At 55.2% G+C, this 55,813-nt stretch carries 54 protein-coding genes and 1 pseudogene (2 of these 55 only partly in view); 28 read left to right on the forward strand and 27 right to left on the reverse strand.

Going from position 1 to position 55,813, the window contains the following annotated elements; genetic code table 11:
• On the forward strand, positions 1–24 hold the 3' end of the coding sequence (gene acnA, locus ACG1VR_RS10720; protein ID WP_395490905.1) for an aconitate hydratase AcnA. Its footprint begins 2,652 nt before the window's first position; the window shows 24 of its 2,676 coding nt (coding positions 2,653–2,676); its start codon lies beyond the left edge, outside the window; it ends in the stop codon at positions 22–24.
• Positions 25–67: 43 nt separating this feature from the next.
• On the opposite strand, the gene ribA is transcribed toward acnA, so the two are convergent.
• Positions 68–658 carry a GTP cyclohydrolase II gene (gene ribA / locus ACG1VR_RS10725; protein WP_016536687.1) on the reverse strand — a complete coding sequence of 197 codons (591 nt, stop codon included), beginning with the start codon at positions 656–658 and terminating at the stop codon, positions 68–70.
• Positions 659–868: 210 nt separating this feature from the next.
• Between ribA and pgpB the strand changes: the two genes are divergently transcribed.
• The 5 genes from pgpB (at position 869) to yciH (ending at position 4,522) form a co-directional block, all read left to right on the forward strand.
• The gene (pgpB, locus tag ACG1VR_RS10730) at positions 869–1,627 is read left to right on the forward strand and encodes a phosphatidylglycerophosphatase B (protein WP_395490906.1); all 759 of its coding nucleotides are present in this window, start codon (positions 869–871) and stop codon (positions 1,625–1,627) included.
• Between the two features lie 146 nt (positions 1,628–1,773).
• Positions 1,774–2,079 (forward strand): LapA family protein, encoded by a 306-nt coding sequence (locus ACG1VR_RS10735; RefSeq protein WP_016536685.1) that lies wholly within the window; start codon positions 1,774–1,776, stop codon positions 2,077–2,079.
• 6 nt (positions 2,080–2,085) lie between these two features.
• Positions 2,086–3,255, forward strand: a complete 1,170-nt coding sequence (lapB, locus tag ACG1VR_RS10740) for a lipopolysaccharide assembly protein LapB (protein ID WP_395490907.1) — start codon at positions 2,086–2,088, stop codon at positions 3,253–3,255.
• A gap of 196 nt (positions 3,256–3,451) precedes the next feature.
• Positions 3,452–4,189, forward strand: a complete 738-nt coding sequence (gene pyrF, locus ACG1VR_RS10745; RefSeq protein ID WP_016536683.1) for an orotidine-5'-phosphate decarboxylase — start codon at positions 3,452–3,454, stop codon at positions 4,187–4,189.
• A 6-nt stretch (positions 4,190–4,195) separates the two neighbouring features.
• On the forward strand, positions 4,196–4,522 hold the full coding sequence (gene yciH / locus ACG1VR_RS10750) for a stress response translation initiation inhibitor YciH (protein ID WP_395490908.1): 327 nt from the start codon (positions 4,196–4,198) through the stop codon (positions 4,520–4,522).
• A 129-nt stretch (positions 4,523–4,651) separates the two neighbouring features.
• Here the strand turns inward: yciH and osmB are convergent, their stop codons facing one another.
• From osmB to ACG1VR_RS10770, 4 genes are all read right to left on the reverse strand, one after another.
• The gene (gene osmB, locus ACG1VR_RS10755) at positions 4,652–4,870 is read right to left on the reverse strand and encodes an osmotically-inducible lipoprotein OsmB (protein WP_039899323.1); all 219 of its coding nucleotides are present in this window, start codon (positions 4,868–4,870) and stop codon (positions 4,652–4,654) included.
• A 260-nt stretch (positions 4,871–5,130) separates the two neighbouring features.
• Entirely contained in the window at positions 5,131–5,889 is a 759-nt protein-coding gene (locus tag ACG1VR_RS10760; RefSeq protein WP_016536679.1) for a DNA-binding transcriptional regulator YciT, read from the reverse strand.
• A 42-nt stretch (positions 5,890–5,931) separates the two neighbouring features.
• On the reverse strand, positions 5,932–8,364 hold the full coding sequence (locus ACG1VR_RS10765; protein ID WP_395490909.1) for a formate C-acetyltransferase/glycerol dehydratase family glycyl radical enzyme: 2,433 nt from the start codon (positions 8,362–8,364) through the stop codon (positions 5,932–5,934).
• Between the two features lie 5 nt (positions 8,365–8,369).
• On the reverse strand, positions 8,370–9,269 hold the full coding sequence (locus ACG1VR_RS10770; protein WP_395490910.1) for a glycyl-radical enzyme activating protein: 900 nt from the start codon (positions 9,267–9,269) through the stop codon (positions 8,370–8,372).
• Positions 9,270–9,406: 137 nt separating this feature from the next.
• Here ACG1VR_RS10770 and fsa point away from each other — a divergent pair, with 137 nt between their 5' ends.
• Entirely contained in the window at positions 9,407–10,069 is a 663-nt protein-coding gene (gene fsa / locus ACG1VR_RS10775) for a fructose-6-phosphate aldolase (protein WP_395490911.1), read from the forward strand.
• Between the two features lie 33 nt (positions 10,070–10,102).
• Here the strand turns inward: fsa and ACG1VR_RS10780 are convergent, their stop codons facing one another.
• Positions 10,103–10,285: a hypothetical protein gene (locus tag ACG1VR_RS10780; RefSeq protein WP_039898281.1), complete on the reverse strand. Its 183-nt coding sequence runs from the start codon at positions 10,283–10,285 to the stop codon at positions 10,103–10,105.
• A gap of 222 nt (positions 10,286–10,507) precedes the next feature.
• On the opposite strand from ACG1VR_RS10780, the gene ACG1VR_RS10785 reads away from it, so the two are divergent.
• On the forward strand, positions 10,508–11,377 hold the full coding sequence (locus tag ACG1VR_RS10785) for a crotonase/enoyl-CoA hydratase family protein (protein ID WP_016536674.1): 870 nt from the start codon (positions 10,508–10,510) through the stop codon (positions 11,375–11,377).
• Here ACG1VR_RS10785 and pdeR read toward each other — a convergent pair.
• From pdeR to pspF, 10 genes are all read right to left on the reverse strand, one after another.
• Positions 11,374–13,365, reverse strand: coding sequence for a cyclic di-GMP phosphodiesterase (gene pdeR / locus ACG1VR_RS10790; RefSeq protein ID WP_395490912.1), 1,992 nt, complete (start codon positions 13,363–13,365; stop codon positions 11,374–11,376). The two genes, ACG1VR_RS10785 and pdeR, sit on opposite strands and share 4 nt — an antisense overlap.
• Positions 13,366–13,560: 195 nt before the next feature.
• Entirely contained in the window at positions 13,561–15,495 is a 1,935-nt protein-coding gene (locus ACG1VR_RS10795) for an exoribonuclease II (RefSeq protein WP_016536671.1), read from the reverse strand.
• An 85-nt stretch (positions 15,496–15,580) separates the two neighbouring features.
• Entirely contained in the window at positions 15,581–16,756 is a 1,176-nt protein-coding gene (locus tag ACG1VR_RS10800) for a CMD domain-containing protein (RefSeq protein WP_395490913.1), read from the reverse strand.
• A gap of 211 nt (positions 16,757–16,967) precedes the next feature.
• The gene (gene fabI / locus ACG1VR_RS10805) at positions 16,968–17,759 is read right to left on the reverse strand and encodes an enoyl-ACP reductase FabI (protein ID WP_016536668.1); all 792 of its coding nucleotides are present in this window, start codon (positions 17,757–17,759) and stop codon (positions 16,968–16,970) included.
• A gap of 141 nt (positions 17,760–17,900) precedes the next feature.
• Positions 17,901–18,707, reverse strand: coding sequence for a putrescine export ABC transporter ATP-binding protein SapF (gene sapF / locus ACG1VR_RS10810; protein WP_016536667.1), 807 nt, complete (start codon positions 18,705–18,707; stop codon positions 17,901–17,903).
• The gene (gene sapD / locus ACG1VR_RS10815; RefSeq protein WP_016536666.1) at positions 18,707–19,699 is read right to left on the reverse strand and encodes a putrescine export ABC transporter ATP-binding protein SapD; all 993 of its coding nucleotides are present in this window, start codon (positions 19,697–19,699) and stop codon (positions 18,707–18,709) included. The genes sapF and sapD overlap by 1 nt, the downstream gene beginning before the upstream one ends.
• The gene (sapC, locus tag ACG1VR_RS10820; protein ID WP_016536665.1) at positions 19,699–20,589 is read right to left on the reverse strand and encodes a putrescine export ABC transporter permease SapC; all 891 of its coding nucleotides are present in this window, start codon (positions 20,587–20,589) and stop codon (positions 19,699–19,701) included. The genes sapD and sapC overlap by 1 nt, the downstream gene beginning before the upstream one ends.
• Positions 20,576–21,541, reverse strand: coding sequence for a putrescine export ABC transporter permease SapB (gene sapB / locus ACG1VR_RS10825; protein WP_395490914.1), 966 nt, complete (start codon positions 21,539–21,541; stop codon positions 20,576–20,578). Before sapB ends, sapC begins: the two co-directional genes overlap by 14 nt.
• Positions 21,541–23,178 (reverse strand): ABC transporter substrate-binding protein SapA, encoded by a 1,638-nt coding sequence (gene sapA, locus ACG1VR_RS10830; protein WP_395490915.1) that lies wholly within the window; start codon positions 23,176–23,178, stop codon positions 21,541–21,543. Before sapA ends, sapB begins: the two co-directional genes overlap by 1 nt.
• A gap of 114 nt (positions 23,179–23,292) precedes the next feature.
• Entirely contained in the window at positions 23,293–24,291 is a 999-nt protein-coding gene (gene pspF / locus ACG1VR_RS10835; RefSeq protein ID WP_395490916.1) for a phage shock protein operon transcriptional activator, read from the reverse strand.
• A 172-nt stretch (positions 24,292–24,463) separates the two neighbouring features.
• Here pspF and pspA point away from each other — a divergent pair, with 172 nt between their 5' ends.
• From pspA to tyrR, 7 genes are all read left to right on the forward strand, one after another.
• Complete coding sequence (pspA, locus tag ACG1VR_RS10840; protein ID WP_016536661.1) at positions 24,464–25,132, forward strand: phage shock protein PspA; 669 nt, start codon at positions 24,464–24,466, stop codon at positions 25,130–25,132.
• Positions 25,133–25,194: 62 nt separating this feature from the next.
• On the forward strand, positions 25,195–25,419 hold the full coding sequence (gene pspB / locus ACG1VR_RS10845) for an envelope stress response membrane protein PspB (RefSeq protein ID WP_172569842.1): 225 nt from the start codon (positions 25,195–25,197) through the stop codon (positions 25,417–25,419).
• Entirely contained in the window at positions 25,419–25,778 is a 360-nt protein-coding gene (gene pspC, locus ACG1VR_RS10850) for an envelope stress response membrane protein PspC (protein ID WP_016536659.1), read from the forward strand. Before pspB ends, pspC begins: the two co-directional genes overlap by 1 nt.
• Before the next feature lie 41 nt (positions 25,779–25,819).
• Entirely contained in the window at positions 25,820–26,053 is a 234-nt protein-coding gene (gene pspD / locus ACG1VR_RS10855) for a phage shock protein PspD (protein WP_279046275.1), read from the forward strand.
• A gap of 114 nt (positions 26,054–26,167) precedes the next feature.
• Positions 26,168–27,565, forward strand: a complete 1,398-nt coding sequence (locus ACG1VR_RS10860) for a YcjX family protein (protein WP_395490917.1) — start codon at positions 26,168–26,170, stop codon at positions 27,563–27,565.
• Positions 27,562–28,629 (forward strand): YcjF family protein, encoded by a 1,068-nt coding sequence (locus tag ACG1VR_RS10865; protein ID WP_172569844.1) that lies wholly within the window; start codon positions 27,562–27,564, stop codon positions 28,627–28,629. Before ACG1VR_RS10860 ends, ACG1VR_RS10865 begins: the two co-directional genes overlap by 4 nt.
• A 226-nt stretch (positions 28,630–28,855) precedes the next feature.
• Complete coding sequence (tyrR, locus tag ACG1VR_RS10870; protein ID WP_016536655.1) at positions 28,856–30,418, forward strand: transcriptional regulator TyrR; 1,563 nt, start codon at positions 28,856–28,858, stop codon at positions 30,416–30,418.
• Positions 30,419–30,469: 51 nt separating this feature from the next.
• Here tyrR and tpx read toward each other — a convergent pair whose 3' ends face one another.
• Entirely contained in the window at positions 30,470–30,976 is a 507-nt protein-coding gene (gene tpx, locus ACG1VR_RS10875; RefSeq protein ID WP_016536654.1) for a thiol peroxidase, read from the reverse strand.
• A gap of 138 nt (positions 30,977–31,114) precedes the next feature.
• Between tpx and ycjG the strand changes: the two genes are divergently transcribed.
• Complete coding sequence (ycjG, locus tag ACG1VR_RS10880) at positions 31,115–32,080, forward strand: L-Ala-D/L-Glu epimerase (protein WP_395491092.1); 966 nt, start codon at positions 31,115–31,117, stop codon at positions 32,078–32,080.
• Here ycjG and mpaA read toward each other — a convergent pair whose 3' ends face one another.
• Positions 32,081–32,788: a murein tripeptide amidase MpaA gene (mpaA, locus tag ACG1VR_RS10885; RefSeq protein WP_395490918.1), complete on the reverse strand. Its 708-nt coding sequence runs from the start codon at positions 32,786–32,788 to the stop codon at positions 32,081–32,083.
• Between the two features lie 166 nt (positions 32,789–32,954).
• Between mpaA and ACG1VR_RS10890 the strand changes: the two genes are divergently transcribed.
• The 3 genes from ACG1VR_RS10890 to zntB all read left to right on the forward strand — a co-directional run bounded on the left by ACG1VR_RS10890 (position 32,955) and on the right by zntB (position 36,064).
• Positions 32,955–34,574 carry an ABC transporter substrate-binding protein gene (locus ACG1VR_RS10890; protein WP_016536651.1) on the forward strand — a complete coding sequence of 540 codons (1,620 nt, stop codon included), beginning with the start codon at positions 32,955–32,957 and terminating at the stop codon, positions 34,572–34,574.
• 71 nt (positions 34,575–34,645) lie between these two features.
• Positions 34,646–34,912: a DksA/TraR family C4-type zinc finger protein gene (locus ACG1VR_RS10895; protein WP_016536650.1), complete on the forward strand. Its 267-nt coding sequence runs from the start codon at positions 34,646–34,648 to the stop codon at positions 34,910–34,912.
• Positions 34,913–35,080: 168 nt separating this feature from the next.
• Positions 35,081–36,064, forward strand: coding sequence for a zinc transporter ZntB (gene zntB, locus ACG1VR_RS10900; protein WP_016536649.1), 984 nt, complete (start codon positions 35,081–35,083; stop codon positions 36,062–36,064).
• A 461-nt stretch (positions 36,065–36,525) separates the two neighbouring features.
• Here the strand turns inward: zntB and ttcA are convergent, their stop codons facing one another.
• From ttcA to ACG1VR_RS10915, 3 genes and pseudogenes are all read right to left on the reverse strand, one after another.
• The gene (gene ttcA / locus ACG1VR_RS10905; protein WP_016536646.1) at positions 36,526–37,461 is read right to left on the reverse strand and encodes a tRNA 2-thiocytidine(32) synthetase TtcA; all 936 of its coding nucleotides are present in this window, start codon (positions 37,459–37,461) and stop codon (positions 36,526–36,528) included.
• A gap of 49 nt (positions 37,462–37,510) precedes the next feature.
• Positions 37,511–37,909 (reverse strand): annotated as a pseudogene (locus ACG1VR_RS10910) (tyrosine-type recombinase/integrase); the annotation flags it as partial.
• Positions 37,910–38,236: 327 nt separating this feature from the next.
• The gene (locus ACG1VR_RS10915) at positions 38,237–38,671 is read right to left on the reverse strand and encodes a hypothetical protein (protein ID WP_395490919.1); all 435 of its coding nucleotides are present in this window, start codon (positions 38,669–38,671) and stop codon (positions 38,237–38,239) included.
• Positions 38,672–39,179: 508 nt separating this feature from the next.
• On the opposite strand from ACG1VR_RS10915, the gene ACG1VR_RS10920 reads away from it, so the two are divergent.
• Positions 39,180–39,515: a hypothetical protein gene (locus ACG1VR_RS10920; protein ID WP_395490920.1), complete on the forward strand. Its 336-nt coding sequence runs from the start codon at positions 39,180–39,182 to the stop codon at positions 39,513–39,515.
• 222 nt (positions 39,516–39,737) lie between these two features.
• Here ACG1VR_RS10920 and ACG1VR_RS10925 read toward each other — a convergent pair whose 3' ends face one another.
• Positions 39,738–41,774 (reverse strand): prolyl oligopeptidase family protein, encoded by a 2,037-nt coding sequence (locus ACG1VR_RS10925; protein ID WP_395490921.1) that lies wholly within the window; start codon positions 41,772–41,774, stop codon positions 39,738–39,740.
• Positions 41,775–41,965: 191 nt separating this feature from the next.
• Here ACG1VR_RS10925 and ACG1VR_RS10930 point away from each other — a divergent pair, with 191 nt between their 5' ends.
• A complete protein-coding gene (locus ACG1VR_RS10930) occupies positions 41,966–42,421 on the forward strand; it encodes a DUF805 domain-containing protein (RefSeq protein ID WP_016536635.1) in 456 nt (151 codons plus the stop codon).
• A 329-nt stretch (positions 42,422–42,750) separates the two neighbouring features.
• On the opposite strand, the gene ACG1VR_RS10935 is transcribed toward ACG1VR_RS10930, so the two are convergent.
• Complete coding sequence (locus tag ACG1VR_RS10935; RefSeq protein WP_016536633.1) at positions 42,751–43,170, reverse strand: DUF2000 family protein; 420 nt, start codon at positions 43,168–43,170, stop codon at positions 42,751–42,753.
• Between the two features lie 261 nt (positions 43,171–43,431).
• On the opposite strand from ACG1VR_RS10935, the gene dbpA reads away from it, so the two are divergent.
• Positions 43,432–44,805, forward strand: coding sequence for an ATP-dependent RNA helicase DbpA (gene dbpA, locus ACG1VR_RS10940; RefSeq protein WP_395490922.1), 1,374 nt, complete (start codon positions 43,432–43,434; stop codon positions 44,803–44,805).
• A gap of 44 nt (positions 44,806–44,849) precedes the next feature.
• On the opposite strand, the gene nifJ is transcribed toward dbpA, so the two are convergent.
• Positions 44,850–48,377: a pyruvate:ferredoxin (flavodoxin) oxidoreductase gene (gene nifJ, locus ACG1VR_RS10945; RefSeq protein WP_395490923.1), complete on the reverse strand. Its 3,528-nt coding sequence runs from the start codon at positions 48,375–48,377 to the stop codon at positions 44,850–44,852.
• Positions 48,378–48,627: 250 nt separating this feature from the next.
• Between nifJ and ACG1VR_RS10950 the strand changes: the two genes are divergently transcribed.
• Positions 48,628–48,930 carry a cupin domain-containing protein gene (locus ACG1VR_RS10950; protein ID WP_254065315.1) on the forward strand — a complete coding sequence of 101 codons (303 nt, stop codon included), beginning with the start codon at positions 48,628–48,630 and terminating at the stop codon, positions 48,928–48,930.
• A 179-nt stretch (positions 48,931–49,109) separates the two neighbouring features.
• A complete protein-coding gene (locus ACG1VR_RS10955; RefSeq protein ID WP_039898277.1) occupies positions 49,110–49,376 on the forward strand; it encodes a DUF333 domain-containing protein in 267 nt (88 codons plus the stop codon).
• On the opposite strand, the gene hslJ is transcribed toward ACG1VR_RS10955, so the two are convergent.
• Both hslJ and ACG1VR_RS10965 read right to left on the reverse strand, forming a co-directional pair.
• Positions 49,377–49,808 carry a heat shock protein HslJ gene (hslJ, locus tag ACG1VR_RS10960; RefSeq protein ID WP_016536627.1) on the reverse strand — a complete coding sequence of 144 codons (432 nt, stop codon included), beginning with the start codon at positions 49,806–49,808 and terminating at the stop codon, positions 49,377–49,379.
• 118 nt (positions 49,809–49,926) lie between these two features.
• Positions 49,927–50,916 (reverse strand): 2-hydroxyacid dehydrogenase, encoded by a 990-nt coding sequence (locus tag ACG1VR_RS10965; RefSeq protein WP_016536626.1) that lies wholly within the window; start codon positions 50,914–50,916, stop codon positions 49,927–49,929.
• A 212-nt stretch (positions 50,917–51,128) separates the two neighbouring features.
• Between ACG1VR_RS10965 and ACG1VR_RS10970 the strand changes: the two genes are divergently transcribed.
• The 3 genes from ACG1VR_RS10970 to ACG1VR_RS10980 are packed head-to-tail and all read left to right on the forward strand — an operon-like array spanning position 51,129 to position 54,297.
• Positions 51,129–53,771 carry a YdbH family protein gene (locus tag ACG1VR_RS10970; protein WP_395490924.1) on the forward strand — a complete coding sequence of 881 codons (2,643 nt, stop codon included), beginning with the start codon at positions 51,129–51,131 and terminating at the stop codon, positions 53,769–53,771.
• Positions 53,768–53,959: a YnbE family lipoprotein gene (locus ACG1VR_RS10975; protein WP_016536623.1), complete on the forward strand. Its 192-nt coding sequence runs from the start codon at positions 53,768–53,770 to the stop codon at positions 53,957–53,959. Before ACG1VR_RS10970 ends, ACG1VR_RS10975 begins: the two co-directional genes overlap by 4 nt.
• A gap of 14 nt (positions 53,960–53,973) precedes the next feature.
• Positions 53,974–54,297, forward strand: coding sequence for a YdbL family protein (locus tag ACG1VR_RS10980; protein ID WP_279046236.1), 324 nt, complete (start codon positions 53,974–53,976; stop codon positions 54,295–54,297).
• A gap of 63 nt (positions 54,298–54,360) precedes the next feature.
• Here ACG1VR_RS10980 and feaR read toward each other — a convergent pair whose 3' ends face one another.
• Complete coding sequence (feaR, locus tag ACG1VR_RS10985) at positions 54,361–55,275, reverse strand: transcriptional regulator FeaR (RefSeq protein WP_395490925.1); 915 nt, start codon at positions 55,273–55,275, stop codon at positions 54,361–54,363.
• A gap of 190 nt (positions 55,276–55,465) precedes the next feature.
• Between feaR and ACG1VR_RS10990 the strand changes: the two genes are divergently transcribed.
• Positions 55,466–55,813 carry the beginning of an aldehyde dehydrogenase family protein gene (locus ACG1VR_RS10990; protein WP_395490926.1) on the forward strand. The gene runs 1,155 nt beyond the window's last position, so only the first 348 of its 1,503 coding nucleotides appear in the window; its start codon is at positions 55,466–55,468; its stop codon lies beyond the right edge, outside the window.

Genomic DNA, 55,813 nt, shown 5'->3' on the forward strand with positions numbered 1-55,813 from the left:
GTCATCAGAAATATGCTGAAGTAAGAAAGAAACTCCCCCCGAAAGGGGGGAGCCGTAAAGCAAGTTATTACTCGGACAGCAGGTGGCCCATTTTCGCGGCTTTGGTATCCAGATAATGCGCATTTTTCGGATTGCGGCCAACGATAAGCGGCACGCGCTCAACGATGTTTATTCCTGCTTCAGTCAGAATTTCGACTTTTTTCGGGTTGTTGGTCAGCAGGCGCACGGCGTCTACTCCCAGCAGCTTGAACATATCGGCGCACAGCGTAAAGTCACGCTCGTCGGCGGCAAAGCCGAGCTGGTGGTTAGCTTCCACCGTGTCGTAGCCTTTATCCTGTAACGCGTAGGCGCGAATTTTATTCAACAGACCAATGTTACGGCCTTCCTGGCGATGATAAAGCAGAATGCCTCGACCCTGTTCAGCAATGTGGGTCAGAGCGGCTTCAAGTTGAAAGCCACAATCACAGCGCAGGCTGAACAGCGCATCGCCGGTCAGACATTCGGAGTGAACGCGAGCCAGCACCGGCTCTTCTCCGCTAACATCACCAAAAACCAGGGCTACGTGGTCGTGCCCGGTCGCTATTTCTTCAAAACCCACCATCAGGAAATCGCCCCATGGGGTTGGCAGTTTGGCTTCTGCCACACGTTTAAGCTGCATGTGATTCTCCAGGTACTTATATCGACACCGCCTGCGGCGTCTGCCAGAGGTCTGGCTTGTACGTTAATGCCGGATATTTTGCCATAACGCACGCCACTTCGCTCCATTGGCAGGTTAAAAAGCCATTTTTGCCAATTACCTTGCTGCGTTTTCGCCATCTCCGGCATTTATCAGTTATTCTTGAACGGCTTTCATTATCACGAGGTTTTCATGCAGGCAATAGTAAAACGTATTACCGCAGGTGCAATTCTTCTGTTAATCATGCCGTTACTCGTCTGGCTGAGCGGCTGGCAGTGGGCGCCGGGTGGCAATGAGAGTGTATTAAAATTGCTTTATTGGGTGACAGAAACCGTGACCCAGCCCTGGGGCGCAATTACCCATATTGCCCTCTGTGGGTGGTTTCTGTGGTGCCTGCGTTTTCGCCTCAAGCCCGCCCTGATGTTATTTGCTATTCTTGCAGCTGCTATCCTTATAGGTCAGGGCATTAAGTCCGTTATCAAGAATAAAGTGCAGGAACCCCGGCCGTTCGTTGTTTGGCTCGAAAAAACTCACCATATCCCGACCGACGAGTTCTACAATTTAAAGCGTACCCAGCGTGCAGACCTGGTCAAAGAACAGCTTCATAATGAGCAGGCTATCCCCGGCTGGCTGCGCAACCACTGGCAGTTTGAAACGGGGTTTGCTTTCCCTTCCGGGCATACGATGTTTGCCGCCAGCTGGGCGCTGCTGGGCGTCGGCCTGTTGTGGCCGCGCAGGCGGACGATTACGCTGGTGGTTTTATTAGTCTGGGCGACGGCGGTTATGGGCAGCCGCCTGCTGTTGGGGATGCACTGGCCGCGTGATTTAGCCGTGGCGACGGTTATCTCCGCGCTGCTGGTAATTTTAGCTACCTGGCTTGCTCAACGCTGGTGCGGGCCGCTTACGCCGCCGGCTCAGGAAGAGCAGGAAATAGCCGAACGCGGCGAATAAGCTTGATAATAGTGTTTTAACCCCCATTTCTTACGAATTGGAGGTGGTTAATGGATTCCACGGTTTGGCCTGAAATGGTAGTTTATACATCCGGGATTCATTTTTGGCATAGCTGAGTCACCTGTGACCACATAACGGGACGTAATGTGAAATATTTATTCATCTTCTTGCTGGTACTCGCCATCTTCGTGGTTTCGGTCACTCTGGGCGCACAAAACGATCAGGTTGTTCACTTTAACTATCTGCTGGCGCAGGGCGAATACCGGGTTTCAACCCTGCTGGCAACGCTGTTTGCCGCTGGTTTTATCCTTGGCTGGTTGATTTGCGGCCTGTTCTGGCTGCGCGTACGCGTCTCACTGGCTCGCGCCGAGCGCAAAATTAAACGTCTTGAGCAGCAGGTTACTCCCGCCGCTGATGTTCCGGCGCCCGTCGCGCCGACCGTGAAGGAATAACCCTCTATGTTGGAACTGCTGTTTCTGCTGTTACCCGTTGCGGCCGCCTATGGCTGGTATATGGGGCGCAGAAGTGCGCAACAAGATAAGCAGCAGGAAGCCAGCCGTCTTTCCCGTGATTACGTGGCAGGGGTCAACTTCCTGCTGTCAAACCAGCAGGACAAGGCGGTCGATCTGTTCCTCGATATGCTCAAAGAGGACACCGGCACCGTTGAAGCCCACCTTACGCTGGGTAATCTGTTTCGCCAGCGCGGTGAGGTTGACCGCGCCATCCGTATTCACCAGTCGTTAATGGAAAGCGCGTCGCTTAACTACGACCAGCGCATGCTGGCGGTTCAGCAACTGGGTAAAGACTACATGGCTGCCGGGCTGTACGACCGTGCAGAGGATATGTTTGCCCAGTTGATCGACGAGACCGACTTCCGGGTCAGCTCGCTGCAACAGCTGTTGCAAATCCACCAGGCTACCAGCGACTGGCAAAAAGCCATCGACGTGGCAGAAAGGCTGGTGAAGCTCGGCAAAGACAAGCAGCGAGTTGAAATCGCGCATTTCTACTGCGAACTTGCGCTGCAAAATATCGGCAGTGACGACTCGGATAAAGCCATGTCGCTGCTGAAAAAAGGCGCGGCGGCGGATCGCAACTGCGCCAGAGTCTCCATCATGATGGGCCGCATCTTTATGGAGAAGGGCGAGTATGCCAAAGCGGTAGAATCACTCAAACGCGTTATTGAGCAGGACAGCGAGCTGGTAAGCGAGACGCTGGAAATGCTACAGGTTTGCTACCAGCAGCTCGGGAAGCCCGAAGAGTGGGAAGCGTTCCTTAGGCGCTGCGTGGAAGAAAATACCGGCGCGGTAGCCGAGTTGATGCTGGCCAGCATTCTGGAGCAGAAAGAGGGGGCAGAAACCGCCCAGCTCTACATCAACCGGCAGTTGCAGCGCCATCCGACCATGCGGGTCTTCCATCGCCTGATGGACTACCACCTGCATGAGGCGGAAGAAGGGCGCGCCAAAGAGAGCCTGATGGTGCTGCGTGATATGGTGGGCGAGCAGATTCGCACCAAGCCGCGCTACCGCTGCCAGAAATGTGGCTTTACCGCCTACACCATGTACTGGCACTGCCCGTCCTGCCGCGCGTGGTCAACGGTGAAACCAATCCGCGGGCTTGACGGCCAATAGCCCGCGGCTATTTATAAAAAAACCGCACTTTAGTTACAACATACTAATGGTGTCAGTCATCACCAAACCTCAGCATCCGCGCAGTTATCGCTTAGCAGGAGGCAATGGCGGCTGTAAATTTTCCGGCCTGGCGAGTAGAATGCTGCCGTTTAACTTTTTGCGCCGCGCCGGTGCCCAACAGTCAGAAGGTTTTGCCATGAACTCAACTGCGTCATCCTCCTCCCGTGTTGCCACTGATTCACCGATTGTCGTCGCACTCGACTATGATAACCGCGATAGCGCGTTGGCCTTTGTCGACCGTATCGATCCTCGCGATTGCCGCCTCAAGGTAGGCAAAGAGATGTTCACGCTGTTTGGGCCGCAGCTGGTGGGGGATTTGCAGCAGCGCGGCTTTGACGTATTCCTGGATTTGAAATTCCACGATATTCCGAACACCACTGCCCGGGCGGTTGCTGCTGCTGCGGAACTTGGCGTCTGGATGGTCAACGTCCACGCGACAGGGGGGGCAAGAATGATGCGTGCCGCCCGCGAAGCGCTGGTGCCGTTTGGCAAAGATGCGCCGTTGCTGATCGCGGTAACCGTGCTCACCAGCATGGAGGCCAGCGATTTGGCTGATTTGGGTATTGCGTCCAGCCCGGCAGACTATGCCGAACGCCTGGCTGGCTTGACGAAAGAGTGTGGCCTGGACGGCGTTGTTTGCTCCGCGCAGGAGGCCGTGCGATTTAAAAGCGCCTTTGGCCGCGAGTTTAAGCTGATAACTCCCGGCATTCGCCCGGTAGGCAGCGACGCGGGCGATCAACGCCGCATTATGACTCCGCAACAGGCTCAGCAGGCAGGCGTAGACTTTATGGTAATCGGGCGTCCGATCACCCAATCTGCCGACCCGGCACAAACCCTGCGTGATATCCGCGCATCGCTGGCACAGGAGGCTTGAGGCTTAATGAAAGATGAGAACAGCCGTCTGGTTTATTCCACCGAAACCGGGCGTATTGATGAGCCAAAAGCGTTAGCCGAGCGCCCAAAGGGTGACGGCATTGTGCGGATCCAGAAGCAAACCAGCGGACGCAAAGGAAAGGGCGTGTGCCTTATCAGCGGGATTGATGAAGACGACGCTACCCTGGCAAAAATCGCGGCAGAACTGAAAAAGAAATGCGGCTGCGGTGGGGCGGTTAAAGACGGAATAATCGAAATTCAGGGCGATAAACGCGACCTGATAAAGTCACTGCTTGAAGCGAAAGGGATGAAGGTCAAACTCGCGGGCGGTTAATATTTAGCATTATCTATTAATGGGCCACGGAAATACCGTGGCCTCTTATTTTTGACTGCTGTTTGTCAGACCTGAAAATCATGCACAATTAATTCGTCAAAGCGTGTTAGCTTTTGCTGGCGTCATGCCTTATTTACCCACCTGGTGACCGATAATACCGCCTACTGCCGCACCGCCGAGTGTACCCAGAGTGCTGCCGTCGGTCAGTACCGCGCCGCCAAGCGCACCGGCACCTGCGCCGATTGCTGTGTTGCGATCGCGTTTGGACCAGTTAGAACAACCGCTCAGGGAAACTGCGAGAGTAATAGCCAGCATTGCAGCGGCCACTTTTTTGTTATTTAAGGTCATCATACTTTCTCCAGAATAATTGATTCACGGAAGCCAGTCTCAGATAAGTATAGTGCTTATTGAGCACTTTTCCGGGCCGGTTCGTGAAACGATGTTGCGATATAAGCTCAAAAAACAGCAGGTGCGTTTATTACTCCCTGTTATATCGCTAAATTCTATTCTAAATTTCCCGCGGAATTAACACAGGTAAAAACTCTTAATTAACGTGTGGGATAATTCTGAGAGCAATGATGCCCGTGCGGCGCACGGGCCGGAGAGCGTCAGGCAGGAAGGTACGGATCTACAATATCTACCTGCAAATCAGCGGCTTTGAGCTGCTGTAAGGTTTCTGCATCCAGCGCTGCATCGGTTATCACGCGGCTAAAGCGCGATATCGGCCCCAGCGTATAAGGATGGAGATTGCCAAACTTGCTGCTGTCGGTGAGCACGATAGCCTCACTGCCTTTTTCCAGCACCGAATTGACCACGTCGGTGCGCAGCATATCGCGCCCGGTAAAGCCGGTTTCCGGCATAAATCCGTCTATACCGATAAATGCCCGGGTAAAATGCAGCTGTTTGATAAACTGCCGGGTCAGCGGGCCAACCATGCTTTCACTTTTCTTCTGGTAGATCCCACCCACCAGAATAACCTCGCAGGAGGTATCCTTCAGCAAGTGCGCAATGTAGCTGCTGACGGTAATTATCGTGACATTTTTTTGCTCCGCCAGCGTGCGGGCAAGCAGGGCATTGCTACTGCCGTTCTCGATAAATACCGTCTCGCCATCGTTAACCAGAGAAGCGGCGTAATTCGCCAGTTGCAGTTTGAGCGTGTAGTTATTCATCATTCGGGTTTCAACGTCGTCGCTATCAAGCGGGACCGCGTAACCGTGGATGCGTCTCAGGTAGTTATTTTTCTCGAGCAGATTTAAATCCTGGCGGATCGTGACTTCTGAAACGCCAGTCGTTTTCGCCAGAGAAGCCACGCTTACCCGGCCTTGATCGATAACCATCTGCAGAATAATTTGTTGTCTTGAGTTCATGTCAGCCAGTAGTCAGGCGGCGGGGTAACCGCCGCCTTCTCGTCAAAGTGTATGTTCAGTACGGGCTATAATATCATCCTGCGCGTCAGGAGATAAGGCAGTAAAGAAGGCCGAGTATCCCGCTACCCTGACCACTAAATCACGATATTTATCAGGATTTTGTTTGGCATCTATCAGGGTTTCACGGGAAACAATGTTGTACTGAACGTGCCAGCCTTTGTGTGCCTCAAAGAAAGTACGCAGCATAAACATTAATTTTTCCCGATCGCGTGGATTATCCAGCGTCGAAGGATTCAGTTTTTGGTTGAGCAGAACGCCGCCGAGGATTTTGCCGGTAGGCAGTTTTCCAACCGAGCTGATGACCGCCGTTGGACCGAGTCTGTCCGTACCGGAGGCAGGGCTTGCACCTTCGGCCAGCGGGGTTTTCGCTTTTCGGCCATCCGGAGTCGCCATCGTTGCCGCCCCAAACGGCACGTTAGCCGAGATTGAAGAGGTGCCGGCGTAATAGGTTCCGCCAATTGGGCCGCGGCCAAAGCGGGTATTATGGTACTGCTTCAGTTCGTCAATATAGGTCTGGTAAGCGCGGGACAGCAGCATATCCACTTCGTCGTCATCGTTACCGTATTTGGGGGCGCCGTTGATTAACCGCTGGCGCAACTGCTCGCCGCTCAGCCCGTCAAAGTCGTTGGCTAATGCTTCCGCCAACTGCTGCTGGCCGATAATTCCCTCATCGAATACCAGCTTGCGCACCGCCGAGAGGCTGTTTCCAAGGTTGGCAATACCGACCTGAAGACCCGACACCCAGTCGTATTTCGCGCCGCCTTGTTTAATACTTTTGCCGCGCTCGATACAATCATCCACCAGCGCCGAGCAGAGAATATCGTGGGCATTTTCTTCCAGCACCGTGTCCACCACGCACTCTATTTCGATGGATTTTTTAGTGTAATAGCGAATCTGCGTATCCCAGGCGTCCATCACCTCATCAAATGAAGCAAAGTTTCCCTCTGAGAGCGCCTTTTCCTGAGGCAGGAAGATTTTCCCGCTGGTTGCATCGCGGCCATTTTCAAGGCTTGCCAGCATCACTCGGGCAAAGTTAATGAAGCTCATGCCGGTACAGCGGTAGCCCCACTTGCCGCCCACCGCGGTTTCAATACAGCCGATGGCGGCGTAGTCGTAAGCATCTTCGCGGCTGACGCCGATTTTAATAAATTCATCAATGACGATTTCATCGTTGTTAAACGCCGGCATCCCAAATCCGCAGCGGATAACCTGCACGCAGGCGTCGAGGAAGTCATTGCTCATGCCTGCATGGTAGCGAACGCTCAGGTTTGGCTGCGTGGAGCGCAGGCGGCCGCAGGATTCAAGCACCGCGTAAGACAGAGGATTGACGGCATCTACCGCCACGCCGTGTACCAGCGTCTGCCCGCCAATGGTGACGTTCTGGTAGAGCGGGCTACCTGCCGACGCTTTTGAATGCGACCCGGAGCGGATTTTGTTTACCTCGAGTAGCTTCAGCCAGCAACTTTGCAGCAGCTCAATCGCCTGTTCGCGGCCCAGCGTCTGCTTAAGCTCAACGTCACGGCGATACCACGGGTAGAGATACTGATCAAGGCGGCCAAATGAGACGGAGTGGCCGTTGGACTCAATTTGCAGCACCAGTTGAATAAAGTAGCTTAACTGTAGCGCCTGCCAGAACGTTACCGGAGGCTGAGAGGCAATGTGTTCGCAATTCTCCGCTATCGCCAACAGTTCATCGCGACGAGTTTCTCGCGTTTCCTCAGTCGCCATTCTGTTGGCCAGCTCGGCGTAACGCAGGATATGGTCGCTAAGGGCGCTAAAAGTCATATCAATGGCTTTAAGGAACTGCTCTTTATGCAGATCCTCCTGGTCGGTAAGATTCAGACGAGCACGGCGCTCGGTCACCTTATCGCGCAGGCCATTAAGGCCAAGCTCCAGCAGGAGAGGGAAGTTAACCGCCAGATGGGCATCGCCGGAAGTCATATTGCCTTCGGCTTTAATGATGCCGGTTGCGAGCAAGGCTTTTTGCTCGTCGGTAAACATGCCGTAGCACCTGTCCTGCACCGTTTGCCCGCGCCACCACGGGCAAATTTTATGCATCACGGCTTTGTCCGAATCTGAAATCGAGAAGCCTGCGCCGGGACGGTCGCCGAGCTCGTCAATCTCACTTTCTATCCAGCCGACGGTGTATTCCGGGAAGAAAGGTGCGCCGCGAACGTGGCTGGCCTGGTTACCGACAATCAGCTCGTCGTGTTTTATCCAAATGGTACGTTCGGCCAGATGGTGAGCCAGCGCCATCGCGCGGCGAACCGGCAGCGGTTTGTCCTGATGCTGCTGATAAACCTCGGTGTAGTGTTGAGCGCGCTCGGTGCAAACCGGCGGCTTAACGATGTGGATCAACGCTTCTTTATGCGCCTTGATACGCGGGCTAAGAAAGTTCAGGTTCAGTTCGGTCATGATGTTTATCCTCTTATCCAGGCCGTCATGCCTTTTTGGCTGGCGTACTGTTCGGCAAAATGCAGGAGATCCGGCGCATCAAGCGGCGAGCGCGCGGCGCGGTAAGGCTGAGCCAACAGGTTGTATTTGTTGATACCTAAGGTGTGGTAGGGCAAAAAATGGATAGCTTTAGCGCCAATTTCATCGGCGGCAAAATCGCTGATGGCGCGAATCGACTGCTCATCGGCGTTAAAATCGGGGATCAGCGGTACGCGGACCGTCATCTCCACGCCACGCGCCGCCAGTTTGCGGAAGTTATCCAGCACGCGCTCCGCGTTGCCGTCCGTCCATTGGTGGAAGCGCTGCTTCTCTACGTGTTTAAGGTCGGCGAGCAGAAGATCTAAAAACGGCAGCGAAGGCTCGATGTATTTCCATGGCACATGCAGGCAGGATTCAACGGCGGTATTCAGCCCGGCTTGTTTACTGCGCTGCAAAAGTTCGCGAGCCAGCTCAGGCTGCATAAAGGGTTCGCCGCCCGAAAGCGTAATGCCCCCGCCGCTACGCTCATAAAAAGGTTTGTCGCGTAGCGCGGCGGCCATAATGTCGTCGGCGGTTTTTTCTTCTCCGCAGACGGTCAGCGCCTGGGTCGGACAGCAGTTCCTCAGCGTGCTTATTGCGTTTTCGTCGAGTTTGCCGCGCGCAATAATCAGCTCCTGACCCACTCGGGTAACAATCTCAGGTGCCGCCTGCTGGCAGAGATTGCAGTCGGCCAGGCACAGGCGAGGATCGAACAGTAGGTCACATTCCCGGGAGCGGCTTTCCGGGTTCTGGCACCAGCGGCAGCCGAGCGAGCAGCCTTTCAGGAAAACCACGGTGCGTATCCCAGGACCATCGTGTGTTGAGTAACGCTGAATATTAAACAGCATGGCTTCATCTCATTCGTGTTTCTTTCGTAAATTAAATTACTTTCGAATGAAAGTTATATTGATATTGATCAGCTAAACATCCGACAGCCGGGTTATGATGCCCGCAGTGAGAGATGACTCTAAATGTGGAGAGCGTGATGGAACTGTATTTAGATACCGCCGATGTTGCCGCCGTTAAACGTCTGGCGCGTGTCCTGCCATTGCAGGGCGTAACAACCAATCCTTCAATTGTTGCTAAGGCAGGCAAGCCGCTTTGGGACGTTTTGCCCGCGTTGCAGGATGCGCTGGGTGGCGAAGGCAAACTTTTTGCCCAGGTGATTGCCAACCGGGCGGATGAGATGGTTAAAGAGGCTCAACTGCTGACGACGCGAGTGCCGGGGCTGATAGTAAAAGTGCCTGTTACACCGGAAGGTTTGGCGGCGCTAAAACAGCTAAAAATTATGGGCATTGCGACGCTGGGCACGGCGGTATATGGTGCGGCTCAGGGGCTGCTGGCGGCGCTGGCCGGTGCGGAATACGTGGCGCCTTATGTTAATCGTCTGGATGCCCAGGGTGGGGACGGCATACAAATGGTGCAGGATCTCCAGCAGTTGCTGACGCTGCATGCCCCGGATTCAAAAGTGCTGGCAGCCAGCTTCCGCACGCCTCATCAGGCAATGTCCTGCCTGCTTGCCGGGTGTGAGGCGATCACGCTCCCGGTTGATGTGGCCGAGCAAATATTGGTTACGCCAGCGGTGACGGCGGCCATTGAAGGCTTCGAAAAAGACTGGCAGGGTGCGTTTGGCGCATTAAAGCTGTAAAAAATAATAAAGCCGGTGGTTACCGGCTTTTGCTTAAATTTCCCACGGCGACTTTTTCTGCTCGCCGTTCGTTTTATTCCCGTCATTATCTAAACTCAGCAGCTCGGCCTTGAGGATCTCAAGATTATTTATCGCTGAGGCATAATCTTTGGCAACCAGAATATCCAGCACGGTATCAATACGTTTAGCAAGCTGCTGCGGATCAAGCGTTGGCATAGTAAATCCTGTCTGTGTTGGCGAACGAATCATAAATCCATAATGCAAAAAAAGGCCGCCAAAGAGAAGGGCGCACGGCCAATTCTTCGCCTTATCCTTCAATAAATTATCGCACAATATATAAGCAATAATTATTAATCAGCGCATCACATTCATCAAACTACAGCCGTGGATTAGTCTGATCCTGCGATTAACGCACATTCATTTGATGAGGATAAGGCTATGACAGTTATTGACCAAACAACCTGCAAGTTATTTACCGATACTGCACGTTTTACGCAACTGTCTGGATATTACGAAGAAGAGCGACGCACCGTCTGGATGATGCTGCGCTCACGGCCGCGCCCCTGTTTCAATCATGCACTGATAGAGGAAATCATGAATCTGGGATATATCGTCCAGAAGGCCGGATTTAAAGTTGATTTCTGGGTCACCGGTTCGCTGGTCCCCGGGATGTATAACACCGGCGGCGATTTAGGCTTTTTTGTCGAGACGATTCGTAATGGGCGGCGCGAAGCTTTACGCGCCTACGCAAGGGCCTGCGTTGACTGCGTTCATGCTGCCTCTCGAGGATTTGATACCGGAGCAATAAGCCTTGCCATGGTAGAAGGCAGTGCGCTCGGCGGCGGGTTTGAAGCCGCCCTGGCGCACCATTTTCTGCTGGCTCAGCGCGACGCCAGGCTCGGCTTCCCGGAAATTGCGTTTAACCTGTTTCCCGGCATGGGGGCTTATTCTCTGGTGGCGCGCCGCTCCGGCATGAAGCTGGCGGAAGAGCTTATTTATAAAGGGGAGTCACATACGGCGGAGTGGTATCACCAGCACGGGCTGGTGGATCAGCTGTTTGAGCCGGGACAGGGCTACCTCGCCACACGGACCTTCATTGATACCCTGCTGCCGAAATTAAACGGCGTGAGAGCGATGCTGCGAGCGCGCCAGCGGGTGTTGCAGTTGCCGCGCTCGGAGCTGATGGATATCACCGAAGACTGGGTGGATGCGGCATTCTGCCTTGAGGACAAGGACATCGCCTACATGGAGCGCCTGGTACAGTTGCAAAACCGCCACACTTCGACGGCGATGCGTAAGGCCGGTTAGCGCTTTGTCCTCGCCTGATAGCGCTTAAACCAACGCTCGAATACGGCCGCGGGCATTGGTTTCGCAAACAGAAATCCCTGCCGTTCGTTGACGCCGTTCTTGGTAAGAAAGGCGTCTTCTTTTTGATTCTCCACGCCCTCCGCAATCACCTGCAGGTTCAACGCCTGGGCTACCGCCACAATCGCCCGCACCAGAGACTGCGAAACCGAATGTTTGTGAACATCGCGCACAAAAGACTGGTCGAGCTTAATGGCGTCGATGGGGAAGCGTGCAAGCTGGGAAAGCGAGGAGTAGCCGGTGCCAAAATCGTCAAGATGTACCTGAGCGCCAAGCTGGCTGAACTGCTTGATAACCGACAGCGCCAGTTCTTCGTTCTCAATCAGGCAGCTTTCGGTAAGCTCCACGTCAATCGGGCAGTATTCAAAATTAAGATCTTTAAGCGCCTGCTTAAGATCGCTAAAAATCGTCTGGTCCGCTAGCTGACGGGCAGAAACGTTAACCGCCACGCGCAGATTAATACCTTTATCGCGCCATTTCGCGACCTGCTGCACCACGCTGACCATCACCCAGCGACCGAGCGGCACAATCAGCCCGGACTCTTCCGCGTAGGAGATAAACCCCTGAGGCGGGATCAGGCCGCGTTCCGGCGACTGCCAGCGCACCAGCGCCTCCAGGCTACGCACCTCGCCGCGCCAGGTCATTTTCGGCTGGTAGTGAATCACCAGTTGCTCTTTATCGAGCGCCTTGCGCAAATTAGTATCCAGCCATAAATACTCAAACACGCGCTGGTTCATTTCCGGCGAAAACACACAAAACTTGCCGCGGCCGCTCTCTTTAGCGGTATACATCGCGGTGTCGGCATTGCGGATCAGGCTCTCGCGTTCCTCACCGTGCTGCGGGGCGAGCGAAATACCCAGAGAACAGCCGCTGTAAACCTCAATCAGCCCGATGCGGAACGGCACCCTGAGGCGGGTCAAAATGCGGGAGGACATGGCTTCAAGAGAGCCTTGAGAGGTATTGGTCGCCAGCACGATAAATTCATCGCCGCCGAGACGTGCCAGCACCTGGCCCTCTTCGAGGCAGCTTAAAATCGCGAGCGAAACCGCCTGCAACAGCTGGTCGCCAAACATATGCCCGTAGGCATCGTTCACTTTTTTGAAGTTATCCAGGTCAAGATAAACTATGCCAACCTGGCCCGACCCGCGATTTTCGATGGCTTCGGCTATCAGGTCGTAAATGGCGTTGCGGTTGGGCAGGCCAGTGATAGTGTCGGTATTTGCCAGCACGCGCAGCCGCTCCTGAGCGCGGCGCTCTTCGGTAATATCGGTGCCCGAACAGATAAGATAAATTTCATTTTTACCGCTGCCGCTGTGAACGAATTTATTGCGGAACAGAAACAGGCGCTGCCCTTTGCGGGTTTTTACCCAACGCTCCACTTCGTAAGAGCTGCCATTACGAAAAAAACCGCTGATATTACGCTTCGAGGCGGCGGCTTCGCGGCGGCTCATAAATAATTTAAAGACGTTCTGACCGATGACTTCATGCTCTTTCATCCCGGTGTATTCTTCGCTCAACCGGTTGAAACGCTGAATATTTCCCTGTTTGTCGAGGATGACGATAACCGAATTAGCTTCGGAAACCACCTGCTCTGCAAAAGAGAGGCCCTGCACCAGATCGCGAGCGACCGAGTGGGTATCATGCCAGGAGGAAGCCGTGCCGGCCCACTCGCGTTTGGAAACCTTGCGGCCAACCATATGCACCGGCACCTCAATGCCAAAAAGCGAAAGCGTCATGGTCAGGCTGGAGGTAATCACCGTCATTTGGCGAATTTCATCGGCCTGAGCCGAGTCTAATGCCACGACCTGGCCGATGTCGGCGTCTTCGCTGGCCGAAAGCTGCAAAGCGTTACTGTCCGCCGGCAAACGCCAGTACGGGCTGGTTGTTCCCAGATAACGATAAAGCAGGTTCTGCTCCAAATCGTCTTTCATTCTTACTCCTGAGCCTCAGGGAAAAAAATCACCTAAATCTACTATTTATAGTAGCAACAGAAAGCCGATGTTAAAGCCCAGGTGAAAGAGAAAAGATATTGTTTTTGCAGAGGATGTACCAAAAAACAGCCGCCGGGATTTATAGAAATAAAAAAACCGGGCACGTGGCCCGGTTTTGCTGGCTTTGCTGCGCTATCAGGCGGCAGGGCGAGCGATGACGCTGCGAGTTTCCATACGCACTTCTGCGATGGTGACATCGATAACGTCGGTCACTTTATAGGCCACTTCGCCTTTAATTTGCACGGTGCCGTTTTCCTGGCTGCAAACCAGCTCATCACGCACCGCGTGGATGAATGGCGCAGGGATAAACGCAACCGCACCGTTCTCCACCAGGCGTACGCGCATGCCACCGCGGCTGACGTCGATAATTTCCGCCGCAAAGCGGGTATCGGTGCCTGCTTTGGCGTTCAGGAAGCGGGCATACAGCCAGTCGCCGACGTCACGTTCGGCCATGCGGTTCAGGCGGCGGCGTTCCGCCATCTGTACGGTGGTATCTTCGCCAGGGCGCGTGGCGCTTTCGCCTTTGATAATCGCTTTCAGCAGGCGGTGGTTAACCATATCGCCGAATTTACGAATCGGTGAAGTCCAGGTCGCGTAGGCTTCCAGGCCGAGGCCAAAGTGCGGGCCTGGCTCGGTGCTGATTTCCGCGAATGACTGGTAGCGGCGAATGCGGCTGTCGAGGAAGCCGGTTGGCTGGGCATCCAGTTCGCGACGCAGTTTGCAGAAGCCGTCGAGGGTCAGCACTTCCTGCGCGTCCACGGTGATACCGTGAGTTTGCAGCATCGCCGCAAGCTGTTCGGTATTGGCCGGGTCGAAGCCGGTATGGACGTTATAAACGCCGAAGCCAAGTTTTTCGCGCAGCACGATAGCGGCACAAACGTTAGCGGCGATCATTGACTCTTCAACGATGCGGTTGGCGATGCGGCGCGGCTCGGCCACGATATCCAGCACTTCGCCTTTTTCGCCGAGAATAAAGCGGTAATCAGGGCGGTCTTTGAACACCAGAGCATGGTTGTGGCGCCATTCGCCGCGGGCCAGGCAAATGCGTTGCAGCAGACGGATTTGCTGAGCAATCTCTTCGCTCTGCGGCTTCCAGTCGCCTTTTTCTTCAAGCCAGTCGGACACTTCGTCATAAACCAGTTTGGCTTTAGACTCGATGTTAGCGGCGAAGAAATGAATATTGTCCCCGATTGCGCCGTCCTGCTCGATGGTCATGCGGCAGGCAAGAACAGGGCGGGTAACGTTGGCGCGCAATGAGCACAGGTCATCAGACAGTTCGCGCGGCAGCATCGGGATATTGAAGCCCGGCAGGTAGTTGGTGAAAGCGCGCACTTTGGCGATGCCGTCCAGCTTGCTGCCTTCGGCAATCCAGGCCGTCGGGTCGGCGATGGCAACGGTCAGTTGAAGCTTGCCGTCGGCCAGCTCTTCAACGTACAGCGCATCGTCCATATCTTCGGTGCTGGCGCTGTCGATGGTGACAAAGTCCAGGGCGGTTAAATCCTCGCGCACCAGGCCTTCGTCAAGCATTTCGGTCGCCACGCCGTCCGGCGCTTCACGCTCGAGGTTGTGACGTGACAGTGTCACCCACCACGGCGCAAGATGATCGTCCCCGAAGGTAATAAATTGGGTTAACTCCGCGTAAAAACCGCGATCGCCTTTCAGCGGGTGACGGCGCATTTCCGCAACCGCCCAGTCGCCGTTCTGGAAGTCATGCGTCACGCTGCGCTCGGCGCGGCATGGAATGGCGTCTCTTAACAGCGGGTGGTCAGGCACAATCGACAGGCGGTCGTCTTTCTTCTGAACGCGGCCAACAAAACGCGACAGGAAAGGCTCGATAAGCTCTTCCGGCTCGGCAGACTCGCGGTCTTTATCTTTGTGAATAACGGCGCTGATACGGTCGCCATGCATCACTTTTTTCATCTGCGGAGGCGGAATAAAGTAACTTTTATTGGCATCGACTTCGAGGAAGCCGAACCCTTTTTCAGTACCTTTTACCACACCTTCAGCGCGTGGAGTCTGGGAATGCAGTTGCTGTTTTAGCTGCGCGAGCAGCGGGTTATCCTGAAGCATATCGTTTCGTTTTCGTGGCCAAAAGAGCGGCTGACAGTTTTACGCGAAACCACACCCTGCGGCAAGCGCTGATTGCCTGAAAGCCTCAGGGAGCCAGCGTTTGAGCGGTATTCCCGAGGCCAATTTTCAGCCGATTTATCCAGCCCGCAAGCCCGGCGCCCACCAGCAATTTCAGCACTTCCTGTTCGCTAAAACCTTGCTCATACAAAGGTTGAAGCTGGGCGGCGCTGAACCTGTCGGGTGCCCGGGTGAGCAACTGGACTGCCTGGATGATCGCTTTTTCACGCGGGTGATTATGACTCCATGCGTTCAGAGCGCGTTCGCCATTGCGCATCGCGTCCGGCAGGCCTGAATCGCCTTGCCATGCGGCTACCGCATCGCTAAAGCAGGCGGGGCTGCCGTTAATGCGCGACGTCAGCATGATGACCAGCAGTGAATCGTGTGAAACCTGAGGTGTTATCTGCCAGAACAGCCGCGTTAGCTGGCTGAGCGAGGACAAAGCGCGTTCATCGTGGGCCAGCAGCCAGGCAATATCCCGCAGCGCACGTAAAGGCTGGCTGATGCTTAAAATTTCCAGTTGCTCCGGGCGGGCATAGCGCGATTCAACCGGAGCCAGCCCCGGCTGCCAGCTGGCTGGCTCCGGGCCAAACAGCGCAGGGTCGGCATCCTGGAGTCCGTCCAGGCCCGGCAGCCAGCGTACGGGCAGGCCCTGTTGAGCCTGTAAGACGGCAATCGCGCGCGCCTGGAAGCCCACGAAGCCGATAATCTGAGTAAAGGTGACGATATCGTCCACCGAAAGCCCGCATTCATCGAGCTGGGCCAGCGCCACGTCATCAATCAGCGTCGGCTGGCTGGCAAGCTGGCGGGCAAATTGGGTTATTTGGGTCAGGCGGCGATTGCTTTCACGCGAGGAGTCCGGGCCGGGCTGGGGGGCAAGACGAGCGGCATAGTGATTACAAAGACGCTGCACGCCATAAACCTGAGCGACGGTCAGAGCGGTGCTCAGGCGGTCATAGCTGCTCAGGGTATGCAGGCGCGTCACGGCGATGCTGTCGGGCAGCAGAACATGGGCCGCGGCTCTGGCAGCGTCAAGCCACGGAGCCTCAACGACTAATTGCTGTTCTGAAGGCGTTAAATCAAGCAGGAAGCGGTCATCAACCTGCGCCGCTTCGGGAACTAAGGGCAGTACATCCGCCGGGCACAGACTGGACTGGGTTTCATGATACCAGTGGCTTTTACCAGAAAAGCGGCGTTGTTCCATTGTCGTTCCTTGGTCAAAAAGTTTGCAGACCCGGATACAACGTGAATGCCGGGCCTGGTTCGCTGTTTTATCCTGGCGCAAGCTCGGGAGGTGACAAAAGAATGATCGGTGATAATAAATATCGGAAAGCTATAACAAATTCGGGAGCGGGGGAGGAAGGCAGGGGGAAATAGCGAAGCGAGCCTGAGCCCGCCCCGCTAAAGAACCGAAATTAGTCTTTCAGTTCCAGTTCGTTCATTGCTGCGATGCTGAAGCCGCCGTCAACGTGAACCACTTCACCGGAGATACCGGCAGACAGGTCGGAACACAGGAAGGCCGCGGAGTTGCCCACGTCTTCGATGGTAACGGTACGGCGAATCGGGGTAACCGCTTCGCAGTGGGCCAGCATTTTACGGAAGTCTTTGATACCGGAAGCTGCCAGGGTGCGGATTGGGCCAGCGGAGATAGCGTTAACGCGAACGCCTTCAGGACCCATAGCGTTTGCCATGTAGCGAACGTTAGCTTCCAGAGAAGCTTTTGCCAGGCCCATAACGTTGTAGTTAGGGATAGCACGTTCTGCGCCCAGGTAGGACAGAGTCAGCAGGGCAGAACCCGGGTTCAGCATTTCACGGCAAACTTTTGCCATCGCTACAAAGCTGTAGGCGCTGATGTCGTGGGCAATTTTAAAGCCATCACGGGTCACGGCGTTCACGTAGTCGCCATCCAGCTGGTCGGCAGGTGCGAAGCCGATGGAGTGAACGAAGCCGTCAAATTTCGGCCAGCTCTTCGCCAGTTCGGTAAACAGCGCTTCGATGCTCTCATCTTCAGCCACATCGCAAGGCAGCACGATGCTGGAACCCAGATCGGCGGCAAAACCTTCCACACGGCCTTTCAGCTTTTCGTTCTGGTAGGTGAAGGCCAGCTCGGCACCTTCGCGATGCATCGCCTGCGCGATACCGTAGGCAATGGAGAGTTTACTGGCGACGCCAGTGATCAGAATGCGTTTACCGGTAAGAAAACCCATAGCTTTTAATCCTTAATAGTCATTGTTGTTGCGGCCAGCAGGTGAAAAAACAGGCAGGCCGACGTTAAGACCGGGCGATTCTAACATGAGTCTAACGTAAGCGTTAATCCGACCACTTTCCCGCTGTGGGAAAAGTGGGGTTTAACGATCTTTACGCCAGGCGTCAGCGGTTAAAGCCTCGCCAAAGTGGCTGGCAATCAGCCGCTTAGTCAGTTCATGAAGTGGCGAGGCCAGTACATCGGCGGTGCTGCCGCGCTCGACCACTTCACCTTGATGCATCACCATTACCTGGTCGCTGATGTGTTTCATCATGCCAATGTGCTGCGTGACGTAAATATAAGATATTCCTTGTTTTTCCTGCAATTCCAGCATCAGGTTGATCAGCTGGGAGCGCATCGACATATCCAGCGAAGCCAGCGCCTCGTCGGCGATAATCACCTTCGGTCGCAGGATCAGCGCGCGGGCCAGACCCAGGCGCTGTTTTTGCCCTGGCGCCAGCATATGCGGATAGTAACTGGCGTGATCGGGCAGCAGCCCAACCATACGCAGGGTTTCCAGAATGCGCTTTTGCCGCAGCTCCGGCTCCAGCTCGGTATTCAGGCGCAGCGGAAAGTCCAGAATCTGTGAGATACGCTGGCGCGGGTTAAGCGAGGTGCTGGGGTCCTGAAATATCATGCGTATACGCTGACTGCGCCAGGAGTAATCGCCGTAATGCAGCGGATGATCGTCAATCACCAGTTCGCCGGTGGTCGGCTCTATCATTCCGGCCAGCATTTTCGCCAGCGTGGACTTACCGGAACCGTTCTCGCCGATAATGGCCAGCGTCTGCTTCTCGCGCAGCGTAAAATTGAGCGGCTTTACCGCCTCAACATGCTGACGCCGGAACAGGCCGGTGCGGTAGCGAAACGTCTTACTTAAATTGCGGACTTCCAGCAGCGTTTCGACCATTACTGACTCTCCATATTCAGCGGGAAATGACAGGCATACAGATGATTTTTCACCCCTTCAAGCCGCGGCGCTTCAATACATTTGCGCTGGGCGTAAGGGCAGCGCGGGCCAAGGCGGCAGCCCATCGGCAGTTGTTCCAGCAGCGGGATAGCGCCCGGCATAGTGTTCAGACGGCTTTTATGCGGCATTGAGCTGCCAAAATCAGGGATAGCGCGGATCAGCGCCTGGGTATAAGGATGGTGCGGCGTCGTCACCAGATCTTCGCTGTTGGCGCTTTCCACCGTTTGCCCGCAGTACATCACGTTAATCTTGTCGGCCCACTGGCTGAGCATTTGCAGGTCGTGGCTGATAAGCAAAATCGTGGTGTTGTTGTTCTGGTTCAGCCGCGTCAGCAGGCGGAAAATCTGCGACTGCGTGGTCGGCTCCATGGCATTGGTCGGTTCGTCCGCAATCAACAGGCGCGGCTGGTTGGCAAGCGCGATGGCAATCATCACCTTCTGGCATTCGCCGTCCGTAAGCTCATACGGATAGCTACTCAGGGCGTCTTTATGGTCTTTGATCCCGACGCGGTGTAGCAGCTCGATGGCGCGGCGTTTACGCCAGCCAAAACGCTGCCACCAGCGGCCTTTATAAGTCCAGCCGGGGATGTTTTGGGTAAGCTGACGGCCGATTTTTTCCGAAGGGTCGAGACAGGACTGCGGCTCCTGGAAAATCATCGATACGTTATGGCCCACCAGCCTGCGGCGTTCGCGGGAGGAGAGGCGCAGCAAGTCGATGTCGTCGAAGCGCATGCGGTCGGCGGTTACGCGCCAGTTGTCTTTGGTAACGCCGCAAATCGCTTTGGCTATCAGGCTTTTGCCCGAGCCGGACTCCCCGACCAGGCCACGAATCTCGCCTTCCGTCAGCGTCATGCTGACGCGATCTACCGCTTTCACCCAGCCTTCTGAAGTCATGAACTCGATGGTCAAATTACGGATATCAAGTAATGGCATTATTGCACCCCCGCATTAATTGCGCGGCGCAGGCCGTCGCCCAGCAGGTTGATAAGCAGTACGCTTATCATAATGGCCGCGCCGGGCAGCATCACCGTCCAGGGCGCAACATAAATCAGCTCCAGCGCATCCCCGAGCATCGAGCCCCATTCAGGCGAGGGCAGCTGTGCGCCGAGATCGAGAAAGCCGAGGGCGGCAATATCGAGAATCGCCATAGAGAGCGCGCGCGTAATTTCCGTCACCAGCGTTGCGGTGATGTTCGGCATTATCGCAAACCATAAAATATTGAGGGTAGAAGCGCCGTCGAGGCGGGCGGCCACCACGTACTCTTTCTCCAGTTCGTCATGCACCGCGCTGTAGACCGAGCGCACCATACGCGGCAGCAGAGCCAGCCAGACGGCAAACATCGCGTGGCTGAGGCTTGGGCCAGCGAAGGCCACCACGATAATCGCCAGCAGCAGCGAAGGAATAGAAAGCAGGGTGTCGAGAATATGGTTGAGCGCCGCAGAGCGCAGCCCGTGAGTCGCCCCGGCAATCACGCCGAGCACGATGCCGAAAAGCGTAGCGGCCAGCGTGACCATAAAAGCGCCGCCAACGGTCGGTGCCGCACCGCTTAGCAGGCGGCTAAGCACATCGCGACCAAGATCATCGGTGCCGAGGAAAAACGAAACCTCACCATAGCGCGACCATGAAGGCGGCAGCAGCTGATAGCCGAGGAATTGCTGATCGATTTGATAAGGTGCGAACAGGCCGCCGAACAGACACAGCAGCACCAGGCCGCCGCAGCCGTAAAGGCCAATCATCGCGGTAGTATCACCATAGAATTTACGCCACGTCAGGCGCAGCGTACTGGGCGGCCGCTTCTCGCGGTAGACGCTATCGTAAGGCATACCATTCCTTATGCTTCAGTGGGTTGGCCATAGCGCCCAGAATGTCGGAAATCACGTTAACAATAATTACCAGCGAGCCGATTACCATCACCCCGGCAGAAATCGCCGAATAGTCCTGCTGGCGAATGGCGTTGATCAGCCAGCGGCCAAGGCCCGGCCAGCTAAACACCACTTCGGTGATCATCGCCAGCGTCAGCATGGTTGAAAATTGCAGGCCAAGACGCGGAATAACCGGCGGCAATGCATTATGCAAAACGTGGCGATGCAGAATAGTAAAGCGAGAGAGCCCGCGCGTGGCGGCAGCTTTCACATAGTTCTGGTCGAACACTTCAATTGTGCTCAGGCGCATCAGGCGAATGACTTCGGTGGTCGGCGCCACGGCCAGCACCGCGACCGGGAGCACCATATGGCGTACGGCGCTGACGATCATCTCGCTGCGGTAAGGGGAGTCGGAGAGCCAGGCATCCACTAACGCAAAACCGGTAACGGATTTTACCTCGTACAGCAGGTCAAAACGCCCGGAAACAGGGAACCAGCCGAGCGTCAGGGAGAAGAACAGCGTCAGCAGCAGCGCCAGCCAGAATACGGGGATGGAGAAGCCCACCAGCGCCAGGGCGCTGATCAGTTTATCCTGCCATTTATTGCGCATGACGCCGGCCAGCATTCCCACCGGAATGCCGATCAGCAGCGCGAAGCCAAAGGCCAGAATGCACAGTTCCATGGTGGCCGGGAACACGTCTCGCAGCTGCTCGTTAATCGACTGGCCGTTAATATTTGAGACGCCAAAATCCCAGTGCAGCAGGCTCTCGCACCAGAATACCCAGGCATTCCACAGCGAGGCACCCTGCAGCGGGGCGTGAGGGGTAAAGTAGTTGAGGCTAAAGCCGACCAGCGCCAGGAAAACCAGGGTGATCAGCAGCAATAGCAGGCGGCGTAAGGTAAAAATTATCATTATTTTTTCACCTCAACATTTTCCCGCGACACCCCGGCAAAAGAAGCATTGCCGAACGGGCTAAGCACCAGACCCTTCATGTCATAGCGGTAAGCCTGAAGGCGCAGGGATGAAGCGAGCGGCAGTACCGGCAGCTCCTCGGAGAGAATATCCTGTGCTTCGTTGTAGGCTTCGATGCGGGCGGCCAGTTGCTGTGAAGCGAGGGCTTTTTGCAGCACGCTGTCGAAGTGCGGATTACACCAGCGGGCGTAGTTAGTCTGGGAGCCAATAGCGGCGCAGCTCAGCATCGGGCGGAAGAAGCTGTCCGGGTCGTTACTGTCCGTGGCCCAGCCTGCCAGGGTCAGGTCGTGGTTCATGTCCATCAGCCTGGCCTCCTGGAAGCGGCCTTCCATCGGGACGATAATCACTTTTACCCCAATTTGCGCCATATCGGCCTGAATCAACTCCGCGGTCTTAAGCGGGCTTGGGTTCCAGGCCTGGGAACTGGTCGGCACCCACAGGCGCAGTTCAAGATTATTGACCCCCAGCGCCTGAAGCTGCTGGCGGGCTTTCGCCGGGTTGTACTCGGTAATTTTTGCGTCGTTGTCATAGGCCCATGAAGCACGCGGCAGAATAGAAGCCGCGGTTTCTGCCGTGCCGTAATAAATCGACTGCATCAGACGCTGGTTATTAATGGCCAGCGCCAGCGCGTGGCGAACGGCGGGATTGTTGAGCGGCGTTTTGTTGGTATTGAACGCCAGATAGGCAATGTTCATCCCGGGGCGGAGCGTCAGGCGCAGGCGCGGATCGTCACGTAAAATAGTCAGCTGGCTTGCGGCAGGCCAGGCCAGCACGTCGCACTCGCCGGTCAGCAATTTGGACAGGCGGCCCGTGCCGCCTGAGCCGAGGTCAACCACCACCTGCTGCATCAGCGGTACGCCGCGCCAGAAGTGCTGGTTACGTGCAAGGCGAATGTACTGCCCGGCGCGATATTCGCTAAGCAGGAACGGGCCAGTGCCCACCGGCTGGCGATCCATCAACTCCTGGCGGTCGGCTTTGCTCAACTGCGCGGCGTATTCGGCGGACATTACGGACGCATAATGCGTCGCCAGGTGCCAGAGGAAGGATGCATCTGGTTTGTTGAGACGAAACTCGACGGTGTTGTCATCCAGCTTGCGCACGCTTTTTACCGTTTCCGGGAATTGCAGGCTGTCGAAATAGGGATAACTGCCGCCGTTAACGTTGTGCCACGGGTGGTTGCGGTCGAAGATGCGCTCGAAAGTGAACACCACATCGTCGGCGTCCAGCGGGCGAGTGGGTTTGAACCAGGCCGTTGTCTGGAACTGGACGTTGCGGCGCAGGTGGAAGCGGTAGGTTGCGCCGTTATCCAGCACTTCCCAGCTTTCCGCCAGCTCCGGCACCAGCCGGTAAGTATAAGGGTCTACGTCCAGCAGGCGGTCATAAAGCTGAGCTGCCAGCGTATCTACGGTCAGGCCGCCGCTGGTCATCTGCGGGTTAAAGGTGTTGACCTGCCCGTTGACGCAATAAACGAACCCGCTCCGGCGAATATCTGCCGGCTTTTCAGCAGGCGTTGCGGCACGCGCCGCGCCGCTCAGGCAGCATAAACCCAGTAACAGGGTGGAGAGCATTCCGCGCATAAGTTTTTGAGTTATCTCAGGTGATAGGCAAAGTGTATCGCACTCTTGCCTTGTCCCCAAAATTACTGGTGACGATCGGCAATTTTCTGCGCAGAGCGATGAAAAAATCGGCGCTTATGACGGCGTGGCCGGGTTTATCTGGTGCTTTTTCATCATCGCCCTTAACTGATGATAACTCACGCCCAGCAGTTCTGCAGCACGGCGCTGGTTAAATGCCGCCTGCTTCAGGCTTTGTTCCAGCAGGCTTTTTTCCTGCTCATTTTGCCAGCCGCGTAGATCGAGCGGCAGCGCGGGCAGGCCGGACGGGGGGCTCTTATCGGCCTTGTGCAGAGGCGCGAGCCTGCGGGTAAAAGGATTCAGAATAATGTTATCCAGCTGCTCATCGCTCGAGCCATGCCGATAAACCGAGCGCTCCACCACATTCTTCAGCTCACGAATATTACCGGGCCAGGCATAGTCGAGCAGCGTTTCGCTGGCATAGTCGGTAAAGCCGGGGAACAGCGGCAGGTTCAGCTCGCGGCACATTTGCATGGCGAAGTGGTTCGCCAGCAGCAGGATATCCGAGCGGCGCTCGCGCAGCGGAGGCAGCATCACCACGTCGAACGCCAGCCTGTCCAGCAGGTCGGCGCGGAATTTCCCCTCTTCGGCAAGCTGTGGCAGGTCGGCGTTGGTGGCACAAACCAGCCGGGTATTAACCTGTAGCGGCTGGCTGCCGCCGACGCGCTCAAGCTCGCCATATTCCACCACGCGCAGCAGCTTTTCCTGTACCAGCATGGGGGCGGTAGCCAGCTCATCAAGAAACAGCGTCCCGCCCTCGGCACGTTCAAAACGCCCCTGATGGCGTTTCTGGGCGCCGGTAAACGCTCCGGCCTCGTGGCCAAACAATTCGCTGTCCAGCAGGTTTTCATTTAGCGCGGCGCAGTTGAGGGAAATAAACGGCCCCTGCCAGCGGCGGGACAGGAAGTGCAGGCGGCTGGCTATCAGTTCTTTACCCGTGCCGCGCTCGCCGATGACAAGAACCGGCTTGTCCAGCGGCGCGAGCCGGGAAACCTGCTCCATTACCTCGAGAAAGCTGTTGGCCTCGCCGATTAGGTTATCTTTGTTATCCGACATGGTTAAATTCACTAATAGTTAGTTAATTTAACCAATATAGCGGCTTTATTTGATAGGTCAAATTTTATAAAATTGATTAAAATCAATGCATTAAAAAGTTGGCATGAACTCTGCAATATCCACTGCGAACAGAGTGCCTGGCACCTGAGATAATGACTAAGAGGATTGAATTATGGGTATTTTTTCTCGTTTTGCCGACATCGTGAACGCTAACATCAACTCGCTGCTGGAAAAAGCGGAAGATCCGCAGAAGCTGGTGCGTTTGATGATTCAGGAAATGGAAGACACGCTGGTGGAGGTTCGTTCCACTTCGGCCCGCGCGCTGGCCGAGAAGAAACAGCTTGCCCGCCGCGTAGAGCAGGCCGTGACCCAGCAGGCCGAATGGCAGGAAAAAGCCGAGCTGGCGCTGCGTAAAGATAAAGAAGACCTGGCTCGTGCCGCGTTGATTGAAAAACAGAAATTGACCGACCTGATTACCACGCTGGAAAATGAAGTGGTTCACGTTGACGAAACGCTGGCACGTATGAAGAAAGAGATAGGCGAGCTGGAAAATAAACTCAGCGAAACCCGCGCCCGCCAGCAGGCATTGACCCTGCGCCATCAGGCGGCTTCTTCTTCACGCGATGTTCGTCGCCAGTTGGACAGCGGTAAGCTGGATGAGGCGATGGCGCGTTTCGAATCTTTCGAACGCCGTATAGACCAGATGGAATCCGAGGCGGAAAGCCACGGCTTCGGCAAGCAAAAATCGCTGGACTCGCAGTTTGCCGAACTGAAAGCGGATGATGAAATCAGCGCTCAGATCGCCGCGCTGAAAGCAAAAATGAACCAGGATAATCAATAATAATCCAGGCCGCGGCTGCGCATGGCGCGCCGCGAGTCGAGCCTGACCCGTAAGGAGTACACATGACCGCGCTTTTTCTTGCTATACCGCTGACCATCTTTGTGCTGTTCGTCGCGCCTATCTGGCTGTGGCTTCATTACAGCAACCGGCCCGATGGCACTCAGCTTTCACAAAGTGAACAGCAACGACTGGCGCAGTTGACTGATGAGGCGCGGCAGATGCGGGAGCGCATTCAGTCTCTGGAGCAGATCCTCGATGCCGAACATCCGAACTGGAGAAATAACTAATGGTGAACTCATTTTCCGGTCGTAAGCTGTGGCGCATCCCTGAGAAAGGGATGGTAAAGGGCGTTTGCGCCGGTATTGCCCAGTACCTTGATGTGCCGGTCAAACTGGTCCGCGCCATCGCCATTTTGTCGATATTTTTTGGCCTGTCGTTCTTCGTGCTGGTGGCCTACATCGTCATGACGTTTGTTCTTGACCCGATGCCCTACGGCGCGGATGAGAAAAGCGACCAGCCTACCAGCCGCGACCTGCTAAACGCGGTGGATGCCGAACTGGCGGCGGGGGAGCAGAAGTTGCGTTCGATGGAGCGCTATATCACTTCTGATACCTTCACGCTGCGCAGCCGCTTCCGCCAGCTATAGTCCGAAACCGGGAGGGCGACCTCCCGCCGTTGTGAGGAGTTATGATGACTAAGTTTCAATCCGTTTCGCAAAAAGCAAAACCCGGCCTGCAGCTGGCGGGGAAACTGGCCCTGCTGGCCGCGCTGCGGTTTGGCCCGGCCGGGTTTGCAGCATGGGCGATAAAGTCCGTTGCCCGCCGCCCGCTAAAAATGGTGCTGGCCGTGGTGCTGGAGCCGCTGCTGACCCGCATTCTGCGTAACGTTTCCGACCGTTACGATCGCCGCATGGCAAAATAACCTCCCTCCCAACGGCGAGTTTTTTCGCCATAACGCTTTGATTCGTGGCAATCAGCCCTATTTGATATTATCAATGAAGGTATTTCCCCCAGGCCTAAGGCAATCAGGACGCTTATGAACCGAATCAAAAATGAACTTAACGCCCTGGTTAACCGGGGCGTCGATCGTCATTTACGTCTCGCGGTAACCGGGCTTAGCCGCAGCGGCAAAACCGCTTTTATCACCGCAATGGTTAACCAACTGCTCGGTATTCATACCGGCGCGAGGTTGCCGATGCTGAGCGCCGCGCGTGAAGAGCGGCTGCTTGGCGTAAAACGCGTGCCCCAGCGCGATCTCGGTATTCAGCGCTTTACCTACGATGAAGGGCTGGCACAGCTGTACGGCACTCCTCCGGCATGGCCTACGCCGACTCGCGGCGTCAGCGAAATGCGCCTTGCGCTGCGCTATCGCTCCAACGATTCGCTGCTGCGCCATTTTAAAGACACTTCAACTCTCTACCTGGAAATTGTTGATTACCCGGGCGAGTGGCTGCTGGACCTGCCGATGCTGGCTCAGGATTACCTGAGCTGGTCGCGGCAGATGACCGGCCTGTTACAGGGCCAGCGTGCTGAATGGTCAGCCGAGTGGCGCCGCCTGTGCGAGGGGCTGGACCCGTTAGCGCCCGCCGATGAGAACCGCCTTGCTGCTATCGCAGAGGCGTGGACCGATTATCTTGTGCGCTGCAAAAAAGAAGGGCTGCATTTTATTCAGCCGGGGCGCTTTGTACTGCCGGGCGACATGGCTGGTGCGCCCGCGCTGCAATTCTTCCCGTGGCCGGACGTGGACGGCTTCGGCGAGTCCAGACTGGCGCAGGCGGATAAAGGCAGCAATCTCGGAATGCTGCGCGCACGCTTTGACTATTACTGCGAAAAAGTGGTCAAAGGTTTCTATAAAAATCATTTCCTGCGCTTTGACCGACAGATTGTCCTGGTCGACTGCCTTCAACCGCTTAACAGCGGCCCGCAGGCGTTCAATGATATGCGCCTTGCGTTGACTCAACTGATGCAGAGCTTCCACTACGGGCAGCGCACGTTGTTCCGCCGCCTGTTTTCCCCGGTTATCGACAAGCTGCTGTTTGCCGCGACTAAAGCCGACCACGTAACGGTTGACCAGCACGCGAACATGGTTTCGCTGCTCCAGCAACTGGTGCAGGACGCATGGCAGAACGCGGCTTTTGAAGGCATCAGCATGGACTGCATGGGGCTGGCTTCGGTGCAGGCCACGCAAAGCGGCATGGTGGAAGTGCAGGGTGAGCAAATTCCCGCCCTGCGCGGGAACCGCCTTAGCGACGGCGCACCTCTGACGGTTTACCCCGGCGAAGTCCCTTCGCGCCTGCCGGGTAACGCCTTCTGGCAAAGCCAGGGGTTTCAGTTTGAACAGTTCAGGCCGCAGGTTATGGATGTGGACAGGCCGCTGCCGCACATCCGTCTGGACGCGGCGCTGGAGTTTTTGATTGGAGATAAATTGCGATGAGCGATCCTATCAAACCGCGCATCGACTTTGCGCAGCCGCTTGAGGCGGTGAAGGAGCAGGACTGGAAGGCGGCTCATGCCTTTAGCGAGCCGGAGGCGGAAAAATTCACCCCGGTTGCCGCCACCTTTGATGAGCTGGCCGAAGACGAAGGGCAGGCCGAGGCGGCGGTTGAAGCCGCGCTTAGGCCAAAGCGCAGCCTGTGGCGAAAAATGGTCACGGCGGGCCTGGCGCTGTTCGGCGTTAGCGTCGTTGCTCAGGGGATCCAGTGGACGCACAACGCCTTTGTGGCGCAGGACTGGATTGCGCTCGGCGGCGGCGTTGCCGGGGGATTAATTGTCGCCGCCGGTGTGGGGTCGGTTGCCAGCGAATGGCGGCGGCTGTGGCGGCTGCGTCAGCGCGCTGAAGAGCGTGACGAAGCACGAGATCTGCTGGCAAGCCACGGCAGCGGTAAAGGGCGTGCATTTTGCGAGAAGTTGGCCGCTCAGGCCGGGCTGGATAAAGGCCACCCGGCGCTGCAACGCTGGTACGCTTCTATTCACGAAACCCATAACGATCGCGAAGTGGTCTCGCTGTATGCCCAGCTTGTGCAGCCGGTGCTGGACGCTCAGGCAAGGCGCGAAATCAGCCGGTCTGCCGCCGAGTCCACGCTAATGATAGCCGTCAGCCCGCTGGCGCTTGTCGATATGGCGTTTATCGCCTGGCGTAACCTGCGCCTGATCAACCGCATCGCCACGCTGTATGGCATCGAGCTTGGCTACTTCAGCCGGATTCGCCTGTTCCGCCTTGTGCTGCTGAACATCGCCTTCGCCGGGGCCAGCGAGCTGGTGCGGGAGGTCGGAATGGACTGGATGTCTCAGGATATTGCCGCCCGGCTCTCCGCCCGTGCCGCTCAGGGCATTGGTGCGGGGCTGCTAACCGCGCGCCTCGGCATTAAAGCGATGGAGCTTTGCCGCCCGCTCCCGTGGCTGGAGGGCGATAAGCCGAGGCTTGGCGACTTCCGTAAACAGCTGCTGGTGCAGTTGAAAGAGACGCTGGCCTCGGGGAAAAACAAAGCGGCTCATTAAAACGAGTATCAGCGACAACAAAGGCGGCTGCGGCTGCCTTTTTTCATTTACAGCTTTGGGTAAAAATAATCTTCTCGTTGACCAGTGGTTTGCCTTTCAGTGTCAACTTTTCATGACAGGTATCTTCTTGCCGGGGACTAACTGAGTTATCATTCTCTCAACTCTATGAGAGCTCAGCCTCAGGCTGACGGACATAGGCCGTTTACTGCAAAATAAGGTCACCTGCATGCGTCTGGAAGTCTTTTGTCAGGACCGCCTTGGTCTCACACGCGAACTGCTCGATCTATTGGTACTGCGCGGTATCGATTTGCGCGGCATCGAAATTGACCCGATTGGGCGTATTTACCTTAATTTCTCCTCCCTTGATTTTGAATCCTTCAGCAGCCTGATGGCTGAAATTCGCCGCATTCCCGACGTTACCGACGTGCGTAAAGTGCCGTGGATGCCGTCCGAGCGTGAGCACCGCGCCCTGAGCGCGCTGCTGGAAGCGCTGCCGGAGCCGGTGCTGTCGCTGGATATGCGTAGCAAGGTTGAGCTGGCAAACCCGGCCAGCTGCACGCTGTTCGGGCAGAGTGAAGACCGCCTGCGCAATCACAATGCCGGGACACTTATCAGCGGCTTTAACTTTACCCGCTGGCTGGAAAGCGAGCCTCGCGACTCGCATACCGAACATGTCGTGATCCATGGGCAAAACTTCCTGATGGAAATCACCCCGGTTCACCTGGACGGGGAAGATAAACAGCCTCTGCTGGTGGGTGCGGTAGTGATGCTGCGCTCCACGGTGCGCATGGGTCGCCAGCTGCAAAATCTTTCCAGCAGCGATTTCAGCGCCTTCGACCAGATTGTTGCCGTTAGCCCTAAAATGCGGCAGGTGGTTGAGCAGGCTCGTAAACTGGCGCTGCTGAACGCGCCGCTGCTGATTGTTGGCGATACCGGCACAGGCAAAGATTTGCTGGCTAACGCCTGCCACCTGAGCAGCCAGCGCGCACAGAAACCTTATCTGGCGCTGAACTGCGGCTCAATTCCTGATGATGTGATTGAAAGCGAGCTGTTCGGCCACGCGGCGGGTGCTTACGCGAACGCCGTCGAAGGCAAAAAAGGCTTCTTCGAGCAGGCCAACGGCGGCTCCGTATTGCTGGATGAAATCGGCGAGATGTCGCCGAGGATGCAGACCAAACTGCTGCGCTTCCTGAATGACGGAACCTTCCGCCGCGTAGGCGAGGAGCACGAAGTCCACGTCGATGTGCGCGTGATTTGCGCCACGCAGAAGAACCTGGTTGAGCTGGTACAAAAAGGCGAGTTCCGCGAAGATCTCTATTATCGCCTGAATGTGCTGACGCTGAATCTGCCGCCGCTGCGCGATCGTCCGCAGGACATCATGCCGCTGACCGAACTGTTTGTTGCCCGCTTTGCCGACGAACAGGGCGTTCCGCGTCCTAAACTGGCGCATGACCTGAGCAGCGTGCTTACTCGCTACGGCTGGCCGGGCAACGTGCGCCAGCTTAAAAACGCCATTTATCGCGCGCTGACCCAGCTGGAAGGCTACGAACTGCGCCCGCAGGACATCCTGCTGCCGGACTTCGATACCGCAAGCCTTGCGGTGGGCGAGGAGGCGATGGAAGGTTCGCTGGATGATATCACCAGCCGCTTCGAGCGCTCGGTGCTGACCCAGCTTTATCGCAGCTATCCAAGTACCCGCAAACTGGCAAAACGCCTTGGGGTTTCACATACAGCGATAGCCAATAAGCTGCGCGAATATGGCCTGAGCCATAAGAAGAGCGAAGAGTAGAAAAAGAAAACCCCGGCTCGCCGGGGTTTTTTGTCTGTAGCGCTTACAGTCTTAAGCCTTCAGCGCTTCCAGAGCCGCGGTATAGTCCGGCTCGTTGGTGATTTCATTCACCAGCTCGCTGAATACCACTTCATCTTTCTCATCCAGAACCACTACCGCGCGGGCGGTCAGGCCTTTCAGAGCGCCTTCGGCGATGCTCACGCCATAGGCCTGCTGGAACTCAGGGTTGCGCAAGGTGGAAAGGGTAATGACGTTGTTCAAACCTTCTGCGCCGCAGAAACGAGACTGGGCGAATGGCAGGTCGGCAGAGATACACAGTACAACGGTGTTATCCAGCTCGGTTGCCAGTTGGTTGAATTTACGCACGGATGCGGCACAGACGCCGGTGTCGATGCTCGGGAAAATATTCAGCACCTTACGTTTGCCGGCAAACTGGCTCAGCGCAACGTCAGAAAGGTCTTTAGCGACCAAAGAGAACGCTGCTGCTTTGCTGCCTGCCTGCGGGAGCTGACCTGCAACCTTCACCGGGTTGCCCTGGAAATGAACGGTTTGTGACATGTTTGATCTTCCTTTTACATAAAATTAACGCCCGGGACAGTGTATTCCATGAATTCCGTGATGAACATAAAAAACTGATACTCCTGATAAAAGCCCGGGCTCGCTATACTCAGGTGATAAGCCCAAAGGGAGACAATGATGAGAACAGTGAAAGTTTACCAGGAAGCATGGCCGCTCCATACGCCATTTGTTATCTCCAGGGGGACGCGCAGCGAAGCGGTTGTCGTGGTCGTTGAGCTTGAAGAAGACGGAGTAAAAGGCGTTGGCGAATGCACGCCTTACCCCCGCTATGGCGAAAGCGATGCCTCCGTGCTGGCGCAAATTACCACCGTTTTAGCCGAGCTTGAACGCGGGATGACGCGTGCCGGACTACAAGAGGCTTTACCGCCCGGAGCCGCCCGCAACGCTATCGACAGCGCGCTTTGGGATCTCGAGGCTCGACAGAAACACACAACAATCTCCGGCCTGGCCGCGATTGAGCTGCCGGAAATGATTACCACCGCGCAAACCGTCACTATTGCCGCTCCCGAACAGATGGCGGCATCCGCAGCGCTTTTGTGGGAAAAGGGCGCTCGCTTGCTAAAGGTGAAGCTGGACGACCGGCTGATTACCGAGCGAATGGTCGCTATAAGAGCGGCGGTGCCTGAGGCCATTTTAATTGTTGATGCCAATGAGTCCTGGCGCGGTGACGGGCTAGCCGCTCGCTGCCAACTGCTTGCCGACCTTAACGTCGCGATGCTGGAGCAGCCGCTGCCTGCGGGGCAGGACGAGGCGCTGGCAAACTTTATCCATCCGCTGCCGGTATGCGCCGACGAAAGCTGCCACACCCGCAGCAGCCTGGCAACCCTTGCGGGGCGCTATGAAATGGTGAATATCAAACTGGATAAAACCGGCGGCCTGACAGAAGCGCTCCTGCTGGCTAAATCGGCGCGTGAACAGGGGTTTGACGTGATGCTCGGCTGTATGCTTTGCACTTCACGCGCGATAGCCGCCGCCTTGCCGCTGGCGGCTAAAGTTCGCTTTGCCGACCTGGATGGCCCGACCTGGCTTGCCGTTGACGTCGAGCCGGGGTTGAATTTTGTAACCGGCAAGCTTTATCCGTAGCTATTTACGCCAGTGAAGCAGGCCGATCATCGCCTGGAGATAGCGCTCGCTGGCCTCATCCGCTGAAATTGGTGGGAACTCTGCGGTAATACAGGGCAGGCTTAAATCCGCACACCAACTGCCAAATGAACCCGGCGTTTCGTAACCCACGCTGGTGACCAGCGGCAGGGTGAAAGCCTCAGACAGCCAATGACCGAGAGCAGAGCTGTGCGGATCCTCAATACAGCCCAGAGGATCGTGGAAAGAGACAATCCATGCGGGCTGTAGCCGGTGAATTAATTGGCACAGGGCGGCGGTTTCAGGCTCGGAACCGGGCGTTTTGCCGGTTGAAAGCACTACATCCCGCAGTTCTGCACTGCTGTTCCAGCGGTAGACCGTTTCGCCTGCCTTCCAATTTGCAGAAGGGAAATTACGATTAAGATCGACGCCGTGAGCGTTGGCGCGCAGCCCCAGCTGGCAGCCGTCCGGGTTAACGGCGAGAATCACATGATGGCGGCGAAACTGCGGCTCAAGCGTACGCAGCGCGCAGGAAAGTGCAACCATCGCAGCGTTTTCGTCGCCGTGCGTACCGGCAATAATCAGCCCACTGGGCTCGTCGGTAACGGCGGCAGGAAACCAGAGCAGCGGGGCGCCTAAAGCGGATTTTCCGTAGCGTTCACAGCCCGGGGGCAGATGTCCACGCTGGGGACGAGGGCGGGTCGTGGGCATGATGTTCCTCTGCTAAACAGGAAGGTTTTAACATTATTAATAGCAATGTTTTCAGCAAAACTCACCTTAAACCATAGATGTGAGCATCTTCCTGGCAACAGAATAATAAATTGCGCTACAGTAACTTACATTAATCTCCTGATTGCAAAAACACGGAAGGATAACGATGAAAAAAAGCGTCAGTTTAAGCTATTGTGCGGTGGCCGTTGCCTGCATGCTGCAAAGCGCGTGGGCGGCGGACGTTCCGGCCGGAACCCAGTTAGCTGCCCATCAGGAGCTGGTCAGGCATATTAAAGACGAACCCGCGAGCCTTGATCCGATAAAAGCGGTCGGTTTGCCTGAAATCCAGGTTATACGTGACCTTTTTGAAGGTTTGGTTAACCAGAATGAAAAGGGAGAGCTGGTGCCGGGCGTTGCCACCAAATGGCAGAGCAACGATAACCGCATCTGGACCTTTACGCTGCGGGACAACGCGCGCTGGTCCGACGGGACGCCGGTGACGGCGCAGGACTTCGTCTACAGCTGGCAGCGCCTGGTTGACCCGAAAAATACATCTTCATTTGCCTGGTTCGCTACGCTGGCGGGCATCACCAATTCACAGGCAATTATCGACGGTAAAATGCCTGCGGATAAGCTCGGGGTTACTGCCGTTGATGCTAAAACGTTGCGCGTCCAGCTTGATAAACCGGTACCGTTTTTCCCGAGCCTGACGGCCAACTTTGCTTTCTACCCAACGCCAAAAGCGGCGGTTGAGAAATTTGGCGGGGAGTGGACTAAGCCCGGAAATCTGGTGGGTAATGGCGCGTTCACGTTGCAGGACCGGGTGGTCAACGAGAAGCTGGTGGTTGTACCGAACAAAAACTACTGGGATAACGGCAAAACGGTGCTGACCAAAGTCACCTTCATTCCGATTAACCAGGAGTCGGCGGCCACTAAACGCTACCAGGCCGGGGATATCGATATCACCGAATCCTTCCCGAAAAACCTCTACCAGAAGCTACTGAAGGATATTCCGGGCCAGGTTTACACGCCGCCGCAGCTTGGCACTTATTACTATGCTTTTAACACCCAAAAAGGGCCGACGGCTGATTCGCGCGTTCGCCTGGCGCTGAGCATGACAATCGACCGCCGCCTGATGGCGGAAAAAGTATTGGGAACCGGTGAAAAACCGGCGTGGCGCTTTACCCCGGACGTGACCGCCGGATTTACCCCCGAGCCTTCACCGTTTGAAACCATGAGCCAGCAGGAGCTGAACGCCCAGGCGAAGATGCTGCTGCGCGCGGCGGGCTACGGCGAGTCCAGACCTTTGAAGCTGACGCTGCTGTACAACACTTCTGAAAACCACCAGAAGATCGCCATCGCCGTCGCCTCAATGTGGAAGAAAAACCTCGGTGTAGACGTGAAGCTGCAAAACCAGGAGTGGAAAACCTATATCGACAGCCGCAATACCGGCAACTTCGACGTGATCCGCGCTTCGTGGGTGGGTGACTACAACGAACCTTCTACTTTCCTCTCGCTGCTCACGGCCACCCACAGCGGTAATATTTCGCGCTTTAACTCCCCGGCTTATGACAAACTTCTGGCTCAGGCTGCTCTGGAAACCACCGATAAAGCGCGTAATAGAGACTATAACGAAGCGGAAAAAATCATTCAGGAAAAAGCCCCGATCGCGCCAATTTATCAGTACACCAATGGCCGCCTGATCAAGCCTTGGCTGAAAGGCTATCCGATAGATAACCCTGAAGATGTCGCCTATAGCCGGACGATGTACATTATTAAGCACTAGTCCCGGCTAAAATTTGCACACTGAAAGTGTTATAATCCTCTCATCAGGTTAGCGATTGCGGAGGTGAGAATATGGCATCAGGTTGGGCCAGCGACGACGCCGTTCAGGAGCAAATCGACAGCACCATAGACGATGCTGTAGCCAGAGCGCGCAGCGAACTGCCAAAGGGAGAAAGCCTTGCACACTGCGAAGAGTGCGGGGAGAGCATCCCGGAGGCAAGGCGAAAAGCGATTCAGGGCGTGCGGTTGTGCGTTAAATGCCAGCAGGTGGAAGACGCCCACCGGGCAACGTTTTCAGGCTATAACCGCCGCGGCTCTAAAGACAGCCAGCTACGCTAATTAAACCGGGCACCCGCCCGGTTTTTTCTGCCCGAAACAATACTCCGCTTAAGCTTTGTTTACTCTTTTTCCTGCGAATTCAGAACGTTTGACCCGCGCTATCTGTTGCCTTAGCTCCAGAGATGGCTAGACTGTCAGAAAGAACAGACTCAGTTTGAGGATTGCGCAGTGGATGTAATTAAAGGCAGCGAGCTGCATGTACCGGACGCGGTTTTCGCCTGGCAACTTGATGGTAAAGGCGGCGTCAAGCCGCTTGATAATAATGAGATTATCGACAGCGAGCACCCCTGCTGGCTGCATCTGAATTATACCAATGCCGATAGCGCCGACTGGCTGGCCAATACGCCGCTGCTGCCTAATTATGTTCGCGATGCGCTGGCGGGCGAGAGTATGCGCCCGCGCGTATCAAGAGTGGGTGACGGCACGCTGATTACGCTGCGCTGTATAAACGGCAGCACGGATGAGCGCCCGGACCAGCTGGTTGCCGTGCGTCTGTACATCGACGAGCGCCTGATTGTTTCCACCCGCCGCCGCCAGGTTCTGGCGCTTGACGACGTGGTTAACGATCTCAATGAAGGCACAGGACCAACGGACTGTGGAAGCTGGCTGGTGGATGCCTGTGACGCTCTGACCGACCACGCCAGCGAATTTATCGAGCAGATGCACGACAAAATCATCGATCTTGAAGATAACCTGCTTGATCAGCAGGTTCCGCCTCGCGGCACGCTGGCTCTGCTGCGTAAACAGCTGATTGTGATGCGCCGCTACATGTCGCCCCAGCGTGACGTTTATGCCCGGCTTTCCAGCGAACGCCTGAGCTGGATGAGCGACGATCAGCGCCGCCGCATGCAGGATATTGCCGACAGGCTGGGCAGGGGGCTTGATGAGATTGATTCCTGCATCGCACGTACCGGGGTAATGACGGACGAAATATCCCAGGTGATGCAGGAGTCGATGAACCGCAGGACTTACACCATGTCGCTGATGGCGATGGTCTTTTTGCCAAGCACCTTTTTAACCGGGCTGTTTGGGGTCAACCTCGGGGGCATTCCCGGCGGCGGCTGGGCATTTGGCTTCAGCCTGTTCTGCATAATGTTGGTAGTTCTTATCGGCGGTGTTGCCTGGTGGTTGCATCGCAGTAAATGGTTATAAATTTGCGCGATTTTAGCGAGGAAATGGCCTGGAAACGGCGCTGTTATTGAGCGAAATCAAGAAACAAAAAGCGCCACAAAGGCAAACTCTCTCTCGCAGGTGAATGCAACGTCAAGCGATGGGCGTTGCGCTCCATATTGTCTTACTTCCTTTTTTAGAATTACTGCATAGCACAATTGATTCGTACGATGCCGACTTTATGAGTCGGCTTTTTTTTGCCTGCGATTTGTCGGCTATGCTTTAAAGGGTGATTCACTGACCCAGGAGATGACGATGCTGTATCGCAACAGCCTGACAATGAGCGACCCGGCGTTCCCGAACGAACCCATCCCGGTACCCGACCCCATTCCCAGACCTCAGCCGCTACCCGACCCGCCGACCGAACCCGATCCGCATCCGATAATCGACCCGCCTGCGCATCACTGAAGTTTTCCCTCTCCGGGCGGAGAGGGAATGAAAGGTTATTTGATTTCCAGAATATCCAGGCGTTGCAGAGAGGTTTCTGCGCCGTCTTCTTCCGGCTGCCAGCCAACGGGCTGCATCGGCAGCTCTTCGCGGTCGAACGCCAGATCGCCGCCGTTAACCACTTCAGAACCGTGAGTGATACCAACGAAGTCGAATAGCTCTGTATCGCACAGGTGCGATGGCACCACGTTTTGCATAGCGCTGAACATGGTTTCGATTCGACCCGGATAGCGCTTATCCCAGTCACGCAGCATATCGGCAATAACCTGACGCTGCAGGTTTGGCTGCGAGCCGCAGAGATTGCATGGAATAATCGGATATTCACGCGCGATAGCAAAACGCTCGATATCTTTCTCGCGGCAGTAGGCCAGCGGGCGAATAACGATGTGTTTGCCGTCGTCGCTCATCAGCTTCGGCGGCATGCCTTTCATTTTTCCGCCGTAGAACATGTTCAGGAACAGCGTTTGCAGAATGTCATCGCGATGGTGGCCGAGGGCGATTTTGGTGCAGCCCAGCTCGGTTGCCGTGCGGTACAGAATACCCCGGCGCAGGCGCGAGCAAAGTGAGCAGGTGGTCTTGCCTTCAGGGATCTTCTCTTTAACGATGCCGTAGGTGTTCTCTTCGACAATTTTGTACTCAACGCCGATGCTTTCCAGATACTGCGGCAGAACGTGCTCAGGGAAGCCCGGTTGTTTCTGGTCGAGGTTCACCGCTACCAGGCTAAAGCTGATAGGCGCGCTCTTTTGCAGACTGGTGAGGATCTCCAGCATGGTATAGCTGTCTTTGCCGCCGGAAAGGCAGACCATAATGCGGTCGCCGTCTTCAATCATGTTGTAATCGGCAATCGCTTCGCCCACGTTGCGGCGCAGGCGTTTCTGTAACTTGTTCAGGTTGTACTGTTCTTTCTTTGTAGCTTGCTGATTTTCTTGCATTATTTACTGTCTCTGAAACCAAAAGGGGCATGTAAGGGGCAAAGTTTTTTCAAAGTGCCAGCCTGCCGTTAAGCATATTCACCCGATCACCGCTCAGTTCTTCAATCCACGTAGCGTAGACCTCATAAACCATTTGCGCGTTTTCATGCCCCATTTGATTCGCAATAAAAGAGGGGTTCGCACCGGCCGATAACAGCCAGCATGCGTAAGTGTGGCGTGTATGGTACGGATTACGGCGGCGAATTCCAGCACGTTTTACAGCGGCGTTCCACCTGGCGCCGATACTGGTGACAGAATAATAAGGTTTTTGCTCTCCTTTACGCATTCGCGGCATAAAAACGAAGTGCAAAAACTGTGTTTCGGTGCGGCCGTACTCCCGGTGATGAAATATTATTTTGGTTTTTGGGTGCAGAGCCGTCAACTCACGCTGCGCCTTCAGGGCTTCCAGCGTGACCTACGCGTCCTCGGCGTGGATGCTGCGACAAGTTCCAGACTTACTGACGCCGCTAAACGGGATTATTTCCAGCTCAGGGAGCTAATTGAAACCAGCAACAAGCGGGGCCGCAGGAGTACATAGGCAGTAGTGTTTACAGTAAATTTTAAACGTTAATTTTTTTCATATAGCCAACCCAATCAGAAAAACTCAACGAGCTAAGCTGATAATTTTCGACATTATGATCTTCAGTTATAGGCAACCGACACTTGTAGATAACAGTGATTTCATTGTCGTTACCATTGCAAGTAGGGAGATACCCTATAACGATATTTTTCCTACTCATAAAAGGATGGTTAAAGAGCAGGTTTGTGGCTTCACTTTTACGATCTTAAACCGGCATATAGCCATTGAAACCGGAATGAAAAACCGTTGCCACTTTGGTGTCGGAAAATAATGAACGTTAATGATCGAGTAGCCATTCTGTAGAGCTAGTCGCTGTAGTATCGCCAGTCTCTTTGAGTCAATAAGGTGGCTCTTCATCGATACGCTGGCATAACTTTTGTTTTTCATATTTTTCAATGCATTAATAAATGATGTTGTGAGTTTATGAACACCTTTTTTATTTCTTGGTGTGCCAAAAATGGCCATATGCAGAGTTACGTCTTTTTTTCTTTTATCAACATAGAGAAACCTTCCTGCGATTCCATGTGTGAATAAAACACGCAAAATTAACGCAACTAGCACTAGAAATAGCGCCGTAAGCAACCAGTCCATTTAACACCCACATCATAAATAAAATTAATAAGGTTACTATCGGCAAGCTCTTCATAAACTTGAACTGAGAATAACCACTGAATTCATCCGCCCGGCAGGTTATCGAGACCGTCTATTGGGCGCTGCACCATACTGAAGTGCCGAATCATCTACAAAATTGAATATGGGCCTGGATATTTCTTGCTCTGGTGCTTTGTATCTAATTGATGAGGCGCCGATCTTCGATGCGACGTGATACGATTTTTGAGTACACTATCCATTGTGGATGAGCAAAAAAACTGCCGTTTGAGTGCCGTTGCAATGAAAATATCGACAAATCGGGGGCTTGTATTTTAATTTAATTGAGTTGGCTCTTGTTTTTTTATTATAAATTTGAAATGTATATTCTAAGTTTAATAATACATCCTGTTTGATGTATTGGTTTTCATTAATATATTGTTGATATTTCATTTGTAGTGGCTTATATATGTAGATGTTATCTATTGCTGTTAAATAAAGGAGAGTAAAAGTGAATAGCACTGATGTGAATGTTAGATATGAAGTTATAGGGAAGTGGCCTGATATTGGTTTGCAGAAACCACTGTCAGTTACATTTGACTCTAAGCTCTACCATATATCCAGCCCGGTTTTTGAACAAACCCCTGGTCAGTTTTCTTACAACTATATGGTATTGAGGGAGCCAGAAACATCCACTATAACATATGGTTATGGTGATAACGCAGAAAGGATTGATGTTGAGTTTAAGGCTAAAGGAGACGAAAGGTCTTTTGTTTATATTCTACAATGTACAGATAAATACTTGGGGAGTACACAAACCGGAAGTGTAAGGATTTTCCCTGTTTAATATATTGCAGATTCTCAATGCAATGCTGTTCATATAGTTGTCAGATGTTTTTTTCTATAATAATATTGTCTTGCCGGGTGAATTCTTCACAACACATATATTTAATATGTGCCTTGCCTATTTGCACATCTGACACCGAACACTTATAAAAACTCAAAAGAGCCAGGCCGTTAGTAACGACCTGGCCTCCGGCGCAAAAATACCCTGACTGCGCTATGAGGATTAGCGCCCGGTCAATATTTGCCACAAAAACTCTTCAACCATTGCCTGGTGAAAAGCCCGTTGGCTATTCTCCGGCGCGCTGCCGTGGCCCGCTTCAGTTTCCTCGTACAGCCAGACATCCTCGTGACCCTGCTGCTGCATACGCGCCACCATTTTGCGTGCATGCGCCGGGCTTACGCGGTCGTCCTGCGTACCAGTGGTAAATAGCGTCGGCGGGTACTGTTTTTCGGCACTAACTTTGTCAAACGGAGAGTAATTCAGCAGCCACTGACGCTCTTCGGCGATCTCCGGGTCGCCATACTCGGCAATCCACGAAGCGCCCGCCAGCCAGCGATGATAGTTGAGCATGTCCAGCAGCGGGACTTCGCACACCAGAGCACCAAACAGCTCGGGATAGTCGGTCAGCATATTGCCAATCAACAGTCCGCCGTTGCTGCCGCCCTGAGCCGCCAGCCTTGCCGGGCTAGTGACTTTACGAGCGATTAAATCATCAGCAACGGCCGCAAAATCTTCATAGGCTCGGTGGCGATGTTGCTTTAAGGCGGCCTGGTGCCAGGCTGGCCCGTATTCACCGCCGCCACGAATATTGGCGACAACGTAAACGCCGCCTTTTTGCAGCCAGGTAGCGCCTTTGGGGCCTAAATAATCGGGCGTTAATGAAACCTCGAACCCGCCATAGCCGTAGAGCAGCGTTGGGTTATCGCCTGAAAGTGCCAGATCTTTGGCCGCTATCTGAAAATAGGGGATGCGCGCGCCGTCCGGCGACAGGGTAAAGTGCTGGGTGACGTCAAATTCACGTCCCTCAAAACAGGCCGGGTCTTGTTTTACAAGGGCAAGCGAGTCGTCGTCCAGATCCCCATAACTGAGGCTGTAAGGTTGAAGGAAACCGTGGCTTACCAGCAGGTAGCGGTTGCTTTCGCGATCAATACCGCCGGCCGAAACGTTAGTAAAATCAGGCAGAGCCAGGATCTTCAAGCTTTGCGGCTGACCACCCTCAATTTTCATGATTTCGACTTTTTCTACCGCATCCTGAGTGAGGTTAAGCAGGAGATAATCGCGGGTCGTGCTGAAGCCCAGCAGGCTGGTTCGGGAGTTTGGCGTGAACAGAGTAATGAATTCACGCCCGCCACGCTGGAAGGTCGCGAAATCAATAGCCAGTAAAGATCCGGCGGGCCAGGTTTTATCCTGAATAAGCCAGTCGGAGTTCAGCGTTACCAGCAGCCAGTCTTTAAAGAACCGACATGAAGCATCATCCGGGATGTCGATTAGCGCCAGTTCGTTCTGGCCGCTCAGTAGCCAGGTCTTACCGTGGTAAAAATCCTGGCGACAGTACACCAGGTCTCTTTCAAAGCCTGGCGTAGCGTCGTGCCAGGCTGAAACCATCATATCCGTTGCTTCACCGGCGTAAATCAGCCCGGCCTGCTGCGGTGAGGTTCCCCGAATCCAGCGGTAAACGCAGCGTGGATAGCCTGATGTAGTGAGCGTGTCGCCGCCTGCGTCCAGCGCCAGCAGCAGCATATTTTCATCAAGCCAGCTTACCGAGCTTTTACTTTCCGGCAGATAGAAACCGTCGTGGATAAAGACTTTATTCACCAGATCGAATTCACGAATCTCGCAGGCATCTCCGCCGCTTGATAAGAAGATCAGCGCCCGCGAATAATCCGGGAAGAGCAGGTCTGCGCCGTGGTAGCTCCAGTTTTTGCCTTCCTCATCATTCAGGCGGTCGATATCCAGTACCGTTTCCCATTCCGGGTTTGGCGTCCGGTACGAGGTTTCTGTGGTGCGTCGCCAGATGCCGCGAGGGTGTTCGTCATCCTGCCTGAAGTTGTAGACCATCTCGCGGTAATGACTCCCCCACGGGATATTCGTTTTGTCGTCCAGCGCCTGCAAAATAGCGTGCTGCATTTTCTCGAAACGCTCACCGCAGGCGAATCTTTCCGTCGTGCGTTGATTCTGTTTTGCCACCCAGCTTAGCGCTGCCTCGTCGTGCGGCGCTTCCAGCTTGCTGAGTAAATCCTCAATCTCTGACTGTTTCATCACGAGTCCTTTTGTAGAGTACCTGTTCCGCAGTTGAACATATCATTATGTTTATTTTCAGTACACCTGAGGGCTTTTGTGGTTTTGCTCCAGTAGCAAGGCAGCTTTTGCTAACAGATCGGGTAGCTTGACAGCCGCTGATAACCAGCGTTTCATGCGCGCTTAACGCAAGGATATAACAAGGAATAGATATGGGATTTTGGGCAAGTTATTTGCAGGGATGGAAAAAAGGACTCGTTTTTAATGGGCGAGCAACAAGGAAAGAGTTCTGGGCGTTTGTTGGCATCAATTATGCGGTGTTGCTGTTAACGCCAGTGGTTATCGGCATCCGCGCGGGCCTGGCTCAGCAGGAGCCGCCGATGTTTTATATCGGCCTGATTTACGCTGTGATGTCGCTTGTGCTGCTGCTTCCGACGCTGGCTGTTGGGATCAGGAGAATGCATGATATTGGTCGCACCGGCTGGTGGTTTGGGATTGCGTATCTGTTACCGCTGTTAAACCGGCTGCTTAGCGTGATTGCCATCAACTACGCATCGCCGTCTGCCTATGTGTACATTAATCTGACGCTGAGCGTTGTTTTATTCTGGGCGCCGGTGATCCTTGTCATCACGCTATGCTGTTTTAAATCTAAAAATATTCCTGACTAACGGGCTATCCCGTTATCCATAAAGTCTCAGGGAGCCGGGCCGATACTAACGGTCTGGTCTTCCCCGCAAGATGCCCCGGCTGTGTGAGATAGTAACATCGCGGAACTTTTTTTTGCCCGCCCTGTCAATATCACCGCGAGACCTACTGGAGAGTGTTACGAAGTGAAAGGATTTTTGACGGCATTGATACTTATCGCCAGCTTTTTGATCGGCTGCGCAATGTATTACAAAGTAGGCTGCTGGTTTGAGGATGACATTCTCAGCCTCTACGCGGGAGATGAGTGGTAGTAAGGGCAGGGTAATAATACGGCGCATTATTACCCCGGCGATTAGCCTTTAAACACTGAGAATTTTTTAGTCACCGGCTTCAGTTTTTCCGTCTCGCCGTACAGGGCGATGGCCACGAAGTCCAGCCCGGCAAAGGGCGCTTCAAGCGTATCTTTAATCTGCTGTTCAGAGGAGTGGGACAGCATAGTCGTGGTGAAGAAGTTATACAGCACGCCTTCCTCTTTGCATTTTTCAAGCGCGGTAGCCAGCTGGCTGCTGTTTTTGGACTGCAACACCACAACCGGATAGTGGTTCATATAGGCGCTTAAGCCGCTATCCTGGTTGAGGTAATCATGAAATTTCGGCTCTTCGGCTTTTAGCATAATCCCGCCGCAAAGGTGGCCAACGGCATTCATCTGCACGCTAATCTCGGCGTTACGGTTGACGATAACGTAAAGCTTATAGTCATTATCCTCGAACATTCTGATTCCTTATCTTTTACCGGGAAATACCTTGTTGATTTAGCTTAAGGCGCAAAGCACAGCATAATAATCATTTCTTTAGCCGAATTTCTGTTTGGGATCAATCTTTAAACCTTTATTGCCGCCAGACCCGCAGAAGCAGAAGAAAGGGCCATTTTTATTGATTTGTCCGTTAAAGCAGCAAAATCGATAAACTGACGCCTGAAGCCCGCGAATCTGCTAGCATACGCGCCTGCCCGTTATTATTAAGAGATGACCATTGTGACCGCTTTTTCCGCACTGAACGCTTTACCTGAAGCACAACTCGCCAACCTTAGCGAACTGGGGTATCACGAAATGACGCCCGTTCAGGCCGCGGCTTTGCCCGCTATTCTTGCCGGAAAAGACGTCCGCGCTCAGGCAAAAACCGGCAGCGGTAAAACCGCAGCTTTTGGCCTCGGCCTGTTGCAGCACATCGACGCCAGCCAGTTCTTAACCCAGTCGCTGGTGCTGTGCCCAACGCGTGAACTGGCCGACCAGGTCGCTAAAGAGCTGCGCCGCCTGGCTCGCTATATGCCGAATATTAAAATTCTGACGCTGTGCGGCGGCCAGCCGTTTGGCGTCCAGCGTGACTCCCTGCAACACGCCCCGCATATTATTGTGGCAACGCCCGGCCGCCTGCTGGATCACCTCAAAAAAGAGACAGTCCGCCTGGATGCTCTGCAAACGCTGGTGCTGGATGAAGCTGACCGCATGCTGGATATGGGCTTTGCCGATGCTATCGATGAAGTTATCGCCCATGCGCCTGAAAAGCGCCAGACATTGCTCTTCTCCGCAACATGGCCAACCGCGATTGCGGCCATCAGCCGTCGCGTGCAGCGTGACCCGCTGACCATTGAAATTGACACCGTGGACGAACTTCCTGCCGTTGAGCAGCAGTTCTATGAAGTTTCCCGCGGCGGTAAAGTTGGCCTGCTGTTGGCGCTGCTGAGCAAGCACCAGCCTGCTTCCTGCGTGGTGTTCTGTAATACCAAAAAAGATTGCCAGTCCGTGTGCGATGCGCTGAATGAGCGTAACCAAAGCGCGCTTGCGCTGCATGGCGATATGGAACAGCGCGACCGTGACCAGACGCTGGTACGTTTTGCTAACGGCAGCAGCCGCGTGCTGGTGGCTACCGACGTTGCCGCCCGTGGCCTCGATATCAAAGCGCTTGAAATGGTGATTAACTACGAACTCTCCTGGGACCCGGAAGTTCACGTTCACCGCATCGGTCGTACAGCGCGTGCCGGTCAGAGCGGGCTGGCTATCAGTTTCTGCGCGCCGGAAGAAGCCCAGCGTGCAGGCGTGCTTGCCGAAATGCTCAACCTGTCCCTGAACTGGCAGCAGGTGCCGTCCGGCGTTTCGGTTAAACCTCTTGAAGCCGAAATGGCGACCCTGTGCATCGACGGTGGTAAAAAAGCCAAAATGCGTCCGGGTGATATTCTGGGGGCATTAACCGGGGAAATGGGGCTGGAAGGGGCGGATATCGGTAAAATCGACGTGCATCCTGTTCATGTCTACGTGGCGGTGCGCCAGTCCGTGGCGCGTCACGCGTGGAAGCAGCTCCAGCAGGGCAAAATCAAGGGTAAATCCGTGAAGGTTCGCCTGCTGAAGTAAATCAGTTTTCCCCTCACCCCACGGGGGTGAGGGGCATTCCCCAATTACTCGCTAACTTTCTCCGCTTTGCCCGCCAACTGCGCCAGGAAATCATAACGCTTCTGCAAATCAGCTGCGGCATCCTTCCATAGCTGTTCGGCAACTTCCGGCTGCTGTGCGTTCAGGCGGCGGAAACGCTGCTCTTTCATCAACGTATCTGCCAGCGCGTCCGACGGCGGACGAGAGTCCAGCGCCAGTGGCAGTTTGCCTTCATCTGCACGGCGCGGGTCGAAGCGGTACAGCGGCCAGAAGCCGGTCGCCGTGAGCTGGCGCATCTGATCGTGGCTCAGGGCCAGATCGTAGCCGTGCTCTTCGCAAGGGCTGTAGGCGATGATCAGCGACGGGCCAGGGTAAGCTTCCGCTTCCTGAATCGCTTTTATCGTCTGGTTCAGCTGTGCGCCCAGGGAAATCTGTGCGACGTAGACATGGCCGTACATCATCATGCTGACGCCCAAATCTTTACGCGCTTTGCGTTTGCCGTGTTCGCCAAACTTGGTTACTGCCCCAAGCGGCGTGGCTTTAGAGGCCTGGCCGCCGGTGTTGGAATAACATTGAGTATCCAGCACCAGAATGTTGACGTTCTCGGTCAGGCTCAGCACATGGTCAAGACCGCCAAAGCCGATGTCGTAGGCCCAGCCGTCGCCGCCAATCAACCAGATGGATTTATCCACCAGCGCATCGGCGTCGGTCACCAGCTGACGAGCATCCGCATCGTCAACATTAGCCAGGTGTTTACGCAGCTCGGCAACCTGCTCGCGGCGAACTTCCGGCGTTGCCTCAGCGTGCAGCTGCTCGTTCAGCTCTGCCGGTAGTTTGTCGGCAAATTGGCCCAGCAGGCGCATTACGCGGGCGCGGTGCTGGTCCACGGTCAGGCGGAAACCAAGCCCGAACTCGGCGTTATCTTCAAACAGCGAGTTAGCCCAGGCCGGGCCACGGCCATTGGCGTCCGTAGTGTACGGCGTAGACGGCAGGTTGCCCCCGTAAATAGACGAACAGCCGGTGGCATTAGCGATAAGCATGCGGTCGCCGTACAGCTGGGTGAGGATCTTGATATAAGGCGTTTCGCCGCAGCCGGAGCAGGCGCCGGAGTATTCAAACAGCGGCGTCAGCAGCTGAGAAGTACGAATATCGATGCGCTCCAGGCTGGAACGGTCGATTTCCGGAAGGTTGAGGAAGAAGTCATAATTCTTTTTCTCTTCTTCAACGTGCTCAAGGCGGGACAGCATATTGATGGCCTTGATTTCCGGGTTCTGGCGATCTTTAGCCGGGCAGACTTCCACGCACAGGTTACAGCCGGTGCAATCTTCCGGCGCAACCTGCAACACATATTTCTGGCCTCGCATATCGCGGGATTTTACATCCAGAGACTGTAGGGCTTCCGGCGCGTTTTCCATCGCGTCGGGCTGAACCACCTTGGCGCGGATGGCCGAATGCGGGCAGGCGGCAACGCAGTGGTTACACTGGGTACAAAGATCCGGTTTCCAGATTGGGATCTCTTCCGCAATATTGCGTTTCTCCCACTGGGTGGTGCCCATCGGCCAGGTGCCATCCGGCGGCAGAGCAGAAACCGGCAGGGCGTCGCCCAGGCCGGCCAGCATGGCAGCGGTGACGGTTTTAACAAAATCAGGTGCGGCGTCGGAAACCACAGGAGGGCGCATTGCGCTGTCCGGGTTAACGGCCTGCAGCGGTACTTCGGCGAGGGAGTCGCGCGCCAGCGCCAGCGCCTGCCAGTTACGTTCGACTATTTCCGTGCCTTTGCTGCTGTAGCTTTTGGCAATCGCGCCCTGCAATTCGGCAAGTGCGGTATCGCCCGGCAGGATCTGCGTCAGGTGGAAGAAGGCCATTTGCATAACGGTATTGATGCGCGCGCCCAGATGGCATTCACGGGCGATTTTCGCCGCGTTAATCACGTATAAACGCGCCTGCTTCTGGTTAAGCACCGCCTGCACTTCCTGCGGCAGACGGCTCCAGACTTCATCGGCGCTGTACGGCGTGTTAAGCAGGAAAATGCCGCCGGGCTTCAGGCGCTCCGCCATTTGATACTTGTCGATAAATTGCAGCTGGTGGCAGCCGACGAAATCCGCTTTCTCAATCAGGTAAGTGGAATTTATCGGCTGCTCGCTTACGCGCAGGTGTGAAACCGTCAGGCCTCCGGCTTTTTTGGAGTCGTAAACGAAATAGCCCTGGGTAAACCACGGCGTCGAGTTGCCGATAATCTTGATGTTGTTTTTGGTGGCCGAAACGCTGCCGTCGCTGCCGAGGCCGTAGAACAGGGCTTCAAGCTTAGCGCGGTTGGGCAGGGTGTTTTGCCCTAACGGCAGCGACAGGTTTGTAACGTCGTCATAAATACCGACGGTGAAACGAGGGCGAGGTTCGTCTTCGCTCAGTTCGTTAAAGACGGCGAGCACGCATTCCGGGCCGAACTCTTTAGATGACAGGCCATAGCGGCCACCAATCACGCGAGGCAATGTTTCGCGGTCGCCGCGGCTGACGGACTCGGCCAGGGCTGTCATCACGTCGAGATAAAGCGGCTCGGCCAGCGCTCCCGGCTCTTTAGTGCGATCCAGAACGGCTACCCGGCGGGCGGTTTGCGGCAGCAGTTCCAGCAAATGCCCGGCTGAGAATGGGCGGAACAGGCGGACCTTCAGCACGCCCACTTTCTCGCCGCGAGTCAGCAACTCATCCACGACTTCTTCGCAAGTCCCTACCGCGGAACCCATAACGATAATCACACGCTCGGCTTCGGGGTGCCCGTAATATTCAAACGGACGATAGCTGCGCCCGGTGGTAGAGGCAAAATCGTTCATCGCCTGCTCAACGTGGGCGTAAACGGCGTTGTACCACGGGTTCGTGGCCTCGCGGGACTGGAAGTAAGTGTCCGGGTTTGCCGAGGTCCCACGGATAACCGGGTGCTCAGGGTTCAGAGCGCGGGCGCGGTGCTCATCGATCTCTTTTTGCGGCAGCAGGCTGCGGATAGTGTCGTCCGCCAGCGGCACGATTTTGTTGATTTCGTGCGAGGTGCGGAAACCGTCAAAAAAGTGAATAAACGGGACGCGGCTCTTCAGGGTGGCAATATGCGAAATCAGCGCGAAGTCCTGTGCCTCCTGCACGCTGCTGGCGCAGAGCATGGCGCAGCCGGTCTGGCGCACGGCCATCACGTCGGAATGATCGCCAAAAATCGACAGCGCGTGGGTGGCTACGGTGCGGGCGGCAACGTGCAGCACAAACGGGGTCAGCTGACCGGCCAGTTTGTACAGCGTTGGGATCATCAGCAGCAAACCCTGAGATGATGTAAACGAAGTTGAAAGGGCACCCGTTTGCAGCGCGCCGTGGACGGCGCCAATCGCGCCCGCTTCGGACTGCATTTCTACCACGCGAGGCGTGTCGCCCCAGACGTTTTTCCTGCCGTCACCGGACCAGGCATCGGCCTGCTCGGCCATCGTCGAACTGGGGGTGATAGGGTAGATGGCAATAACTTCGCTGGCACGAAACGCCACGGAGGCGACTGCACCGTTGCCGTCGATAGTGATCATAAGACACCTTTACATTGCGCAAAATAAAGGGACCCGCCTGCTAACCCCGAGTCCCGTAATAATTAATCCCTCAATTATAGTACGTCCACCTGGCCCCTTGAAGTTGTTCGGGCCAGGAGTGCACAAATTGATCCATCGTTAACGACTGCGTTACCCGGCGCAATAGTTCGTGAATATCTTATGGTTATTAAGAATTTGGCCGACGGGAAAAGTGCGGTGAGGATAGGGGCTTACCCTACAAGGAGACGGCATGAATAGCGGATCGTTAACACAGATGGCGTTTGAACTACCGGATATCTGGAAGTCGCAGGTGCTGGGGAAAATCGGCGGCGCCAACATTAAGCTTATCAAAATGGGTGGGGAAGGCATTCCGGTTGAGTCCCATGCCGGGTTTGATGAGCTTCTGGTGGTGATTGAAGGCGAGATGGATCTCCAGGTCGGGAGAGAAACCATCAGGCTTAAATCCGGGGATTTTTATCTTATTCCGGCCGGAGCTGAACACCGCGTTTTGCCCGGTAGTCACGGCACGTTATTGCTGGTTGACCGGGAGTGATGGCGTGCTTGATTTAGCGAGATAAAAAGGCGGGGCGCTAAGAAAACTCTGATGTTTTGTTTTAAAAGGTGATCGACACCACAAAAAGCAACACATTTTATTGCTTTATGCCCTCGACGCAGCGGTAACCATGCGCCATTATGCAAAGGTTTTGCATATTCAGCCAGGAGAGAGAAGCCATGCGCGCTGCGTTTTTAGCCGGTTGTGCCGCACTATTATTATCAGCTTGCAGTAATGAACCCCCGCAACAGGCCACTGCGGCCCACGTTCCACCGGGCCTGAGGGCAGCGATGTCGAGCCAGGGCGAAGCGAATTGTGCGATGATCGGCGGGACGATGAGCGTTGCGCGTCAGCTGGACGGCAGTGCGATGGGCATGTGTGCCATGCCAAACGGCAAGCGTTGTAATGAGAACTCGCTCGCCGCCGGCACTTGTGGCAGCTACTGATTAGTTAACCAGATCGGCCAGTTTGTACGTCAGCGTATGTTGGCCGCTTTTCAGCACCAGTTGCTGATTTTCCAGCGTAACTTTTGCTCCGGCAGTGAGCATGTCGTTGATGCGGTGATCCAGGTCGTTAAGCTGCGGCTCTACGCACAGCATCATGGTCATCCCCAGACCCTTCGCCTTCAGCGTGTCGCCCTCAAGCGTTGCCTGACCCATAAAGCGGTTACACATCGCGCCTGAAATATGCATGTTCTCACCAAAGCTCAGCTCGGGTGCGCGCTTGCTGTTTTTCACATCCAGAGGCTTGCCGTCAACGCTTTGCAGCACAAAACGGTGGTGCTGCAAGTCCTGCGCGGTTACGGAGCCTTTATCGGCTGATTGGGCACAGCCCGCCAGAACAACGCTTGCCAGCATAAGTGAAGCAAACTTTTTCATCTCTTCTCCCTAAGGTTTATGTGTCATCAATGAAAGGGCGCCACTTTCGCAGGATGTGGCGCATGAAGCAGTAAGGATAATCTTAAAAAGCCCTCTCCGGCGTGAAGAGGGCGGCAAATCAGTTCAGCTGGTTCGGGCAGGCTTCGCCTTTTTCAAGCTGGCGTAGGTTCTCGAGCGTGGTTTCGGAGATGCTGGTTAACGCCTCCGCGGTTAAAAACGCCTGATGTCCGGTAAACAGCACGTTGTGGCAGGCGGAGAGGCGGCGGAAAATGTCGTCCTGAATTACGTCGTTGGACTTATCTTCAAAGAACAGATCGCGTTCATTTTCGTAAACGTCCATCCCCAGCGCGCCAATTTTCTGATGCTTGAGCGCGTCGATGGCCGCCTGGGAATCAATCAGGCCGCCGCGGCTGGTGTTGATGATCATCACGCCGTTTTTCATCTGGTCGAAGGCGCTCTGGTTCAGCAGGTGATAGTTTTCCGGCGTCAGCGGGCAGTGCAGGGAAATAATGTCTGACTGGGCGAACAGCGTTTCCAGGTCAACATATTCCACGCCTAGATCCAGAGCCGCCGCGCTTGGATACGGATCGAACGCCAGCAGGCGCAGGCCAAACCCTTTCAGAATTCTTAGCGCCGCAACGCCGATTTTGCCGGTGCCGATGACGCCAGCGGTTTTGCCGTGCATGGTAAAACCGGTCAGCCCTTCGAGCGAGAAGTTGGCATCGCGGGTGCGCTGGTAGGCACGGTGAATGCGACGGTTAAGGCACATCATCATGCCCACGGCGTGTTCGGCGACGGCTTCAGGCGAATAAGCAGGTACGCGGACTACCGGCATGCCGAGCTCTTTTGCCGCTTCCAAATCCACGTTATTAAAACCGGCGCAGCGCAGAGCGATAAATTTAACACCGTGTTTTTTTAGCTCTTCGAGCACCGGGCGACTACCATCATCATTAACGAAGATGCAGACTCCGTCGCAGCCGTTGGCGTTTTTGGCCGTCTTCTCGCTCAGCAGGAAGTCAAAAAATTCAAGATCAAAGCCATACTCCTGGTTAACCTGCTCCAGATACTTTTTGTCGTACTGTTTTGTGCTATAAACCGCAAGTTTCATAAGACTTATCTCCAGAAAGGGTTGGTTCCAAAATTACCATGCTTAAAATAATCATACAATTTCTTAAAAGAAATTTTAACGCCGGGTGACTATTACACTTTCCGGGCAAGCTAAGCTTAATGCAGTCGCCGCCTTCACGTCCGGCCATAATCGTGCCAGAATAATGACATATTTCGGCTTAAATTGTCGCTGAATCAGGATATTAACCACCCATGAAGGGTAAATACAAAGCCGCCCTTGCGCTGCTGCTGGCGCTGATTTTACTGCCGCTTTCGCTGCTGCTGACGCTCGCTCACTGGCTGCCGACGCTTGCCGGTATCTGGCTGCCGCAGGGAACGCGCATCGCGATGGAAGCCAGCCCGCGCCTGCATAACGGCGCTATTGTTATTCCCGATCTCCGTTATCTGGCGGGTGAGTGCGAACTTGCCAATCTCAGGGATGCCACCCTCAGCCACCCAAGCCGCTGGCGCCTGCAGGTTGCGGAACTGAATCTGAACCCGGACTGTATCGGCAAAATCCCGCAGGATGATGCCTCGTCCGCCGCGCCGCGTACCCTTGAAGAATGGCAGAAAATGCTGCCCAATACCTGGTTGACTATCGATAAGCTCAACGTGACTCCGTGGCAGCAGTATTCAGGGGCGCTGCGCCTTTCGCTGACGCCGGAGCAACAGCACCTGGATTACCAGGGCAAGCTGCTTACCGTTGCCGCGACCCTTAAAGGACAGAGCCTGAGGATAGGCGAGCTGAAGGTTGGCGCATTCGAAGGTCTTCCACCGCTGGAGCTGGTGGGCGAGTTAACCCTGCCTCTGGTTCCCGACGGCCTGCCGACCGATGGCCAGGTTGCGACTCAGGTACAAATTCCGCAGGAGCCGGACAAGCTTGACGTGATGCTGAACTGGCATGCCAGCTCGGGTACGTTAGCGGTCAAAAAAGCCGCCTCAGACGAGATGTTGCTTTCAGTTCCGTGGAGTCTTAGCGAGAAAATGCTGGAGATTAACGGCGGCGAGTGGAACTGGCCCTACGCCGGTTTCCCTCTGCGCGGCGGCCTGGCGCTGAAGGTGGAAGACTGGCAGCAGGGGCTGGATAACGCTGTTTTCACCGGGCGAATGAACGTGGTGACCCAGGGCGAAGCCGGGAAGGGTAACGCCGTGCTGAACATCGGGCCGGGCAAGCTCAGCATGACCGACAGCACCTTACCGTTTCAGTTAACCGGCGAGGCCAAACAGGATCAGCTGATTTTTTACGCAGTGCTGCCCGGCGAGCTGACCGGGGCGCTTACCGACCCGGCTTTACTGTTCCGCCCCGGCGCGCTGCTGCGTTCACGCGGGCGGCTGATTGAAACCCTGAATATAGATGATGTGCGCTGGCCGCTGGCCGGCGTGCGCGTCTCGGGTAAAGGCGTGGATGGTCGCCTGCAGGCAATACTGCGCGCTCACGATAACGAAATGGGCTCCGTTGAACTGCATCTTGACGGCAAAGCTAACGACTTCCTGCCGGACGCCGGGCTGTGGCAGTGGCGCTACTGGGGCAAGGGCAGTTTCACGCCGATGCAGGCTAAGTGGGACGTCAGGGGCCTTGGCGAATGGCGCGACAGCGCAATAGAGCTGAGTTCGCTCTCAACCGGATTCGACAAACTGGAATACGGCTCGATGCTGATAGCCAAGCCGCGCCTGGTGCTGGAAAAACCGCTGCGCTGGGAGCGTAACGATAAAAAAGAAACCTTTAGCGGCGACTTCTCGCTGGATGCCGGGGCAGCCACCTTCAGCGGCGGCAGCGCCTTGCCCCCTTCAACGCTCAAGTTTAGCGTCAGCGGCCAAAATCCGACTTCCTTCCTGTACAAAGGCGATCTCCATGCGGGTGCTATTGGCCCGGTGCGGGTGGTGGGGCGCTGGGATGGCGAGCGCCTGCGCGGTAATGCATGGTGGCCAAAGCAGGTGCTGACCGTGTTCCAGCCCCTGCTCCCGCCGGACTGGAAAATGGATTTGAAGGGCGGCGCGCTCTACGCTCAGGTTGCTTTCTCGGCCGCCGCCGGGCAGGGCTTTGAGGCCGGCGGCCACGGCGTGGTAAAAAACGGCAGCGTCTGGATGCCGGATAACCAAATCAACGGCGTAGACTTTGTATTGCCGTTCCGCTTCAGCGACTCCACCTGGCATCTTGGCACCCGTGGGCCGGTCACTCTGCGCATCGCAGAAGTGCGCAACCAGATTGCGACGCAAAATATTACTGCCGATCTCGAAGGCTGGTATCCGTGGAGTGAACGTCGGCCTCTGCTGCTAAGCAACGTGAATGCCGATGTGCTGGGCGGCAAGATATCCATGCAGCAATTGCGTATGCCGCAGCATGATGCGGCGCTGCTGCGCCTGCAAAATCTCTCCTCGAGCGAACTCATCAGCGCGATTAGCCCGAAACAGTTCACCATGTCCGGGCGCTTCAACGGTGCGCTGCCGCTGTGGCTTAACCATCCGCAGTGGATAATCAAAGACGGCTGGCTGACAAACCCCGGGCCGATGACCTTCCGCATGGATAAGGATATGGCCGACGCCATCGTCGATAATAATATGGCTGCGGGGGCGGCAATTAACTGGCTGCGCTATATGGAAATTTCCCGCTCCTGGACACAAATCAGTCTTGATAATCTCGGCATAGTGAAAATGCGCTCCAGCGTGACCGGCATCAGCCACGTCGAGGGGAAAACAAATACCGTCAATCTCAACTATACCCATCAGGAAAACCTGTTTACCCTGTGGCGCAGCCTGCGCTTTGGCGATAATTTACAAACCTGGCTGGAAGAGAATGCCGCGCTACCGTCAGCGCGCTGTACCCAACCCGGCGAAGCCTGTGAGGACAGACAATGAAAATATTAACCGCCGCGCTGCTGGCACCCTGCGCCATGATGCTGGCGGGCTGCACGCCGCGAATCGAGGTAGCGGCGCCGAAAGAGCCAATAACCATCAATATGAATGTCAAAATTGAGCATGAGATCCATATCAAAGTGGATAAAGATGTCGAAAGCCTGCTCAAAAGCCGCAGCGATCTGTTCTGATGAGGGGAACGGGGATGAAATCTATTCTTAAAGGGGCGCTGGCGCTGGCCTTGTTGTTCAGCGCGTCGGCAATGGCTCTGACATTGAATGAAGCTCGTGAACAGGGGCGGGTCGGCGAAACGCTAAGCGGCTATATTGCGCCGATAAAACAGGACCAGGAAACCCTGGCGCTGGTAAAAAGCATCAATGATGCCCGCGCCCAGCATTACCAGCAGCTGGCGGACACCAATAATATTTCGATCAACGAAGTGGCGCGGCTTGCCGGGCAGAAACTGGTCGATCGTGCGCCGGCCGGTGAGTATGTGCGTGGTCTGAACGGCCAGTGGATGAAGAAGTAGTTTTGGTATTTTACTCTCACCCCCGGCCTTCTTTCAGGAAGGCTCAGGGTGAGAGGGCTCTTTTCAGGCGGCCTGAAAACGCTTCCGATATTCCCCCGGCGAAAGCCCAAACCTTCCTTTAAAAGCCGTTGAAAAATGGCTGTGATCGGCAAATCCCCAGCTGTAAGCAATCCCCGCGAGTTTCTCGCTTTGCCCGGCGGTGCGCAGCGCCTGGGCGCACAGGTCAAGGCGGCGATTTTTAATATATTGAGCGACTACCAGCCCTTTATCTGCGAACAAGCGGTAGAGGCTGCGTACCGACATGCCGGATTCGCTGGCAATCCATTCCGGGCGCAGCGTTTCGGACTGAATATGCTCATCAATCAGCGACATGACTTTTTGCAGATGGCGGTCGCGCCTGGAGTGAGGAAGGCTGCGGTTGATAAGCGCAGGGGTAAGCAGGCAGGTAATCGCTTCCAGCATAGCTTCGCTCTCACTATTGCTAAGAGAGTTGCTCCCCATGCTTTCGCGCAGCAGGCTATGGCTAAGCCGCACCATCGGTAATTCCGCCGCCAGCCTTTGCGCGCAGGGAATTTCACCGAAACGCAGGTTCTGTTCAAGCAGGTGGCGGGGCAGCAGCAGAGAGACCTGTTTTGCGCCGCTGGTATAAGTAAAACGACTGTGCTGAGAGGCGTCGATAAGCGTGATGTCGCCGCCTCGTAGCACGGCCTGGCTTTCGCCTTGCTCCATTACGGCCTCTCCAGCCAGCTGGAATACGGTGTAAAACCAGGCGTCGTTGCTTTGTGAAACCTCGCGCCGGGTTCTCACCAGGCTGGCCTGGCTTATCTCCACGACGCTAAGCTTCATGGCATGCATCTGCTGCTCGCTCAGGCTGCCGTGAAATTCACTTTTCAGCGCCGCACCGGCAAAGCGCCCGCATGCACGATTAACCTGATCCAGCCATTTTTCGAATCGCTCGTTGTATTGCTCTTGTGCCATACATCCCCACCTTTCGTCGCCCGACGCCAATAACTATAGGTAAACGTGATTCAAAAAAAGCAGCATGATTTGTATTTGTGTAGCGTGTCACAGCCAGCAAAGCGAATGTCAGCCGCAGCAAACCCGGAATTCAACATAACGCCTAGAATGAAGAGGTGCTACCCGATAATGACTTTGATAAGGAGATGCTATGTCTGAGCAAGAAACGGTAAGCGTGCTGGGCAATGTGCGCCAGTTTCTTCAGCGTTCTCATGGGCTTTACATTGATGGCCGCTGGCAGGAGTCCGACAGCGCCTCCCGGCTGGCGGTTTACAACCCGGCGGACGGGCAACAAATATCCAGCAGCGCTGATGCCAGCGCAGAGGATGTCGATCGCGCGGTAACCTCCGCCTGGCGCGCATTCAGCAGCGGCGTTTGGGCAAATATGCTGCCCGCCGGGCGGGAAAGGATCTTACTGCGTTTTGCCGATTTGCTTGAGCAGAATACGGAAGAGCTGGCGCAGCTGGAAACTCTGGAGCAGGGTAAGTCGATCAATATT

It is taken from the genome of Cedecea davisae, from assembly GCF_044095835.1.
Classification (GTDB): domain Bacteria; phylum Pseudomonadota; class Gammaproteobacteria; order Enterobacterales; family Enterobacteriaceae; genus Cedecea; species Cedecea davisae.

What these genes read in the sequence shown, in the direction of transcription:
- pdeR (WP_395490912.1), bottom strand. Translation starts at nt 13,365, where the DNA reads ATGAAAGACGATTTGGAGCAGAACCTGCTTTATCGTTATCTGGGAACA.
- ACG1VR_RS10760 (WP_016536679.1), bottom strand. Translation starts at nt 5,889, where the DNA reads ATGAACTCAAGACAACAAATTATTCTGCAGATGGTTATCGATCAAGGC.
- pyrF (WP_016536683.1), top strand. Translation starts at nt 3,452, where the DNA reads ATGAACTCAACTGCGTCATCCTCCTCCCGTGTTGCCACTGATTCACCG.
- ACG1VR_RS10895 (WP_016536650.1), top strand. Translation starts at nt 34,646, where the DNA reads ATGGCATCAGGTTGGGCCAGCGACGACGCCGTTCAGGAGCAAATCGAC.
- ACG1VR_RS10965 (WP_016536626.1), bottom strand. Translation starts at nt 50,916, where the DNA reads ATGAAACTTGCGGTTTATAGCACAAAACAGTACGACAAAAAGTATCTG.
- fabI (WP_016536668.1), bottom strand. Translation starts at nt 17,759, where the DNA reads ATGGGTTTTCTTACCGGTAAACGCATTCTGATCACTGGCGTCGCCAGT.
- hslJ (WP_016536627.1), bottom strand. Translation starts at nt 49,808, where the DNA reads ATGAAAAAGTTTGCTTCACTTATGCTGGCAAGCGTTGTTCTGGCGGGC.
- ACG1VR_RS10780 (WP_039898281.1), bottom strand. Translation starts at nt 10,285, where the DNA reads ATGCCAACGCTTGATCCGCAGCAGCTTGCTAAACGTATTGATACCGTG.
- ACG1VR_RS10770 (WP_395490910.1), bottom strand. Translation starts at nt 9,269, where the DNA reads ATGCTGTTTAATATTCAGCGTTACTCAACACACGATGGTCCTGGGATA.
- ACG1VR_RS10925 (WP_395490921.1), bottom strand. Translation starts at nt 41,774, where the DNA reads ATGAAACAGTCAGAGATTGAGGATTTACTCAGCAAGCTGGAAGCGCCG.
- pspA (WP_016536661.1), top strand. Translation starts at nt 24,464, where the DNA reads ATGGGTATTTTTTCTCGTTTTGCCGACATCGTGAACGCTAACATCAAC.
- ACG1VR_RS10795 (WP_016536671.1), bottom strand. Translation starts at nt 15,495, where the DNA reads ATGCTTCAGGATAACCCGCTGCTCGCGCAGCTAAAACAGCAACTGCAT.
- ACG1VR_RS10980 (WP_279046236.1), top strand. Translation starts at nt 53,974, where the DNA reads ATGAAATCTATTCTTAAAGGGGCGCTGGCGCTGGCCTTGTTGTTCAGC.
- nifJ (WP_395490923.1), bottom strand. Translation starts at nt 48,377, where the DNA reads ATGATCACTATCGACGGCAACGGTGCAGTCGCCTCCGTGGCGTTTCGT.
- lapB (WP_395490907.1), top strand. Translation starts at nt 2,086, where the DNA reads ATGTTGGAACTGCTGTTTCTGCTGTTACCCGTTGCGGCCGCCTATGGC.
- ACG1VR_RS10915 (WP_395490919.1), bottom strand. Translation starts at nt 38,671, where the DNA reads ATGGACTGGTTGCTTACGGCGCTATTTCTAGTGCTAGTTGCGTTAATT.
- sapC (WP_016536665.1), bottom strand. Translation starts at nt 20,589, where the DNA reads ATGCCTTACGATAGCGTCTACCGCGAGAAGCGGCCGCCCAGTACGCTG.
- ttcA (WP_016536646.1), bottom strand. Translation starts at nt 37,461, where the DNA reads ATGCAAGAAAATCAGCAAGCTACAAAGAAAGAACAGTACAACCTGAAC.
- feaR (WP_395490925.1), bottom strand. Translation starts at nt 55,275, where the DNA reads ATGGCACAAGAGCAATACAACGAGCGATTCGAAAAATGGCTGGATCAG.
- ACG1VR_RS10955 (WP_039898277.1), top strand. Translation starts at nt 49,110, where the DNA reads ATGCGCGCTGCGTTTTTAGCCGGTTGTGCCGCACTATTATTATCAGCT.
- ACG1VR_RS10785 (WP_016536674.1), top strand. Translation starts at nt 10,508, where the DNA reads ATGACAGTTATTGACCAAACAACCTGCAAGTTATTTACCGATACTGCA.
- ACG1VR_RS10970 (WP_395490924.1), top strand. Translation starts at nt 51,129, where the DNA reads ATGAAGGGTAAATACAAAGCCGCCCTTGCGCTGCTGCTGGCGCTGATT.
- ACG1VR_RS10860 (WP_395490917.1), top strand. Translation starts at nt 26,168, where the DNA reads ATGAACCGAATCAAAAATGAACTTAACGCCCTGGTTAACCGGGGCGTC.
- ribA (WP_016536687.1), bottom strand. Translation starts at nt 658, where the DNA reads ATGCAGCTTAAACGTGTGGCAGAAGCCAAACTGCCAACCCCATGGGGC.
- ACG1VR_RS10800 (WP_395490913.1), bottom strand. Translation starts at nt 16,756, where the DNA reads ATGGAACAACGCCGCTTTTCTGGTAAAAGCCACTGGTATCATGAAACC.
- tpx (WP_016536654.1), bottom strand. Translation starts at nt 30,976, where the DNA reads ATGTCACAAACCGTTCATTTCCAGGGCAACCCGGTGAAGGTTGCAGGT.
- sapD (WP_016536666.1), bottom strand. Translation starts at nt 19,699, where the DNA reads ATGCCATTACTTGATATCCGTAATTTGACCATCGAGTTCATGACTTCA.
- yciH (WP_395490908.1), top strand. Translation starts at nt 4,196, where the DNA reads ATGAAAGATGAGAACAGCCGTCTGGTTTATTCCACCGAAACCGGGCGT.
- ACG1VR_RS10935 (WP_016536633.1), bottom strand. Translation starts at nt 43,170, where the DNA reads ATGTTCGAGGATAATGACTATAAGCTTTACGTTATCGTCAACCGTAAC.
- ACG1VR_RS10865 (WP_172569844.1), top strand. Translation starts at nt 27,562, where the DNA reads ATGAGCGATCCTATCAAACCGCGCATCGACTTTGCGCAGCCGCTTGAG.
- osmB (WP_039899323.1), bottom strand. Translation starts at nt 4,870, where the DNA reads ATGACCTTAAATAACAAAAAAGTGGCCGCTGCAATGCTGGCTATTACT.
- ACG1VR_RS10950 (WP_254065315.1), top strand. Translation starts at nt 48,628, where the DNA reads ATGAATAGCGGATCGTTAACACAGATGGCGTTTGAACTACCGGATATC.
- pspD (WP_279046275.1), top strand. Translation starts at nt 25,820, where the DNA reads ATGATGACTAAGTTTCAATCCGTTTCGCAAAAAGCAAAACCCGGCCTG.
- ycjG (WP_395491092.1), top strand. Translation starts at nt 31,115, where the DNA reads ATGAGAACAGTGAAAGTTTACCAGGAAGCATGGCCGCTCCATACGCCA.
- tyrR (WP_016536655.1), top strand. Translation starts at nt 28,856, where the DNA reads ATGCGTCTGGAAGTCTTTTGTCAGGACCGCCTTGGTCTCACACGCGAA.
- pspB (WP_172569842.1), top strand. Translation starts at nt 25,195, where the DNA reads ATGACCGCGCTTTTTCTTGCTATACCGCTGACCATCTTTGTGCTGTTC.
- ACG1VR_RS10890 (WP_016536651.1), top strand. Translation starts at nt 32,955, where the DNA reads ATGAAAAAAAGCGTCAGTTTAAGCTATTGTGCGGTGGCCGTTGCCTGC.
- sapB (WP_395490914.1), bottom strand. Translation starts at nt 21,541, where the DNA reads ATGATAATTTTTACCTTACGCCGCCTGCTATTGCTGCTGATCACCCTG.
- ACG1VR_RS10765 (WP_395490909.1), bottom strand. Translation starts at nt 8,364, where the DNA reads ATGACCGAACTGAACCTGAACTTTCTTAGCCCGCGTATCAAGGCGCAT.
- ACG1VR_RS10975 (WP_016536623.1), top strand. Translation starts at nt 53,768, where the DNA reads ATGAAAATATTAACCGCCGCGCTGCTGGCACCCTGCGCCATGATGCTG.
- sapF (WP_016536667.1), bottom strand. Translation starts at nt 18,707, where the DNA reads ATGGTCGAAACGCTGCTGGAAGTCCGCAATTTAAGTAAGACGTTTCGC.
- pgpB (WP_395490906.1), top strand. Translation starts at nt 869, where the DNA reads ATGCAGGCAATAGTAAAACGTATTACCGCAGGTGCAATTCTTCTGTTA.
- ACG1VR_RS10930 (WP_016536635.1), top strand. Translation starts at nt 41,966, where the DNA reads ATGGGATTTTGGGCAAGTTATTTGCAGGGATGGAAAAAAGGACTCGTT.
- mpaA (WP_395490918.1), bottom strand. Translation starts at nt 32,788, where the DNA reads ATGCCCACGACCCGCCCTCGTCCCCAGCGTGGACATCTGCCCCCGGGC.
- pspC (WP_016536659.1), top strand. Translation starts at nt 25,419, where the DNA reads ATGGTGAACTCATTTTCCGGTCGTAAGCTGTGGCGCATCCCTGAGAAA.
- fsa (WP_395490911.1), top strand. Translation starts at nt 9,407, where the DNA reads ATGGAACTGTATTTAGATACCGCCGATGTTGCCGCCGTTAAACGTCTG.
- sapA (WP_395490915.1), bottom strand. Translation starts at nt 23,178, where the DNA reads ATGCGCGGAATGCTCTCCACCCTGTTACTGGGTTTATGCTGCCTGAGC.
- pspF (WP_395490916.1), bottom strand. Translation starts at nt 24,291, where the DNA reads ATGTCGGATAACAAAGATAACCTAATCGGCGAGGCCAACAGCTTTCTC.